Below are 54296 nucleotides of genomic sequence, written 5' to 3'. Positions count from 1 at the left end.
ATGGACGATGTGGCACGGGCGCTCCAGCGCGAGCGGGCCTGGCAGCGCCGGCAAGGGGCGCAGCAACCACAGCCGCCGCATCAGCGCTGGGAAGTCGCTCCAGCGGGTGCCTTAGGATCTGGCATTGCCGAGCGCGACCTGCGCGGCGCAGAGGGCCAGCGCATGGTTCAGGCTGCGGGCCCCTGGGGCACCTACTGTGTGGAGTTGCCTTCGGCCAACCAGCCTCCGTCCATGGGGGCTGCGCCCCGCGTTGCGCCAACCAGCACCTGCCGCTGAATGCTGGGGCGGCGCTGGGCAGTGCCGTCAGCGCGTTTCCCGCACGGTCAGCCAGGTGCTGGCCGCGCCGCTGAGCACGATCGCGGCGATCCCGGCCATCGACCAGCCATCGGGCACATGGCGGTACACCAGCCAGCCCGCCAGCATGGCAAACCCGATCTGCGAATACAGGAACGGCGCGATCGTCACCGGCGTGGTGCGCGCATAGGCATGGAGCAGCAGCATGTGGCCCACCGCGCTCGACAGGCCCATGGTGAACATGCAGGCCCATAGCCACGGGTCGCTCACCGGCTGCCAGAAGAACGGCACGCCCAGCGACACCAGCGCGGTGGCGATCCAGCTGGTGTAGAGCTGCGTGGTGGCGGGGCTCTCCTGGCCTGCCATCTTGCTGCTCAACACCTGGTAGCCCGTGCCCGCAGCCAGCATGCACAGCGGCCACAGCAGCGCCCAGGTGAAGGCCTCGCCACCGGGCCGGATGATGGCCAGCGTACCCGCCAGGCCGGTGACCACCAGCAGCCAGCGCACCGCGCTCACGGGCTGGTGCAGCCACAGGGCCGCCACCACCGTCACACACAGCGGCACCGTGGCCACGATGGCCGTGAACTCCGCCAGTGGCAGGGCCGTGAGGCTGATGAAGCCGAACAGGCTGGTCATGGCGAACAGCGCACCGCGCAAGGCCTGGAAGCGGGGCTGTGTGGTGCGCAGGGCAGGGCGCCCCGCCCGTTGCAGCACGAAGGCCGTGGTCAGCAGCGACTGGAACACATAGCGCATCCACAGCGCCATGACGATGGGTACGCCCACGCTGACCAGCTTGCTCGCGGTGTCCAGCAGCGCAAAGAACGCGCAGGCCGTGACGGCAAGCGCGATGCCCGCCAGCGCCGCACGCCGGCGGGCTGCGGGGCTGGTCGACGTCGCAGGGCCTGAGGAACTCACGGCGTGCTGCGTGCACGCTCCAGCAGCATCGCGTCGCCATAGCTGAAGAAGCGGTACTGCTGCGCAATGGCGTGCCGGTACAGGCCCATGATGTGGGCGTAGCCCGCAAACGCGCTCACCAGCATCATCAGCGTGCTTTTGGGCAGGTGGAAGTTGGTGATCAGCACATCCACCACCTGGAATGCAAAGCCCGGTGTGATGAAGATGTTGGTGTCGCCAGAGGCCTGGCCCGTCTTCGCCCAGGATTCGAGTGTGCGCACGGTGGTGGTGCCCACGGCCACCACGCGGCCGCCGCGCTGGCGGCAGCGCTCCAGCGCGGCCAGCGTGGCCAGGGGAATCTCGTACCACTCGCTGTGCATCTGGTGCTCGGCCAGGTTCTCGGTCTTGCAAGGTTGGAAGGTGCCTGCGCCCACGTGCAACGTGACGCTGGCGCGCTCGATGCCGCGTGCGGCCATGTCGGCCAGCACGCCTTCGTCAAAGTGCAGCGCGGCCGTGGGCGCGGCCACGGCGCCGGGGTTGCGCGCAAACACGGTCTGGTAGCGCTGGCTGTCCTCGGCCTCGTCCGGGTCGTGGTCGGTGTTTTGCTGGCGCTCGATGTAGGGCGGCAGCGGCAGGTGGCCGTGGCGGTCCATCAGCTCCCAGGGTGACTCGCCTGCGGGGCCGTGCAGCGCAAAGCGGAACAGCGGGCCGTCCTCGGTGGGCCAGCGGCCCAGCAGCTGCGCGTCAAAGCCGCCCGCCTTGCGGCCACCAGCCATGTGCACCACGCTGCCGGGCAGGGGCTTCTTGCTGACCTTCATGTGGGCCACGACTTCATTACCTGGGTTGCCAGCCTTTGCGGGCAACACGCGTTCGATCAGCAGCTCCAGCTTGCCGCCGCTGGCCTTCTCGCCAAAGATGCGTGCCTTGACCACGCGCGTGTCGTTGAAGACGAGCAGGTCGCCCTCGCGCAGCAGGCCGGGCAGCTCACGAAAGATGCGGTCCACCGGCTGCATGGCGCGGCCGTCGAGCAGGCGCGAGGCGCTGCGTTCGGGTGCGGGGTGCTGGGCAATGAGTTCGGGGGGCAGCGAGAAGTCGAAGTCGCTGAGGGTGAACACGCGGGGTGTTGTGGGGGCGCTGGCTGCGCCGCTGGAGAGATCAGTCATCGTGCTTGAGGGCCGAACGGGCCCGTGCCAAGGTAAAAATTGCGGAAGGCGCGATTGTCACACGCGGGTGCGGGCGCTGCAGGCGCGGTGCTATGGCTGGGGGGTGAACGCCATCGGCGCGGGCACACTGCGCACCAGCCGCCGCACGTCATCCGCCTGTGCGAGCGCGGTGCCAGGGTGCAGCAGCGCGGCAGCGCCTGCGGCCACGCCCCAGCGCAGCGCCTCGGCGGGCGCATCGCCCCGGTCCAGCGCCCAGACCAGCGCCGCCAAAAAGCAGTCCCCAGCGCCCGTGGTGCCGGTCGTAGCGGGCACGTTCAGCGCTGGCGCCTGCCATACCCCCTCCCGTGTGGCCAGCACGGCGCCTTGCTCGCCCACCGACAGGGCCACGATGTCGGCAGCGCCGCTGTGCACCAGCGACTGGGCGGCGGTGCACCAGTCGGCCGCATGTTCCAGCGGCTTTTGCATCACGTCGCGCAGCTCGCGCAGGCTGGGCTTGACCAGCGCCACCCCGGCCTGCAAGGCCGCCGCCAGCGGCGGCCCCGAGGTGTCGACGGCCACCCGCAAGCCCCGGCCGGCTACGGCACGTGCCAGCTGGGCGTAGAAGTCGTCCGGCGTGCCAGGCGGCAGGCTGCCGCTGGCAATCAGCCAGCGGGGTGGTGGGGTGTGGGTAGCCAGCGCATCCAGGCAGGCCTGCCACTCGCTGGCCTGCAGCGTGGGGCCGGGCAGCACAAAACGAAACTCCTGGCTTGTGGTGGTCTCGACCACCGAGAAGTTCTCGCGCGTATCGCCCGAAATTGGTTGCAGCAGCGTGGGCACGCCCTCCGCGGCCAGCAACTGCCGCACCTGTGTGCCCGCCGCACCGCCCGCCAGCGCCCAGGCGCACACATCTGCGCCCAGGCGGTGCAGCACCCGCGCCACGTTGATGCCTCCGCCACCCGCAAAGCGCTGCACCGGGCCGCAGCGCAGCTTGTGGGTGGGTGCAACGTGGTAGGTGGTGGTGGCCAGGTCGAGGGCGGGGTTCAGCGTGAGGGTGATCAGTGCGGGCATCGGGCTACCAGACCTTCTCGGCAAAGCCTGACCATAGCTCGTTCAGGTCCGGAAAGCGCCACTTGTCGGGGTCTTCGCGCGCAACGATCTTCTCGGTGCAGCCCGGGGCAGACAGGTCCACCATTTCTGGGGGGATGCGCAGGTCGGACTTGGTCGAGAAGAACACCTTGACCATGGGGGCGGTGAGTGCGGCGGCCGATTGCTCGGTGACCACGCCGATGCGGCCCGAGGTCAGGCGCACGAGCGAGCCCACAGGGTAGATGCCGATACTTTTGACAAAGGCCTGGAAGATGCGGGCGTCGAAATGGTCCTTGGTCCACTCGGCCATGCGGCGCAGTGACTCGGCGGGGTCCCATCCACGCTTGTAGGGCCGGTCGGAGGTGATGGCGTCGTACACGTCGCAAATGGCCGTCATGCGCGCGATCACGCTGATGCCTTCGCCCTGCAGCTTGTCGGGGTAGCCGGAGCCATCGACTTTTTCATGGTGGTGCAGACAGGCATCCAGCACCGCGTCGGGTACGTTGCCGCCCTCCTTGAGCATGTGGTAGCCCTCCACCGGGTGGCTGCGCACCACGGTGAATTCCTGGTCGGTGAGCTTGCCGGGCTTGTTGAGCACGGCCAGCGGGATGGCCGCCTTGCCCAGGTCGTGCAGCAGGCCTGCCATGCCAGCGAGCCGCTGCTGGTCGTCCTTGAGTTTGAGCTGCTTGGCCAGCGCCACCATCAGCGCGCACACCGCCACCGAGTGCATGTAGGTGTAGTCGTCGGCCGTTTTCAGGCGCGCCAGGCTGATGAGCGCGCCGGGGTTGCGGGTGACGGAATCCGAAATTTCTTCCACCAGGCTCTGTGCACTCGCCGAGTCCACCGCGCGGCCCATGCGGGCCTCGTTGAACATCGAGACCACGGCTTCTTTGGATTTCACGCAGATGGCAGCGGCCATCTTGAGTTCGCTGTGCATGTCCGCAGGATTGCGGTTGCGCTTGGGCGGTGGCGGTGGGGATGGCAGCGTGACTTTGATGGGCGGCAGGTCCTCCAGGCGACTGAAGTCGGTGTCAATCTGCGCGTCGGCCTCCTCGCGCGACACCGACGCGGTGCCCGCCGCCACGTCCAGCCCCTTGTCGGTGTCAATCCAGATTTCCTGGATGGCAGTGGCTTGTATCCGGGCCAGGTCCCCGGGGTCTTTGAGCAAGAACTTGGCCCGCCAGAACGGGTGGTCCATCCACGACCCGCAGAACTCGTGCAGATACATGCCCAGGGTGAGATGCTGAATGTGAATGCGCTTGAGCATGGTAGGGGACCTGGACTCTGAATAAACGCCCGTCTTTAGGCGTAATCAACGGTAACCATGGTAGCCTTTTTGCCCCACCCTTGTCGTTCGCAGAACCCGCTACATGCCCGCCGCAGCCCCCAGAGTTTCCCTTAGCGCCAAGGCTTCGGCAGCCCCTGCTGCGGCCAAAGGCGGCGCGTCGGTGGCACAAAAGGCGCTGCAAAAGCTGGGGCTCCAACGTGACATCGACCTCGCCCTGCACCTGCCCCTGCGCTACGAGGATGAAACCCGCATCACCCCGCTGGCTAATGCGCGCGACGGGCAGATGGTGCAGATCGAAGCCACGGTGACTGCGAGCGAGATTCAGCTACGCCCGCGCCGCCAGCTGCTGGTGCAGGTGGAGGACGACACCGGCTCGTGCGAGCTGCGCTTCTTCAGCTTCTACCCCTCGCACCAGAAAACCCTGGCCGTGGGTGCGCGCCTGCGCATCCGGGGTGAGATCAAGGGCGGCTTCTGGGGGCGGCAGATGATGCACCCGGCGTTCCGCGTGGCGGGCGGCGAGCTGCCTGCGGCGTTGACGCCCGTCTACCCCACCACCGCCGGTTTGCCCCAGCCCTACCTGCGCCGTGCGGTGGTGGGCGCGCTGACGCGGGTGGACTTGTCAGACACCCTGCCACCCGGTGCCGAGCCGCCGGTGACTCGGGTTTATGGCCAAAATGGCCTCCAGCGCTTATTCAGCCTGCGCGAGGCGCTCACTTTTTTGCACCACCCCACGCCCGATGTGGCGCTGTCCACGCTGGAGGACCACAGCCACCCCGCGTGGCAGCGCCTCAAGGCCGAGGAGTTGCTGGCCCAGCAGCTATCGCAGCAGCAGTCGCGCCGCGCACGCGACATGCTGCGTGCGCCCGTGTTGCGCGCCCAAAAAGCCGCCGACGGTGCCTTGCCGCTGCATGAGCAGTTGCTGGCCGTGCTGCCGTTCAGCCTCACCTCCGCCCAGCGCCGCGTGGGCGAAGAAATTGCCGCCGACCTGGCCCGCCAGGTGCCCATGCACCGGCTGCTGCAGGGTGATGTGGGCTCGGGCAAAACCGTGGTCTCGGCCCTGGCCGCCTGTCTGGCGATGGATGCGGGCTGGCAGTGCGCGCTGATGGCCCCCACCGAAATCCTGGCCGAGCAGCATTTCGCCAAGATGATCGGCTGGCTCGAACCCCTGCTGGCCGAGCGCGGCCGCAGGGTCGCCTGGCTGGTGGGCGGGCAGAAAAAGAAGGATCGCACCGCCATGCTCGCGCTGGTGGCCAGCGGCGAGGCCGCGCTGGTGGTTGGCACCCACGCCGTGATCCAGGAGCAGGTGCAGTTCAAGAACCTGGCGCTGGCCATCATCGACGAGCAGCACCGTTTTGGCGTGGCGCAGCGGCTTGCCTTGCGGCAGAAACTCGCTGCCCATGGCATGGAGCCCCACATGCTCATGATGAGTGCCACGCCCATCCCGCGCACGCTGGCCATGAGCTACTACGCCGACCTGGACGTGTCCGTCATCGACGAGCTACCGCCAGGCCGCACGCCCATCGTCACCAAACTCATTGCCGACAGCCGCAAGGACGAGGTGATCGCACGCATCGGCGCGCAGGTCGAGGCCGGGCGGCAGGTGTACTGGGTGTGCCCGCTGATTGAAGAGAGCGAGGCGCTGGATCTGAGTAACGCCACCGCCACCCACGCCGATCTGAGCGAGGCCTTGCCGGGCTGCATGGTCGGTCTGCTGCACTCGCGCATGCCCACGGCCGAGAAGAAGGCCGTGATGGCGCTCTTCACCAGCGGCCAGATGGACGTGCTGGTCAGCACCACGGTGATCGAAGTGGGCGTGGACGTGCCCAACGCGTCCCTCATGGTCATCGAACATGCCGAACGTTTTGGCCTGAGCCAGCTGCACCAGCTGCGCGGCCGGGTGGGGCGGGGTGCGGCGGCCTCGGCCTGCGTGCTGCTGTATGCCACCAACGACAGCGGCCGCGTGGGCGAAACCGCCAAGGAGCGCCTGCGCGCCATGGCCGAAACCAACGACGGCTTCGAGATCGCCCGGCGCGATCTGGAGATTCGCGGCCCCGGTGAGTTTCTGGGCGCGCGCCAGTCGGGGGATGCGCTGCTGCGCTTTGCCGACCTGGCGACCGACACCCACCTGCTCGAATGGGCGCGCGAACTGGCGCCGCAGATGCTGGACCGGTATCCTGACCTGGCCGCAAAGCACGTCGCGCGCTGGTTGGGTGGAAAATCCGACTATCTCAAGGCATGACACGGCCTGCTGGAACACACCATGACCCTCACCGAACTCAAGTACATCGTTGCCGTAGCGCGGGAGAAGCACTTTGGTCATGCGGCCGATGCCTGCTACGTGTCGCAGCCCACACTGTCGGTGGCCATCAAGAAGCTGGAAGAAGAGCTGGATGTGAAGCTCTTCGAGCGCAGCGCGGGTGAGGTTTCGGTGACGCCGCTGGGCGAAGAGATCGTGCGCCAGGCGCAGAGCGTGCTGGAGCAGGCGGCGGCCATCAAGGAGATTGCCAAGCGCGGCAAGGACCCGCTGGCGGGGCCGCTCACCCTGGGGGTCATCTACACCATCGGGCCCTACCTGCTGCCTGAACTGGTGCGCCAGTCCATCACGCGCACACCCCAGATGCCGCTGATGCTGCAGGAGAACTTCACCGTCAAGCTGCTGGAGATGCTGCGCACCGGCGAGATCGACTGTGCCATCTTGGCCGAACCTTTCCCCGACACGGGCCTGGCCATGGCGCCGCTATATGACGAGCCCTTCATGGCGGCCGTGCCCAGCACGCACCCGCTGGCGGCGAAGAAGTCCGTGACGGCGGCCGAACTCAAGAGCGAGACCATGCTGCTGCTAGGGGCGGGCCATTGTTTTCGCGACCATGTGCTGGAGGTCTGCCCCGAATTTGCGCGCTTTGCGAGCAACGCCGAGGGCATCCGCAAGTCGTTTGAAGGCTCTTCGCTCGAAACCATCAAGCACATGGTGGCCGCAGGCATGGGCGTGACGCTGGTGCCGCGCCTTTCGGTGCCGCGCGATGCGCTGCTCACCGTGTCACGCCGCCGTAAGAGCGACGAAAGCTATATCCGCTACCTGCCCATCCGCGAAGAAGACGGCGGCCCGCCACCCATGCGCCGCGTGGTGCTGGCATGGCGGCGCAGCTTTACCCGGTATGAAGCCATTGCGTCATTGCGCAACGCGGTGTATGCCTGCGAGCTGCCGGGGGTCAAGCGGCTGTCGTAAGGCAGGCCTGGCCTGTGCCGCGCTGGCGGGCGATGTCCTGCTGCCGTGGTGTGGCTCTGACGCAGGTCAGGCTCGCTGGTCATGGCCTTGCGCTACAGTGTTTTTGGTGCGATGCCTCCAGGCCCGACGGGTCGGCGGGCATCTGCTGTCGAATCCATCTTCACTTCAGGAGCAATGACATGGCAAAGGCCTCCAAGACCACCGCCCCTACCATCAACATCGGCATCAGCGACAAGGACCGCGCTGCCATCGCCCAGGGCCTGTCGCGCCTGCTGGCCGACACCTACACGCTGTACCTCACCACCCACAACTTCCACTGGAACGTGACGGGCCCCATGTTCAACACGCTGCACACCATGTTCATGGCGCAGTACACCGAGCTGTGGAATGCCGTGGACCCGATTGCCGAGCGCATCCGCTCGCTGGGCCATGTGGCGCCGGGCTCCTATGCCGAATTCGGCAAGCTGGCCACGGTGCCCGATGCGCCCGCCAAGCCGCCCAAGGCACTGGAGATGGTGCGCGTGCTGGTCGAAGGCCATGAGGCCGTGGCCCGCACCGCGCGCAGCCTGTTCCCCCTGGCCGACAAGGCCAGCGACGAGCCCACGGCCGACCTGCTGACGCAGCGCCTCACGGTGCACGAGCAGACGGCGTGGATGCTGCGCTCGCTGCTCGAAGAGTAAAAGGGTTCGCAGCTTCCACGCGCATTACCCGAGGGGCGCAGAACACTGCAGCACAGAGAAAAAGAGCGCCTTGTCCTACATGGCGCAGTTCCATCGCCTGCGCATGATGCGGGTTTTGGTCATGCTCCCTTCTTCGCAGGGCGGCATGGCGTATCAATCCCCTCTGATGTATGCGAATCCTGTACGTTGAAGACAACCCGGAGCTGCGCGAGACCATCGGCATGCTTATGGAAGGTGAAGGCCGGACGGTCACGCCCTGCGCCACTGCCGAGGAGGCGCTGGCTCTGGATGCTGGGGACGTCTTTGATGTGGTGGTGACCGATGTCAGCCTGCCCGGCCTTTCGGGCACGGAACTGGCCCGCCAGCTGCTGGCGGATGATCCGCAGCGGTGGGTGGTGCTGTGCTCCGGCTACGAGCTGGGTAGCCACCCGCGCAGTTGGGGGCCCAACGTGCGCGCATTGCTCAAACCTTTTGAGCTGGAAGAGCTGGAGCATTTGCTCGAGTCCATCCATACAGCGCGGGCTTCAGCCGCCGGCTGAGGCTTGCTAGCGCCGATCGCTCGCTGTTCATCCTTTACTTCATCACGCCACCCGCCTGGTCGTGGCGACCTGCGCTGTTGTGCTGGGCTGCGCGCAGTCAATTGCGGGGGCTGCGTACTGGCGAGTGGCGCGGCAGCCTCACCCGAAAGGTCGTGACATCGTCCCGTGACTGGGCCTCGATGGTTCCATGGTGGGCCCGCACGATCTGGTACGCAATGAAGAGCCCCAGCCCCAGCCCTTGGTGGCGGCCGGGCTCACGCTCTCCACCCCGGAACGGGTCGAACAAATGCGGCAGCAGCGCAGGGGGAATGGTGCCGCCGTTGGACACCGTGATGCTCACCTCCTCAGGGCTGGTACCGTCCACTGCAATCTGCACAGGGTGGTCGACTCTGCCATGGTGCAGGGCGTTGCCAACCAGGTTGGTGATCACCTGACATAGGCGTTCGGCATCCCAGGTGCCGGCCAGGTCGCCTTGCAGGGTGGACCCGATGTAGCGTTCCGGGTGGCTGGTGGCCATCTCATCCAGCGTGCGCTGCACCAGCGCTTGCATGTGGGTGGAGCCCAGCTGCAGCGCCAGCCCGCCCGCCTGGCGAATGCGGGTCACGTCCAGCAGGTCTTCGATCATGTGGCCCATGCGCTGGCTGGCGCCCAGCACCCGGTCGGCCATCAGCACCGCCTTGTCGGGGGGCGGCTGGCGCTTGAGCACGGTGGCCGCCGCGACGATGGACTGCAGCGGTGTGCGCAGGTCGTGGCTCAGCACGGCCATGAACATTTCGTTGATGCGCAAGGCCTCGGTGCGCGCGCGCAGCTCATGCGCCAGCGCCTGCTTGCGCCGGTGCAGTTCAAAGAACACGCTCGCCTTGTTGGTGAGCATGTGCGGGTCGATGGGTTTGTAGAGAAAGTCCACCGCCCCGCTCTCGTACCCCCGGAACTGCCAGTTCTGCTCGCGTGAGCCCGCCGTCATGAAGATGAGCGGAATGTGCCGGGTGCGCTCGCTGCCCCGGATCAGTTCCGCCAGCTCGAAGCCGTTCATCTCGGGCATTTGCACGTCCAGCAAGGCCAGGGCCACGTCGTCATGCGCCAGCAGCAGTTCCAGGGCCTCGGGGCCCGACTGGGCCTTGAGGATGTCCAGTCCGTCGCGTTGCAGCAGCGCCTCCAGGGCGATCAGGTTTTCCTCGACATCGTCAACGAGCAGGCATTTGGTGCGGTCGGTCTGGGGCATGGGCGGTGGGGAGGGTGGATGGGGTTCTCAAGGAAGGACGCATATGCCCGTATCAAAGCTGCTGGCGCTGGTGCAGGTCCGCCAGCAGCCTGGCAATGCCTTCAGGGGGCAGGATGTGGTCAACCGCCAAGGCCGCGATGGCCGCCTGCGGCATGGTGGGCATGCTGGCGCTGGCGGGGTCTTGCACGATCGTGAGGCCGCCCCCCGCCTGAATGGCTTGCAGGCCGTGCACACCGTCTTCGTTGGCGCCCGACAGCAGGATGCCCACCAGCCGGGGGCCGTAGTGGTCTGCCGCCGATTCGAACAGCACGTCGATGGAGGGGCGGGAAAAATGCAGAGGGGCGTCCAGCGACAGCCCCACATGCGGACCCCGGGGCCCGGCATCGACCAACAGGTGATAGTCAGGGGGCGCAAAGCTGACCGAGCCTGGCGTGATGGCGTCCTTGTCCTGCGCCTCGCGCAGCGTCAGGGCGCAGCGGGGCTGGAAGATGTCCACCAGCAGGCTGCGACGGTCTCGGGGCAGGTGCAGCACAACCAGAACCGCGGCCTGCAGTGTGGCGGGCAGCGCGGGCAGCAGCTGCAAGAGGGCATCAATACCGCCCGAAGAGCCACCCACCACGACGGCGTGGTAGCCCCCCGGTGGCGATGGCCTTGGCGCCAGGGCGGGGCTGGTCATAGTCCGGCCCTTTTTCGGTAGATGCGGTCCTCCAGCACGAAGTCCTCGAAGGCATCGGTGTGCGCAGAAAACCGCAGAGACTCCTTGGAGCCCAGGCCCAGGAAGCCCCGGTGGCACAGCGACTCGCGGAACAGCCCGAGTGCACGGTTCTGCAGGTCGCGCTCGAAGTAGATGAGCACATTGCGGCAGGACACCAGATGAACCTCGGCAAACACGCTGTCGGTGGCCAGGCTGTGGTCAGAGAACACCATGTGCTCGCGCAAGCCCTTGTCGAACACCACGCGGCCATAGCCGGCAGCGTAGTAGTCCGACAACGAACTGCGGGCGCCGGATCGCGCATGGTTCTCGGTAAAAGCCGCCACCCGCGACACGTCGAACACTCCAGACTCTGCCGCGCGCAACGCGTGCGGGTTGATGTCGGTGGCGTAGATCAGCGTGCGGTCCAGCAGGCCTTCTTCCTGCAGCAGGATGGCCAGCGAATACACCTCTTCCCCCGCACTGCACCCGGCCACCCAGACCTTGAGCGACGGGTAGGTGCGCAGCAGCGGCACCACCTCCTGGCGCAGCGCCTGGAAGTAGCTGGGGTCGCGGAACATGTCGCTCACCTGCACGGTGAGGTATTCGAGCAGCGCAGGGAACACGGCGGGCTCGTGCAGCACACGGTCCTGCAGCTGCGACAGCGTCTTGCAGTCAAACTGCACCAGCGCCGACGCCAGCCGCCGCTTGAGCGACGCCTGCGCGTAGCCCCTGAAGTCGTAGTGGTAGCGGTGGTAGATGGCATCGATCAGCAGGCGCTGCTCGATGTCGGCGGTGCGGGCCTTGCGATGGGGCATGGCGGGGCCTACTTGGGCATCCACACCCGCACCAGGGACAGCAGCTTCTCCACGTCCAGCGGTTTGGCGATGTAGTCATTGGCCCCGGCGGCCAGGCATTTTTCCTGGTCGTCCTTCATGGCCTTGGCGGTCAACGCGATGATGGGCAGGCGGCGCCACTCGGGGCGGTTGCGGATCTCGCGCATGGCGGTGTAGCCGTCCATCTCCGGCATCATGATGTCCATCAGCACCAGGTCAATCGCAGGGTGGCTGCCGCTGCCGGCGCGTTCCAGCGCCTGCAGGGCCTCCAGGCCGTTGCGCGCGATCTCCACGCGGATGCCGGTGGGCTCCAGGATGCTGGAGAGCGCAAACACGTTGCGTACATCGTCTTCCACCACCAGCACGTTGCGGCCTTCCAGGGCAGTCTCGCGGTTGCGGGCCACCTGCAGCATCTGGCGGTGCTCTGCCGACAGCTCCGACTCCACCTGGTGCAGGAACAGCGTGACCTCGTCGAGCAGCCGCTCGGGGGAGCGGGCGTCCTTGATAATGATGGACTTGGAAAACCGGCGCAGCTGCTGCTCCTCGTCGCGCGACAGGGCGCGGCCTGTGTACACGATGACGGGCGGGAAGGAGACGCCGTCCTGCTCCGTCATCTGCTGCAGCAATTCGTAGCCGCTCAGGTCGGGCAGGTTCAGGTCCATCACCATGCAGTCAAAGGTGGAGCCGCGCAGGTGCGCCAGCGCCTCGGCCGCCGTGCCGGCGCCCACGATCTCCACGTCGTCGTTGGTGAGCAGGTGGCGCACGCTCTCGCGCTGGCGTTCGTCGTCTTCCACCACCAGCACGCGCCGCAGGTTCTGGGTGAACTTGGCTTCCAGTCGCTGCAGGGCATGCACCAGTTCATCGCGCTTGACGGGCTTGAGGGCGTAGCCCACTGCGCCCCGGCCCAAGGCCTCTTGCGAGTAATCGGCCACCGAGACCACGTGCACCGGAATGTGGCGCGTGGCCGGGTTGCGCTTGAGCTGGTCGAGCACGCCCAGGCCCGAGAAGTCGGGCAGGTTCACGTCCAGCACGATGGCGCTGGGCAGGCTGTGTACGGCGTAGGCCAGGCCGTCGGCCGCGTTGTGGGCCAGGTGGCAGTCAAAATCCATCTCACCGGCCAGGTCGCTCAGGATCTGCGCAAAGCGCACGTCGTCCTCAATCACCAGAATGCTGCGCGCGCTCGCGCGGCGCGGGGCTGCGGGTGCGGTGGGGGCCGCCACGGGTGGCAACGCGGGGGCCGAAGGAACCGGTGAGACGACCGGTGCCGCCGTGTGGGCTGGAGCTGCCGCCGCCAGCGGCGCTGCCGGCGCAGCTTCAGGCGACGAAGGCACCAGCTTCTGGGGCAGGACCAGCGTGAAGACGCTGCCTTCCCCCGGCGTGCTGTGCACGTGGATGGAGCCTCCCAGCAGCTGCGCCAGATCGCGCGAGATCGACAGGCCCAGGCCCGTGCCGCCGTACTTGCGGTGGGTGCTGCCATCGGCCTGGCGGAAGGCTTCGAAAATCAGCTCCTGCTGGTGCGCCGGAATGCCGATGCCGGTGTCCTTGACGGCAAACGACAGGGTGTCGTCCGGGTTGCGCGACACATGCAGCGCCACCGATCCTTTCTCGGTGAACTTGAGCGCGTTGGAAAGCAGGTTCTTGAGCACCTGCCCCAGGCGCTGCGGGTCGGTGTCCAGCATGGCGGGTGCGTCGGGCGCGACGGTGGCCGTGAGCGTCAGGCCCTTCTCTTGCGCCAGCGGGCGCAGCGGGTCGATCAGGGTTTGCAGTGCCTTGGACAGCGTCACCGTTTCCACCGACACGGTGGCCTGGCCGGCCTCGATCTTGGACAGGTCGAGGATGTCGTTGATGAGTGCCAGCAGGTCGTTGCCCGCCGCGTAAATGGTCTGCGCGTACTTCACCTGCTCGGCGCTCAGGTTGCCCGGCTTGTTGTCGGACAGCAGTTTGGCGAGGATCAGCGTGGAGTTGAGCGGTGTGCGCAGCTCGTGGCTCATGTTGGCCAGGAACTCGCTCTTGTACTGGCTGGCCAGCTCCAGTTCGCGGGCCTTGTCCGTCATGGCGCTTTGGGCGCGCAGCAGTTGTTCGCGCTGGTATTCCAGCTGCTGGGTCTGCGCCTCCAGGTGGGCGTTGGTCTGCTCCAGCTCGGTCTGCTGCACCTCCATCTGGGCCTGCGACTCTTGCAGGATGCGGCTTTGCTGCTCCAGCTCCTCGTTGCTCACACGCAGCTCTTCTTGCTGGGTCTGCAGCTCTTCGGACTGGCGCTGGGTTTCTTCCAGCAAGGCTTCCAGGCGGTTGCGGTCAATCCCAGCGCGGATCGCCACCGCCAGAATGCCCGAGGCGCGTTCCATCAGGGTGCGCTCAGGCTCGGTCAGCGGGCGATGAAAGCCCAGTTCGATCACGGCAAACACTTCGCCGTTCTCGATGGCGGGCGCCAGCAGCAGCTCGGTCGGTGCGGACTGGCCGGTGCTGGACGACACCATCAGGTGCCCGGCGGGCACATCGCGCACATGCAGCATCTGGCGCGAGCGCGCGACCTGGCCCACCAGGCCTTCGCCGAGCAGCAGGCGCTGCTCCAGCCGTTCGCGGGGCAGGGCGTAGCCACCAAACAGGGTGAGCGCGCCGTTGCAGTCGGCCACATAGCCTGCCCCCACGGCCGCGCGCAGGTATTGCGCCAAGTATTCGAGCGTGAGCTGGCCCAGGTCCTCCAGCCGGTGGTCGCCCTGGATGCGCTGGCTCAGCCCGTTGAGGCCGGCCGCCACCCACGACTGCTGGGCCTTGAGGCGGTACTCCCGCGCATTGGCGGCGGCCGACAGGCAGATGAGCACCAGCAGCACGAACGATCCGCCCCAGGAGTAGTAGGTGGACATGGCCGCCGCCTCCACCCATTGCTTGCGTTCGTTTTCCAGCTGCTGGTTCAGCAGTGTGGACAGGTCCGACGCCAGGTCGCGGATGCGGTCCATCAGCACCCGGCCGGCATCACTGCGGGTCACGGCCACGGCGGCTTCCTGGCCCTTCGAGCGGCGCAGTTCAATGGTCTCGCCCAGCTCGCGCAGTTTTTCGTGGCGCAGGTCGTCGATCTGCAGCACCAGGCGGCGCTGCACGGCGCTGTCGTCCGTCAGCTCCTTGAGGCGCGCCATGTTGCGCTCCATGGCGCCCAGGGACAGGTTGTAGGGCTGCAGATAGGTGTCGTCCCCCGTCAGCAGATAGCCGCGTTGCCCGGTCTCGGCGTCTTTCAGCGAAGACACGAACAGGTTGAGGTGGCGCATGGTCACCGTGGTCTCGTCCATGGCTTCCACAGCGTGCGAGCGCACCTGGGCGGTGCGGAAGTTCACCAGCGCGATCAGCACCGTGGCGAGGGCCGCAATCACAAATCCCACCAGCATTCCGCGGGGGACAGCAAAACGCGTGGCGGCCTGGGAGGTCGATGTATGGGGCATGCGTTGGTGCCCCAGAGGGCGGTACGTTGGGGGAACGAGCGGAGACTTTAACGGGTTTTTTGCGCGCGCTGGGGCGGTTACCTGGCCTCGTGATGCGTGTCCCGGTCGCGGCGCTGCTGCTACATTCTGTGCGCCCGTGGCCCGCCACCCGCCGCAGCGTCTTGCTGCTGAGCCTGTTCTTGTAATGGTCCCATCATGTCGTCGTCCCCTGTTTCCCCCCGCAGCCGTTTTTCGCTCTATCTCGACCTGATCCGCTGGGACCGCCCCGCCGGCTGGCTGGTGTGCCTGTGGCCGACGCTGAGCGCGCTGTGGATTGCAGCCGACGGCTTTCCGGGCTGGCACCTGCTGGTGGTGTTTGTGCTGGGCACCTTCCTCATGCGCAGCGCAGGCTGCTGCGTGAACGACGTGGCCGACCGCGACTTTGACAAACACGTCAAACGCACGGCGCAGCGGCCCGTCACGACCGGTGCGGTGTCGGTGAAAGAGGCGCTGAGCCTGGGCGCGGTGCTGGCGCTGGTGTCGTTTGGCCTGGTGCTCACCACCAACCAGGCCGCCATCGCCTGGTCGGTGCCCGCCGTGCTGGTGGCCATTGCCTACCCGTTCACTAAACGCATCATTTCCATGCCCCAGGCGGTGCTGGGCATTGCGTTCAATTTCGGCATCGTCATCGCCTTTGCCGCCGTGCAGGGCAGCGTGCCCGCCGTGGCCTGGTGGATGTGGCTGGGCAACCTGTTCTGGGTGCTGGCCTACGACACCGAATACGCCATGGTGGATCGGGATGACGACCTCAAGATCGGCATCAAGACCTCGGCCATCACGCTGGGGCGCTGGGATGTGCCGGCCATCGTGGCGTTCTATCTGCTTTTTTTGTCTATTTGGGCCCTAGCGCTTTATCCATATGCACTGAATGCTATATTTTATATAGCAATTGCCGTTGCGCTGGCGCAGGTGCTGTGGCACTTTACGCTGATCCGGACCCGCTCGCGCGAAGGGTGTTTCAAGGCGTTCCGCGTCAACCACTGGCTGGGCGCCACGGTGTTTGCCGGCATTGCGGGCAGCTATCTGCTGCGGTGGCTGGGGCTGACGGGCTGACTACGGCGCGCGGCCGGGATTGTCTGTGATGGTTGTGGCGGGTTTTTACAAGCCGGTTTCCACGCCATTCGCTACATTGATTGGAAGCCGCGAGCCCGCCTGCAGCTTTCATTCAAACCCATTTTTGCTCCCCTTCATCCATGGCCGAAGACCGCGTCCATAAACTGCTGCAGGACATCCGGCAGCGCCATCCAGATCAATACAGCGTGCTGCAGGGCGCCCGCGCCCTTGTTCTTGCCCTGGGGCCGGATGTGCGCGAGGAGGTCAAATATGGCGGCATCCTCTTTTCGGCACCAGCGTCTTTTTGCGGCCTGTTTGCGTACACCCAGCATGTGTCGCTGGAGTTCGGTGATGGCGCCCAGCTGGCGGACGAATTCAAGGTGCTGGAGGGCGCTGGCAAACAGCGCAGGCACATCAAACTGCACACGCCAGAAGACCTGGCTGCCAAGCAGGTGGCCCACTACCTGGGATTGGCGTGCTCCCTCAGCAATAGCCCGAAGCGCCAATAGCCGCCTGCCACTGGGGCGAGGCCACCACTGCTGCGGGCGTGCGGCCCAACCAGCGCCCAAATTCGCGGGTCATGTGGGCCTGGTCGGTGTAGCCATGGTCCGCTGCGCACTCCGCGAGCGAGGGTGCCTCCGGCAGCGCCTGCGCAGCACGGCGCACGCGGGCCAGGCACTTCCAATAAGCCGGGGGGCGCCCGGTGGCGACCTGCACCAGCCGCTGCAGGGTGCGCTCCGACACGCCCAGTTGCCGCGCTGCCTGGGCCACCTGGCTGTGACGCGCCAGGCTTTGCAGCGCATCGGCCACACGCGCATCCAGCACCATGCAGTCGTGCAGCAGGGGCAGGGCATCGTGGGCGTCGTTCATGGAGCGTTTGTGCAACAAGGCCAGCAGGCGCTTGGCATCCACCTGCGCGCCCGGCTGCATGCGAAATCCCCAGTAGCGCTCGCCCACCATGCCCGGCACGGTGTAGGTGGTGTCTGCCAGGTCGGTCACAAACCAGGTGGGCGGCTGGTGGGGGAGGGCATGCAGGATCAGGTCACGGCACCCATCAGGAACCACCACCGTGCTGTCGGCCGAGGCCGATGTGTGGTGCCAGGTTTCAAAGGGCTGCAGGAGCTGGGGCATGGAGAGCACCGATTGCACTGACTCAGTGCACTACCCCCCGAATTCATTCCCCAGTTCATCGGCGCGCTGGCGTGCGGCCTCCATGGCGCGTTCAAAGGCAGCAGCGACGCCGGCCGATTCCATGGATTGCAAGGCAGCATAGGTCGTGCCGCCCTTGGACGTGACGCGCTGGCGCAGCACGGCCGGGGGCTCGTCGGAGCGGCGTGCCAGTTCTGATGCGCCGACAAATGTGCCCACTGCCAACTGGTGCGCCTGCTGCTCGGTCAGGCCCATGTCGGTGCCCGCGCGTGTCATGGCTTCCAGGAAGTAGAAAACGTAGGCGGGGCCAGAGCCCGACAGGGCGGTGACGGCGTCAAGCTGCTTTTCAGACTCCACCCAAAGGAACTCGCCGGTGGACGCCATGATGGCTTCGACTTGTGCGCGTTCGGCCGCGTCCACGGCAGGGCGGGCGTACAGCGCGCTCATGCCCTTGCCCACCAGCGCTGGCGTGTTGGGCATGGTGCGCACGATGCGCTCGGTGGAGAGCCATTGGGCAATGCTGTCGGAGCGGATGCCGGCGGCCACGCTCAGGTGCAAGGCCTGTTGCGTGTGAGCTTTTGCCTGCGCGGCGGCATCTTTGAAGGTCTGGGGCTTGACGGCCCACACCACGATGCGGGCGCGCTGCAGGGCAGGGCCCGCTTCAGGCTGGGCTTCGATCCCGTAGTTCTTTTGCAGCGCAGCGCGCGCATCGGCCCAGGGTTCGACCACCTCGATCTGGCTGGCCGGGTGGCCCTGGCGGATCAGCCCGCCGATGATGGCGCTGGCCATGTTGCCGCCGCCGATGAAGGCGATGGTGGGAAGGGAGGAGTTTGCTGTGGCTGGAGCGGGGGAGGTCATTTTGCGGGCAGGCTGGAAAGGGAGAGCCGATGGTAGCGCCGCTAGACCTATGAGTTGCTCGAAGACTCGTGCAACCGGCGTGGCCAAAGCCAGTGCTCCCGCGCAAGGGCCGCCCCGCCGCGCTGGGAGCGTCTCCCTCCGCGAGCAAAGCGAAGCAGAGAGGGGGAAGGCGCGCAGCGCCTCAGGGGGAGCTACTCAGCTACTGTTTGGCGAACGGCGTGTTCCCAGTTCGCCATCAGCTCCTGCGCACGCGCGCTGCTGAGCGTGGGCACAAAGTGCCGGTCGGCGCGCCACAGCCGCGAGAGTTCATCCGTGCTGCGGTACACGCCGCTCGACAGCCCGGCCAGGTACGCGGCCCCGAGCGCCGTGGTCTCGATGACGGCAGGCCGTACCACCGGAATGCCCAGCAGGTCGGCCTGGAACTGCATCAGCAGGTCGTTGATGCAGGCGCCGCCGTCCACGCGCAGTTCGCTCACGGGCGCACCGCCAGCGGCCACGGCGTCGCGGCTCATGGCCAGCAGCAGGGCGGCGCTCTGGTAGGCAATGCTCTCCAGCGCCGCGCGGGCGATGTGGCCCAGCGTGGTGCCGCGTGTGAGGCCGGTGATGGTGCCGCGCGAGTCGGGTTTCCAGTACGGGGCGCCCAGGCCGGTGAAGGCGGGCACCATCATCACGCCGCCCGAATCGGGCACGCTCTGCGCAAGCGACTCCACCTCGTTGCTGGTGGAGATGGCGCGCAGCCCGTCGCGCAGCCACTGCACCACCGCGCCGCCGACAAACACGCTGCCTTCCATCGCAAATTCAGGTTGCGCCGTCGCTTGCGCTGCGCTGGTGGTGAGCAGGCCGTTTTGCGATGTCTGGAACGTGCCGCCTGTGTGCATGAGCATGAAGCAGCCCGTGCCGTAGGTGTTCTTGGCCATGCCGGCGGTGAAGCAGGCCTGGCCGAACAGCGCGCTTTGCTGGTCGCCCGCCACGCCGCCGATGCGGATGCTGTGGCCCAGCAGGTCGGCCGCGATGTCGCCAAAGTGGGCGCTGGACGGCAGCACCTCGGGCATCAGCGCCTTGGGAATGCGCAGCAGCGCCAGCAGCTCGTCGTCCCACTGGTTGGTGTGCACATTGAACAGCATGGTGCGCGAGGCGTTGCTTACATCCGTCACATGCACCTTGCCGTGGGTCAGCTTCCACATCAGCCAGCTGTCCACCGTGCCAAAGGCCAGCTCACCGCGCTCCGCCGCGTCGCGCGCGCCGGGAACATGGTCCAGCAGCCACTGCAGCTTGGTGCCGGAGAAGTAGGCATCCACCAGCAGGCCGGTCTTGGCCTGGATGGTGGCGGCATGGCCTTGTTCGCGCAGCTGGGCGCAGGCGGGTTCGGCGCGCCGGTCTTGCCACACGATGGCGTGGTGCACGGGCTGGCCGGTTTGGCGGTTCCATAGCACCGTGGTTTCGCGCTGGTTGGTGATGCCCACGGCGCGCACGGCGCTCGCGGCAATGCCCGCCTTGGCCAGAGCATCGCGTGCGGTGGCGAGCTGGGTGCGCCAGATCTCCAGCGGGTCGTGCTCCACCCAGCCGGGCTGGGGGTAGATCTGCGGCAGCTCCAACTGGGCTTGCGCCACGATGTGGCCGCCTTCGTCGAAAACGATGCTGCGGGAGCTGGAGGTGCCTTGGTCGAGTGCGAGCAGGTAGGTCATGGTGAATGTCAGGTGATCAAGCGGCCACAGTGCAAACGACTTCGGCGTCTTGCAGCAACGCCGGAAACGGCTCAGGCGGCGGCGCGTCGGTGAACAGGCGGTCGATTTGCGCCAGTGTGGCCAGTTGCACCATGGCTGGGCGGTTGAACTTGCTGAAGTCGGCCGCCAGCCAGACCTCGCGTGCGTGTTCGATGATGGTTTGCGCCACCTTCACTTCGCGGTAGTCGAAGTCGCGCAGGGAGCCGTCGGGCTCGATGCCCGAGATGCCGATGAGCGCAATGTCCACCTTGAACTGGCGGATGAAGTCCACCGCCGCTTCGCCGACGATGCCCCGGTCGCGGGCGCGCACCACGCCGCCGGCCACGATGACCTCGCACTCGGGGTTGCCGCTCAGGATGGCGGCCACGTTCAGGTTGTTGGTGATCACGCGCAGGCCGCGGTGGTGCAGCAGGGCTTTGGCGATGGCCTCGGTGGTGGTGCCGATGTTCAGGATCAGCGAGCAGTCGTTGGGCACTTGTTCGGCCACGGCGCGCGCGATGCGGGCCTTGCCTTCGGCGTGCAGTGTCTCGCGCTGGGTGTGGGCCAGGTTTTCCACCGTGGAGCTGGGCACGCGCACGCCACCATGAAAGCGCGTGAGCAGGCCGGACTCGGCCAGGCGCTGCACGTCACGTCGCACGGTCTGCAGGGTCACGCCCAGGGTGTCTGCCAGTTGTTCCACCGTGGCGGATTTGCGCGCGCGGACTTCTTCGAGAAGCAGCAGTTGTCGGGGGTTCGTATTCACGCGAATCAATCGGCTTATGGGGTGGAGATACTTTAAATCGAACAAAAAGGAACTCATTAAGGGTAAACCTTGATTCGATACGATCAAAAAAGAACAAAAATGAACGCAATCGAAAACGAGGCACTTTGCTGCGTGCGCAGCAGAAAGCCAGATCCACACAGCCCCCAGGGGGTCATTAGAAAGGTTGCGTGATGCAGCTGGCACTGGACAGCATCAGCAAGAAGGTAGGGCCGCAGACTTGGCTCCACGACATGAGCCTGGCGCTGCACAGCGGCGCCGTCACGGTGCTGCTGGGCGCCACGCAGGCGGGCAAGACCAGCCTGATGCGCATCATGGCGGGGCTCGATACGCCCACGGCCGGGCGCGTGATGGTGGATGGCGTGGACGTGACCGGCATGCCAGTGCGCGACCGCAACGTGGCCATGGTGTACCAGCAGTTCATCAACTATCCCTCCATGAAGGTGGCGGCCAATATTGCGTCGCCCCTGAAGCTGCGCGGCGAAAAGAACATCGACGCCCGCGTGCGCGAAATTGCGAGCCGCCTGCACATCGACATGTTTCTCGACCGCTACCCGGCCGAGCTGTCGGGTGGGCAGCAGCAGCGCGTGGCGCTGGCCCGCGCCTTGGCCAAGGGTGCGCCGCTGATGCTGCTGGACGAACCGCTGGTGAACCTGGACTACAAGCTGCGTGAAGAGTTGCGCGAAGAACTGACCCAGCTGTTTGCTGCAGGCCAGTCCACCGTGGTGTATGCCACCACCGAGCCGGGCGAGGCCCTGCTGCTCGGCGGCTACACCGCTGTGCTCGACGAAGGTCAGTTGCTGCAGTACGGCCCCACGGCCGAGGTGTTCCATGCGCCCAACTCGCTGCGTGTGGCGCGTGCTTTCAGCGACCCGCCCATGAATCTCATTGCCGCATCGGCGGTCCCAGGGGGTGTGCGCTTGGAGGGCGGCGCAGAACTGGCCGTGCCCCTGTCCCAAGGTGTGGCCACGGCGGCAGGGCTCACGGTGGGTGTGCGCGCCAGTGCGCTGCGCGTGGTGGCTCGCCCGGGCGACATCAGCGTGGGCGGAGTGGTCGAGCTGGCCGAAATTTCGGGCTCGGACACCTTTGTGCACGCGGCCACGCCCTGGGGCGACCTGGTGGCGCAGTTGACCGGGGTGCATTACTTTGAACTGGGCACGCCCATCACGCTGCACCTGGACCCGGCCCAGGCCTATGTGTTTGGTGCTGACGGCCGACTGGCATGGGCGCCCGCGCGCCCGAACGCTGTACAAGGAGGGCGTTGAGATGGCCCGCATCAGTCTGGACTTGGCGCATTCGTACAAGCCGAACCCGCAGCAGGACAGCGACTACGCGCTGCTGCCCCTCAAGATGGAGTTCGAGGATGGCGGTGCCTATGCGTTGCTGGGCCCCTCGGGCTGCGGCAAGACGACCATGCTCAACATCATGTCGGGGCTGCTCGTGCCCTCGCACGGTAAGGTGCTGTTTGATGGCCGCGACGTGACCCGTGCCAGCCCGCAGGAGCGCAACATTGCGCAGGTGTTCCAGTTTCCGGTGATCTACGACACCATGACGGTGGCCGAGAACCTGGCGTTTCCGCTGAAGAACCGCAAGGTGCCCGAGGAGCAGATCAAGCAGCGCGTGGGCGTGATTGCCGAGATGCTGGAGATGAGCCATCAGCTGAACCTGCGGGCCGCAGGGCTGTCAGCAGACCAGAAGCAGAAGATTTCACTGGGCCGTGGCCTGGTGCGCGCCGATGTGGCGGCGGTGCTGTTCGACGAGCCGCTCACGGTGATCGACCCGCACCTCAAGTGGCAACTGCGGCGCAAGCTCAAACAGATCCACCACGAGCTCAAGCTCACACTGATCTACGTGACGCACGACCAGGTCGAGGCATTGACCTTTGCGGACCAGGTGGTGGTCATGACGCGTGGCCGCGCCGTGCAGGTGGGCTCGGCCGATGCGCTGTTCGAGCGGCCCCAGCATGTGTTTGTGGGGCATTTCATTGGCTCCCCAGGCATGAACTTTTTGCCCGCGCAGGTGGACGCAGGCCAGCTCAGCATCGTCGGCCACCGCCTGCACGCCCCTGTGGGACGTACTTTGCCAACGGGCCCGGTGCAGGTGGGTATTCGGCCCGAATATTTGGCGCTGGCATCGGCAGAGCAACCCGGCGCCATTGCCTGCACGGTGGCGCAAGTGCAGGACATCGGCACCTACCTGATGTTGACCGCGAAGGTGGGCGAGCACACGCTCAAGGCCCGCTTCAGCCCCGAGACGCGACTGCCCTCGGCGGGCGACACGGTGTGGCTGCAGGTGCTGGGTGAGCACACCTGCTACTACCAGAATGAGGAGCTTTTGGCATGAGCACGACGACCAAGCCCGTGAACCAGAAGGCCTGGTTCCTGATCCTGCCGGTCATCATCTGCGTGGCCTTCTCGGCCATTCTTCCATTGATGACGGTGGTGAACTACTCGGTGCAGGACATCATCTCGCCCGAGCGCCGCGTGTTTGTGGGCACCGAATGGTTTGCCGCCGTGATGCGCGATGAGGAGCTGCACGCGGCCTTGTGGCGGCAGATCACCTTCTCGCTGGCTGTGTTGGCGGTGGAGATTCCGCTGGGCATCCTGCTGGCGCTGTCCATGCCCGCGCAGGGCTGGAAGTCGTCCGCCGTGCTGGTGGTGGTGGCGCTGTCGCTGTTGATCCCCTGGAACGTGGTGGGCACCATCTGGCAGATCTATGGCCGTGCCGATATTGGCCTGATGGGCCGGATGTTGCAGGAGATGGGCATTGAATACAGCTACACCGGCAACGCCACGCAGGCGTGGCTCACGGTGCTGCTGATGGATGTGTGGCACTGGACGCCGCTGGTCGCGCTGCTGGCCTTTGCCGGGTTGCGTTCCATCCCCGACGCGTACTACCAGGCAGCCCGCATCGACGGTGCGAGCAAGTTCGCGGTGTTCCGCTACATCCAGCTGCCCAAGATGCGCGGCGTGCTGATGATTGCGGTGCTGCTGCGCTTCATGGACAGTTTCATGATCTACACAGAGCCCTTCGTGCTCACGGGGGGCGGGCCGGGCAATGCGACCACGTTCCTCAGCCAGTACCTCACGACCAAGGCGGTCGGCCAGTTCGACCTGGGCCCGGCGGCCGCCTTCTCGCTGATCTATTTCTTCATCATCCTGCTGCTGTGTTTCATCCTCTACAACTGGATGCAGCGCGTGGGCACCGTCAGCGACGAAGGAGCCGGCCATGAATGAAAAACGTTTCCAGAAGCGCACGCTGTTCCTGATTGCGTACCTGCTGTTCGCACTGTTGCCCATCTACTGGATGGTCAACATGAGCTTCAAGACGAATGAGGAGATCCTGTCGAGCTTCTCGTTCTTCCCGCAGAACTTCACCTGGGCCAACTACAAGACCATCTTCACCGATGCGTCCTGGTACTCGGGCTACATCAACAGCCTGATCTATGTGGCGATCAACACGGTGATCTCGCTCACCGTGGCGCTGCCCGCAGCCTATGCGTTCAGCCGCTACCAGTTCATGGGCGACAAGCATGTGTTCTTCTGGCTGCTGACCAACCGCATGACACCCCCGGCCGTGTTCTTGCTGCCGTTCTTCCAGCTCTACACCACCGTGGGGCTGATGGACACGCACATTGCCGTGGCGCTGGCGCACCTGCTGTTCAACGTGCCGCTGGCGGTGTGGATTCTGGAAGGCTTCATGAGCGGCATCCCGCGCGAGATCGACGAGACGGCCTACATCGATGGCTACAGCTTTCCGCGCTTTTTCATGACCATCTTCCTGCCGCTGATCAAGGCCGGTGTGGGCGTGGCGGCGTTCTTCTGCTTCATGTTCAGCTGGGTGGAGCTGCTGCTGGCCCGCACGCTGACCAGCGTGAACGCCAAGCCCATCGTGGCCACCATGACGCGCACCGTGAGTGCCTCGGGCATGGACTGGGCGACGCTGGCGGCGGCGGGTGTGCTGACCATCGTGCCGGGTGCCATCGTGATCTGGTTTGTGCGGCACTACATCGCGAAGGGTTTCGCGATGGGCCGGGTTTGAGGAGGCAGCGACATGTTTGACTGGATGGCCTGGACGCTGCCGGTGGCAGTGTTCTTTACGTGCATCGTGCTGATGCTGGTGGGCATGACGGTGTGGGAGCTCAAGTCGCCCACGACCATGCGCAAGGGTTTCCTGCCCCTGGAGACCACGCGCGGCGACCGGCTTTTTATCGGGCTGCTGTCGGCCGCCTACGTGAACCTGATCTTTGTGGGCATCAGCGGCAAGCTGGCCCAGTGGTTCAGCCTGCAGGGCGACCCTTCGATCTGGATCAGCTTTGTGGTGTCGATGGCGCTGCTGGCGCTGATCATGCGCAAGGGTTAAGGAAAAAATGGCCGTTTGCGCTTGATGGGTAAGCATTTGTAGCTATTGTTTTTGTAGTGTCGAAGGCCTGGCCTGGTTCCCCCCCGGGTTGGTGCCGGTCTACCAATGGGGGTCTCAATCTGAGAGGAGACAGCAATGAAGATGCAGTTCAAGGCGATCGCTTTCGCCGCCGCGGCTCTGGCGATGGGGCAGGCTGCCTGGGCCGGCGAGGCCGAGGCCAAGAAGTGGATCGACAGCGAATTCCAGCCATCCACGCTGAATAAAGACCAGCAGATGGCCGAGATGAAGTGGTTCATCGACGCAGCCAAAAAACTCCAGGCCAAGGGGGTGAAGGAAATCTCGGTGGTGTCTGAAACCATCACCACCCACGAATACGAGTCCAAGACGCTGGCCAAGGCGTTCGAGGAAATCACCGGCATCAAGGTCAAGCACGACCTGATCCAGGAAGGCGACGTGGTCGAGAAGCTGCAGACCTCCATGCAGTCGGGCAAGTCCATCTATGACGGCTGGATCTCGGACTCTGACCTGATCGGCACGCACTACCGCTACGGCAAGATCCTTAACCTGACCGACTACATGGGCGCTGCGGGCAAGGAATGGACCAACCCCGGCATCGACCTCAAGGACTACATCGGTACCAAGTTCACGACCGGCCCCGATGGAAAGATGTACCAGCTGCCTGACCAGCAGTTTGCGAACCTGTACTGGTTCCGTGCCGATTTGTTCGACCGCAAGGACATCAAGGACAAGTTCAAGGCCAAGTACGGCTACGACCTGGGCGTGCCGCTCAACTGGAGCGCCTACGAAGACATCGCTGAGTTCTTCACCAACGACGTGAAGAACATCGACGGCAAGCCCATCTACGGCCACATGGATTACGGCAAGAAGGACCCATCCCTAGGCTGGCGCTTCACCGATGCCTGGCTGTCCATGGCGGGTACGGCCGACATCGGTGCGCCCAATGGCCTGCCGATCGACGAATGGGGCATCCGCGTGGCCGACGACAAGTGCACGCCCGTGGGCGCCAGCGTGGCCCGTGGCGGTGCGACCAACTCGCCCGCAGCCGTCTACGCCCTCACCAAGTATGTGGACTGGATGAAGAAATACGCGCCCAAGGAAGCCACGGGCATGACCTTTGGCGAGGCCGGCCCCGTGCCTGCCCAGGGTCAGATCGCGCAGCAGATCTTCTGGTACACCGCCTTCACGGCCGACATGACCAAGCCCGGCCTGCCCGTGGTGAATGCCGACGGCACGCCCAAGTGGCGCATGGCCCCTGGCCCCAACGGTCCCTACTGGAAGCAAGGCATGCAAAACGGCTACCAGGACGTGGGCAGCTGGACCTTCTTCAAGGACCACGATGCCAACAAGACGGCTGCCGCCTGGCTCTACGCCCAGTTCGTGACCGCCAAGACCACGTCGCTGAAGAAGACCATGGTGGGCCTGACGCCGATCCGCGAGTCTGACATCCAGTCCAAGGCCATGACTGACATGGCGCCCAAGCTGGGTGGCTTGGTCGAGTTCTACCGTAGCCCTGCCCGCGTGGCGTGGTCGCCCACTGGCACCAATGTGCCCGACTACCCCAAGCTGGCCCAGCTCTGGTGGAAGAACGTAGCCCAGGCCGTGACGGGTGAAAAGACGCCCCAAGGCGCCATGGACACGCTGGCCGACGAGATGGACCAGGTGATGGCCCGTCTGGAACGCGCTGGGATGGCCCATTGCGCTCCCAAGCTCAACCCCAAGAGCGACACCGCCAAGTGGCTGAGCGACAAGCAAGCGCCATGGGCCAAGTTGGCCAATGAGAAGCCAAAGGGCCAGACGATTGCGTACGGCACCTTGTTGCAGGCCTGGAAGGATGGCAAGGCGCGGTAAGCCTGTTTAACCCGCCGTCCTGCTTACTGTGACGATGCTTCAGGCAGCCGTGGCTCACAAGGTCTCTGGCTGCCTTTTCATTCAAGACCGCCCCCAGTGCCTTTGCAGGCCTGGGGCCGGATCTCCCCCCGAAGTGACAAAAATTCAAGGGTAAACCCTTATTTTTTGCTTCGCCCATGGACAATCACCCCATGACTACTGCCTCTGCTCCCCATCCCACACGGCGTGCCGACCTTTTGGCGCGTTTGGCCCAGCCCCACCACTATGACCTGGCTGTGATTGGCGGTGGGGCTACAGGCCTGGGGGTGGCGCTGGATGCGGCGGCCCGAGGGTTCAGCGTGGTCTTGGTGGACTCGCATGACTTCGCCAAGGGAACCTCGTCCCGGGCGACCAAATTGGTACACGGCGGTGTTCGTTACCTGGCGCAAGGCAACATCGCACTGGTGCGCGAGGCGTTGCATGAGCGCACTACCTTGCTTCACAACGCGCCCCATCTGGCGCAACCCCTGCCGTTTGTGATGCCGTCATACCACTTTTGGGAGACGCCGTTTTACGGTATCGGCCTCAAGATGTACGACGCTTTGGCAGGGAAGGCGGGCTTGGGCGCCACCGAATTCATGGGGCGCGCACGCACGTTGGAGTGCCTGCCCACGGCCCGTCCCGAAGGCCTCAAGGGTGGCGTCAAGTACTGGGACGGACAGTTTGATGACGCCCGTCTGGCCTTGGCCTTGGCGCGAACGGCCGCCAGCCTGGGCGCCCTGGTGGTCAACTACTGCCCTGCGCGGTCGTTGATTCACGAAGCTGGCAAGGTTGCAGGCTTTGTGTGTGAAGACGCAGACAGTGGCCAGCAGTTCACCGTGCGCGCGCGTACGGTTGTGAATGCCACCGGCGTATGGGTGGATGCCCTGCGCCAGATGGACGGAGAGGCCATAGGCCGCCCCGTCAAGCCCATCGTGGCGCCCAGCCAGGGGGTGCATATCGTGGTGGATCGGGAGTTTCTTCCGTCCGACCATGCCCTGATGGTTCCCAAGACGGCCGATGGCCGGGTCCTTTTTGCCGTGCCGTGGCTGGGAAAGCTCATTCTCGGGACCACCGACAGTCCGCGCCAGGACATCGTGCGTGAGCCGCAGCCGTTCCGGGAAGAGGTCCGGTTCATCCTGGACGAATCGGCGCGCTACCTCACCCGTGCGCCCAAGGTGGAAGACATCCGGAGTATCTGGGTGGGCCTGCGCCCGCTGGTGAAGCCGCAGGACGACGATGGTGACAACACCAAGAAAATCAGCCGCGAGCACACCGTGCTCGCCAGTCGCAGTGGCCTGATCACCGTGACGGGAGGCAAATGGACCACCTACCGCGCTATGGCTGAAGATGTGTTGCAAAAATGCTTCACCACGGGCCTGCTGCCGGAAAAACCGTCGGGTGTGACCAATCATTTGCCCTTGGTGGGAACCCCTGAAGGGGCTGTTCAACATCGCATCAGTGATGCCCAGGGACTGCACTCCTACGGGAGCGAGGCGGCGGTTGTCCGGGACATTGCCGGTGCGCAGACCGATCTTGGTGGGGGGCTGACAGAAGCCATGGTGCGCTTTGCCGCCCGCTACGAATACGCCTGCACGGTAGAGGATGTGTTGGCCCGCCGCTCCCGGTTATTGTTCCTCGATGCCCGCAAGGCCATCGAGCTAGCCCCAGCGGTCGCTGACATCCTGCGTGCGGAGCTGGGTGCCGACCCCCACCTGGATGCCTTTTTGGAGCTGGCGCAACAGTATTTGCAGGTTCCGGCCTGATGGGGCGCTTGACTTCGTAAAAGTCTTTTGCAATAATCGAGGGCTTCGCGTTTCCTACGTGAAGTTTCTGCCCAGCGGGAAGTGCTGCAAATGGTTTGCGGTGCGGACGACGGGCCCAAGACTGACTGGCTGATTTGCAGCCCTTGAGAAGTTCTCTGGGGCTGTTGTCTTCTGGTGCAAGTTGGGAATATTGAAATGATCCAGACAGAATCTCGGTTAGAGGTTGCCGACAATACCGGCGCCAAGTCCGTCCTTTGCATCAAGGTGCTGGGTGGCTCGAAGCGTCGCTATGCAAGCGTTGGCGACATCATCAAGGTGAGCATCAAAGAAGCCGCTCCACGTGGCCGCGTCAAAAAAGGCGAGGTTTACAGTGCAGTGGTGGTTCGCACGGCGAAGGGTATTCGTCGCGGCGATGGTTCGCTCGTCAAATTCGATGGCAACGCCGCAGTGTTGCTTAATGCAAAGTTGGAGCCTATCGGCACCCGTATCTTTGGACCCGTGACGCGTGAACTGCGTACCGAGAAGTTCATGAAGATCGTGTCTCTGGCTCCTGAAGTTCTCTAAGGACGCGCCATGAACAAGATTCGCAAGGGCGACGAAGTCATCGTGCTGACCGGCCGTGACAAGGGCAAGCGCGGCACGGTGTCGCTGCGCAAGGATGACTCCTACGTGGTCATCGATGGCATCAACCTGGTCAAGAAGCACGCCAAGCCAAACCCCATGAAGGGTACGACGGGCGGCATCGTTGAAAAGTCCATGCCAATTCATCAGTCCAACGTGGCCATCTTCAATGCCGCTACGGGCAAGGCTGATCGCGTGGGCATCAAGGTGCAGGCTGACGGTTCGCGCATTCGCGTGTTCAAGTCCAGCGGTGCTGAAATCAAGGCGGCCTAAGGGGTAAACATGGCACGACTCCAAGAAATTTACCGCGACAAGATCGCTCCCGAACTGGCCAAACAGTTCGGCTACACCTCGCCGATGCAGGTTCCCCGTCTGACCAAGATCACGCTGAACATGGGCGTGAGCGAGGCAGTCTCGGACAAGAAGGTGATGGACAACGCTGTGGCTGACCTGACCAAGATTGCTGGTCAAAAGCCTGTGGTGACCAAGGCCAAGAAGGCTATCGCTGGTTTCAAGATCCGCGAAGGCCAGGCCATTGGTTGCATGGTCACGCTGCGTGGCGTGCAGATGTATGAGTTCCTGGACCGTTTTGTGACCGTGGCTCTGCCTCGCGTTCGTGACTTCCGTGGTATCTCTGGTCGCGCGTTCGACGGTCGTGGCAACTACAACATCGGCGTCAAAGAACAGATCATCTTCCCTGAAATTGAGTACGACAAGGTCGATGCCTTGCGCGGTCTCAACATCAGCATCACCACGACGGCCAAGTCCGACGAAGAAGCCAAGGCGCTTCTCGCTGGTTTCCGTTTCCCGTTCAAGAACTGAGGCGAAGCATGGCTAAAGTAGCTTTGATCCAGCGCGAACTGAAGCGCGAAAAACTGGCAGCCAAGTACGCAACCAAGTATGCGGAACTGAAGGCAATCGCTGGCGATGCCAAGCGCAGCGACGAAGAGCGCGATGCAGCCCGCCTGGGCCTGCAAAAGCTCCCTCGCAACGCCAACCCGACGCGTCAGCGCAACCGTTGCGAAATCACTGGTCGTCCACGTGGCACCTTCCGTCAATTCGGTCTGGCTCGCGCCAAGATCCGCGAACTGGCTTTTGCAGGCGACATCCCCGGTGTCACCAAAGCCAGCTGGTAAGCAGGCAGGAGAGATTAAACATGAGCATGAGTGATCCCATCGCTGACTTGCTGACCCGCATCCGTAATGCACAGATGGTCGCCAAGGCCACGGTTCTGGTGCCTTCTTCCAAAGTGAAGATTGCCATCGCCCAGGTGCTGAAGGACGAAGGTTATATCGACGGCTTCCAGGTGAAAACCGAAGCCGGCAAGTCCGAACTCGAAATTGCCCTGAAGTACTACGCAGGTCGCCCCGTGATTGAGCGCATTGAGCGCGTCAGCCGCCCTGGCCTGCGTGTCTACAAAGGCCGTGATTCCATTCCACAAGTCATGAACGGTCTGGGTGTGGCAATTGTCACGACGCCCAAGGGCGTGATGACTGATCGCAAGGCGCGTGCTACCGGTGTCGGTGGCGAAGTGCTCTGCTACGTGGCCTAACCCGCGGCATTGAGGAGAAACTGAAATGTCCCGAGTAGGAAAAATGCCCGTGACCATCCCCGCAGGCGTGGATGTGTCCGTGAAAGATGACCAGATCTCTGTCAAGGGTACTGGTGGCGCTCTGTCGCTGGCGCAAAACGCGCTGGTGAAAGTGTCCAGCAATGACGGCAAGCTCAGCTTTGAGCCTGCTAACGAATCCCGCGAAGCCAATGCCATGAGTGGCACGATTCGCCAGTTGGTCAACAACATGGTGGTCGGTGTCAGCAAAGGCTTTGAAAAGAAGCTGAGCCTGGTCGGTGTAGGCTACAAAGCCGCTGCCTCAGGCTCTAAGCTGAATTTGGCTGTTGGCTATTCGCATCCGGTCAATATCGAAATGCCCGCAGGCATCACGGTTGCCACCCCGACGCCCACGGAAGTGGTGATCAAGGGTGCAGATCGTCAGCGTGTCGGTCAGATCGCTGCTGAGATTCGTGCTGTTCGTCCACCTGAGCCCTACAAGGGCAAGGGTATCCGCTACGCGGACGAAAAGATCACGATCAAAGAGACCAAGAAGAAATAAGGAGCTGCAACATGTTGACCAAGAAAGAGCAGCGTCTTCGTCGTTCGCGCCAGACCCGCATCCGCATTGCACAGCAAGGCGTGGCACGTCTCACGGTGAACCGTACGAACCTCCATATCTACGCCAGTGTGATCTCCGGCGACGGCAGCAAGGTGCTGGCAAGTGCATCCACGGCGGAAGCCGACGTGCGCAAGTCGCTCGGCGGTTCGGGCAAGGGTGGCAATGCCGCAGCAGCCCAGATCATCGGCAAGCGTATCGCTGAAAAGGCGAAGGCTGCAGGTGTCGAGAAGGTTGCATTTGATCGCGCAGGCTTTGCTTACCACGGTCGCGTCAAGGCTTTGGCCGACGCAGCCCGTGAAGCTGGCTTGCAGTTCTAAGCGGAGCGGAATACAAAATGGCTAAATTTCAACCCAAAGTGCAGAACGAAGGTCAAGACGACGGTCTGCGCGAAAAAATGATCGCGGTCAACCGCGTGACCAAAGTCGTGAAGGGTGGCCGTATTCTCGGTTTCGCCGCACTGACGGTGGTTGGCGACGGTGATGGCCGCGTGGGCATGGGCAAGGGCAAGTCGAAAGAAGTGCCAGCTGCTGTGCAAAAGGCTATGGAAGAAGCTCGTCGCAACATGGTCAAGGTCTCGTTGAAGAACGGCACCATCCACCACAATGTGACCGGCCACCATGGCGCTGCTGTTGTGATGATGGCACCTGCTCCAAAGGGTACCGGCATCATCGCTGGCGGCCCTATGCGTGCAGTTTTTGAAGTGTTGGGTGTGACTGACATCGTGGCCAAGAGCCATGGTTCGTCCAATCCCTACAACATGGTCCGTGCAACGTTTGACGCGCTCGTCAATTCGACCACCCCGTCGAATGTGGCGGCCAAGCGCGGCAAGACAGTCGAAGACATCTTCGCCTGAACCGGAGCTTGAAAATGACAACGCAACAAACCGTCAAGATTCAACTGGTGCGCAGCCCGATTGGCACCAAGGAATCGCACCGCGCCACCGTTCGTGGCCTGGGTCTGCGCAAGCTCAATAGCGTGAGCGAACTGCAGGACTCGCCCGAAGTGCGCGGCATGATTAACAAGATCAGCTATCTGGTCAAAGTCCTCTGAGAGATAGATCATGGAACTCAATAGCATCAAGCCCGCAGACGGCGCCAAGCATGCCAAGCGCCGCGTAGGCCGTGGTATCGGCTCCGGCCTGGGCAAGACCGCTGGCCGTGGTCACAAGGGTCAGAAGTCTCGTGCCGGTGGCTACCACAAGGTTGGTTTTGAAGGCGGTCAAATGCCTTTGCAACGCCGCTTGCCCAAGCGTGGCTTCAAGTCGCACTTGCTCAAGTTCAACGCAGAAGTGACGCTGACGGCATTGGATCAACTCGGCCTGGCCGAAGTGGATGTCCTCGCTCTGAAGCAAGCAGGCCTGGTTGGCGAATTGGCCAAGGTGGTGAAGGTCATCAAGAGCGGTTCCCTGACCAAGGCTGTCAAGCTCAATGGCGTGGGTGCTACGGCTGGTGCCAAAGCAGCGATTGAAGCTGCTGGCGGCAGCGTCGCCTGAGTGTGGCTCTGAAGGAAGGCATCTGTGGCTACTAGCGCGGCTCAAATTGCAAAGACCGGGAAATTCGGCGACCTCCGTCGTCGTCTGGTTTTTCTGTTGCTTGCGCTGGTCGTGTACCGCATTGGGGCTCATATCCCTGTGCCAGGCATCGATCCAGCCCAACTCCAGCAGCTCTTCAGTGGCCAGCAAGGCGGCATCCTGAATCTGTTCAACATGTTCTCCGGTGGTGCGCTGTCGCGCTTCACGGTTTTCGCTCTGGGGATCATGCCGTACATTTCGGCGTCGATCATCATGCAGTTGATGACCTATGTGGTTCCCACATTCGAGCAGTTGAAAAAGGAAGGCGAAGCCGGTCGCAGGAAGATCACTCAGTACACCCGCTATGGCACCTTGGGCTTGGCCCTGTTCCAGTCGCTGGGAATTGCCGTAGCGCTGGAAAGCTCTGCTGGTTTGGTCCTGAGCCCCGGTTTCGGGTTCCGCATGACCGCTGTGGTCAGCTTGACGGCTGGCACGATGTTCCTGATGTGGCTGGGTGAGCAGATCACAGAGCGTGGCTTGGGGAACGGGATCTCGATCCTGATCTTTGCGGGCATTGCCGCTGGTTTGCCTAGTTCGATCGGTGGCCTTCTGGAGCTGGTTCGTACGGGTGCCATGAGCATTCTGGCCGCTATCTTCATCGTCCTCGTCGTTGGTCTGGTGACTTACTTCGTGGTGTTTGTCGAGCGGGGTCAGCGCAAGATACTGGTGAATTACGCTCGCCGGCAAGTAGGCAACAAGGTTTATGGTGGTCAATCGTCTCACCTGCCCCTGAAGCTGAACATGGCAGGTGTGATTCCTCCGATCTTTGCCTCGTCGATCATTCTGCTGCCGGCAACGGTGGTGAACTGGTTCAGTGCAGGTGAATCGATGCGCTGGTTGAAGGATATCTCGGGTGCGTTGACTCCTGGTCAGCCCATCTACGTGATGTTCTATGCTGCAGCCATCATCTTCTTCTGCTTTTTCTACACGGCTCTGGTATTCAACAGCCGTGAAACTGCAGACAACCTGAAGAAGAGCGGTGCGTTCATTCCAGGCATTCGCCCAGGTGAACAGACGGCCCGTTATATCGACAAGATCCTGGTGCGCCTGACATTGGCAGGCGCTGTGTACATCACCTTTGTGTGCTTGCTGCCAGAGTTCCTGATCTTGAAGTACAACGTTCCGTTCTACTTTGGTGGAACCTCGCTGTTGATCATTGTGGTGGTGACCATGGACTTTATGGCCCAGGTTCAGAACTACATGATGTCGCAACAGTATGAGTCGCTGCTCAAGAAAGCCAATTTCAAGGGCAATGCAGGCGGTTGATGATGAGGAAGGCAGTGCTGCACTTGCGACACTGCCTGCAAGGAACTGAATATCGGTTGAGTTGGCGCCCCACGATTTTTCGCGGGCACAAATTGTGTTCCGTGCGAAGCAGCCGGGACGGATGGAAAAGTTTTAGGAGAATGCAATGAGAGTTTCGGCTTCGGTCAAAAAAATCTGCCGCAACTGCAAGATCATCCGCCGCAAGGGTGTGGTGCGCGTGATCTGCACGGATCTGCGTCACAAGCAGCGCCAAGGTTGATTGGAAAGTATTAGAGGACGCATATGGCACGTATCGCTGGCATTAACATTCCGCCGCACAAGCACGCGGAAATCGGTTTGACCGCCATTTTTGGCATTGGTCGCACCCGCGCTCGCAAGATTTGCGAAGCAACTGGTATCGCTTACTCCAAGAAGATCAAAGATCTGACGGACGGCGATCTGGAAAAAATTCGCGAGCAAATCGAGCAGTTCACCATTGAAGGTGACCTGCGCCGCGAAACCACGATGAACATCAAGCGTTTGATGGACATCGGCTGCTATCGTGGCTTCCGCCATCGCCGCGGTCTGCCAATGCGTGGTCAGCGCACCCGTACCAATGCTCGCACTCGCAAGGGTCCGCGCAAGGGTGCAGCTGCACTGAAGAAATAAAGATTGAAAGATCATCATGGCTAAGTCTCCTGCCAATAACGCAGCTCAGCGCGTTCGCAAGAAGGTCCGGAAGAACGTTTCGGACGGTATTGCACACGTGCACGCCTCGTTCAACAACACCATCATCACGATCACCGATCGCCAAGGCAATGCTTTGTCGTGGGCATCGTCCGGTGGACAAGGTTTCAAGGGTTCGCGCAAGTCCACCCCATTCGCAGCCCAAGTGGCTTCGGAAGTGGCTGGCCGCGCTGCCATCGATCAAGGTATCAAGAACCTTGACGTTGAAATCAAGGGTCCCGGTCCTGGCCGTGAATCTTCGGTTCGCGCACTGGGTGCCCTGGGCATCCGTATCACGTCGATTTCTGACGTGACGCCAGTGCCGCACAACGGCTGCCGCCCTCAGAAGCGTCGTCGTATCTAATCTCTCTAAGCCCACCGCCGCCTGTGAACGCGCAAGCGCCTCAGGCGGCTCCCGCAATGGTTTGCGGCAGATGACACAAAGGAAGCTCAAGTGGCACGTTACCTCGGCCCCAAGGCCAAACTCTCCCGCCGTGAAGGCACGGACCTGTTCCTGAAGAGCGCCCGTCGCTCGATCGCCGACAAGTCCAAGTTCGATTCCAAGCCTGGTCAGCACGGCCGCACCTCGGGTGCCCGTACCTCTGACTACGGTCTGCAACTGCGCGAAAAGCAGAAGGTCAAGCGCATGTACGGCGTGCTGGAAAAGCAATTCCGCCGTTACTTCGAAGCCGCTGAAGGCAAGAAGGGCAATACCGGCGCCAACCTGCTGTTCCTGCTGGAATCCCGTCTCGACAACGTCGTGTACCGCATGGGTTTCGGTTCGACCCGCGCTGAAGCCCGTCAGCTGGTGTCGCACAAGGCGATTACCGTGAACGGCAAGTCCGTGAACATTGCTTCCTACCTCGTGAAGACGGGTGACGTTGTGGCTGTGCGCGAAAAGTCGAAGAAGCAAAACCGCGTTGTGGAAGCCCTGCAACTGGCCGCACAAGTGGGTATGCCTGCCTGGGTGGAAGTGAATGCCGACAAGGCTGAAGGCATCTTCAAGAAGGTGCCTGACCGTGATGAGTTTGGCGCCGACATCAACGAATCCCTGATCGTTGAGTTGTATTCGCGCTAATCGCTCGGTACATATTTCGAGAAAACCGTCCCTGAACCGCGAGGCATCGCGGTTTAGGCGCTTCACCAGCCTTACCGGTGTAACGAGCTGGGGGTATTGAGAGGAAGTCTGAATGCAAACCAATTTGCTGAAACCCAAGGCGATCAATGTCGAGCAGCTTGGCCACAATCGTGCCAAGGTCGCACTGGAGCCGTTCGAGCGTGGGTACGGCCACACGCTGGGCAACGCCATCCGGCGCGTCCTGCTCTCGTCCATGGTGGGTTACGCAGCGACGGAAGTCACCATTGCAGGCGTTCTGCACGAGTACTCGTCCATCGATGGCGTTCAGGAAGATGTGGTCAACATCCTCTTGAACCTCAAAGGCGTGGTGTTCAAGCTGCACAACCGCGACGAAGTCACGCTGAGCCTGCGCAAGGATGGCGAAGGCGTGGTCACCGCGCGCGACATCCAGACGCCACATGACGTCGAGATCGTCAACCCCGATCACGTGATTGCCAACCTGTCGGCAGGCGGCAAGCTGGACATGCAGATCAAGGTGGAAAAGGGCCGTGGTTACGTGCCTGGCAGCCTGCGCCGTTATGCCGACGAATCGACCAAGTCGATCGGCCGCATCGTGCTGGATGCTTCGTTCTCGCCCGTCAAGCGCGTGAGCTACACCGTGGAAAGCGCCCGCGTGGAGCAGCGTACCGACCTGGACAAGCTGGTGGTCGAGATCGAAACCAACGGTGCCATCACCGCTGAAGACGCTGTGCGCGCCTCGGCCAAGATCCTGGTGGAACAGCTGGCTGTGTTCGCACAGCTCGAAGGTGGCGAGCTCGCTGCGTTCGACGCACCGGCAGGCCCGCGCGGCAATGCCACGTTCGATCCGATCCTGCTGCGTCCTGTGGACGAGCTGGAACTGACCGTGCGTTCCGCCAACTGTCTGAAGGCCGAGAACATCTACTACATCGGTGACCTGATCCAGCGCACCGAGAACGAGCTGCTCAAGACGCCTAACCTGGGCCGCAAGTCGCTCAACGAGATCAAGGAAGTGCTCGCATCGCGTGGTCTCACGCTGGGCATGAAACTGGAAAACTGGCCACCAGCTGGCTTGGACAAGCGTTAAGTTATAATTTTTGGTTCCCTGCCGGGAACAGTGCCTCGGGCAGTACCTGATACGGCTGCCTGATTTAATTACTCAAAGGAAAGCACCATGCGCCACGGACACGGCCTCCGCAAACTCAACCGTACCAGCTCGCACCGCCTCGCGATGCTGCAGAACATGATGAATTCGCTCATCGAGCACGAAGTCATCAAGACCACCGTTCCCAAGGCCAAGGAACTGCGCCGCGTGATCGAGCCCATGATCACCCTGGCCAAGGAAGACTCCGTAGCAAACCGCCGTCTGGCATTCAACCGCTTGCGCGACCGTGATAGCGTGACCAAGCTCTTCAATGACCTGGGTCCTCGTTTCAAGGTGCGTCCCGGTGGCTACACCCGTATTCTGAAGATGGGCTTCCGTGTGGGCGATAACGCTCCCATGGCGCTGGTCGAATTGGTCGATCGTGCTGCTGAAACCGAAAATAATTCGGCAGCAGCTGAATAATAGGGTATAATTTATTTCTTACCGCGCGATGGAGCAGTCTGGTAGCTCGTTGGGCTCATAACCCAAAGGTCGGAGGTTCAAATCCTTCTCGCGCAACCAACATGGCAGGCCTCTGCTGAACAAAACGCCCACTACACAGTGGGCGTTTTTGTTTCTGCCTCTCGGACCGTGCGGAATTGGCACTCTAGCTTTCCAGGTGATTTCTTCCAACCCGGCAAATGGCCTTTCATGTCGCCGTCATCCGGCATGGCATGTTTTCACAAACGAGGGCCTGGCCCTGGGCATATCGGGGGAGCCTTGGTGTTTGCCGCAGGGCTGATCACAGCAGCTCCATGAGCTGGCTGCCTGAGCCCGAGTTTTGTTGAGAGGCTGCAAATAGCTGCCTGAACCTGACCCCTCGGCTATCCTGAGCCCGCCTGGAGGCCTTCGATCGTGGAGTCCTGTGCGGCGTGGCACCGGGCAAACTCATTTCCCGAACAGATCTGCCTTGGCTGCCTTGGTGATTGCTGCCACGCAGGGGTGCGTGATGCGTCGCTCCACAGAAATCGCAAAAAACTCCTCGACCAGTTCCGTCGTGCGGCCGATCACTTCGACACCAAACTGCGCGGTGGTTTCCTCATCCAGAACGGTCGGGGACGTGAAAACGCCACGGCCTTCGCGGCCGAAAGCATTCATCAACGCACTGTCGTCGAACTCACCCACGAGCCGTGGCTGCAATTGGTATTTGTTAAACCAGTGATCGAGCTGTTGGCGCACGGAAGACATGGGGCCTTGGATGAGCATGGGGGCGCCCTGGAGGCATTGGGGAAAGGACCCCTGTAGCTGCGCCTTCAGGCCAGGAGCGCAAAAAAAACTCATGCCACTGGTTCCTAGCGGGTGGTTGAACGCCTTGACGCCGATTTTTTTGGAAACGGGTTCATCGGCCAGCACCAGATCGAGTTTGTGCAGGCTCAGTTGGGCGATGAGTTCTGGAAATTTTCCTTCCTGGCAGGTCATGTGCACCTGTTCAGGCATGCCCAAGGCGGGTTCCAGAAGGTGATAGGCCACGGACTTCGCGATCGAGTCTGCAACCCCTACGCGAAATTCCAGCGGTTTGGCGTGGCCGCGGGAGAGGCGGATCGATTTTTCCAGCTCGTCCCCCAGCGTAAAAATCTGCTCCGCGTAACCCAGGGCGACACGACCCTCGCTGGTGAGTTCCAGCCCACGCCCTCGCTTGCGAAAGAGGTCGTGGCCCAGCCATTCCTCCAGCTGTTTGATCTGCCCAGAAAGCGTCTGGGGCGTGGTGTGCAGCTGCTCGCCTGCCCGCATCACCCCTCCGGCCTTTGCAACCGTCCAGAAATACCGCAGATGCTTGAAGTTCATGGTGATAAATGCTTCGTAAAAAACGATCAATCAACGTTGATAAAACGAATATACGCGAAGTATTAAACCGCCTACATTGAACGCTTGGCCCCTTTCCGCAGCCATTGGTGCTGCGGTCTGGAACTGTCAACGTTCACAAGGAGTAGCAACGATGCGGATTACCACACGAGGACAACTTGCGGTATCGGCAATGACCGACCTGGCGCTGCGCCAGAAGATGCGGCCGGTAGCGCTTTCGACGATCAGCGCCCGGCAGGGTACCTCGCTGTCGTACCTGGAGCAGCTGTTCAGCGCCTTGCGCCGTGCCGGGCTCGTGGACAGCACACGCGGCCCGGGTGGCGGTTACACCCTTGCCCGAAACACAGACCAGATCTCAGTGGCCGAGATCATCCTGGCGGTCGAGAACCTCAAGACCGACGATCTGCAAAGCCTGGGTGCCGGCCAGGCTGCGCAAGTGAAGTCGATGACGGGCGAACTCTGGTCCACCTTCAACGCACGGGTGATGGAGTACTTGCAGTCGGTGACTTTGCAAGACCTTGTGGCGCAGCAGCATGCCAAGGGTGTGGTGGCCGAGGAAATGGCCCCTGCAGCCCCTCGCCCCAAGCTGAGCGCCAAGCCGCGCCCCTTGATGGCGCGGGTGGGCGTGCCCAACTCGGTGTTCGCACTGGGTTCGATCCCGCTGCTGCAACGCCGTTGAGACCGCACACCGGTTGCGCTCTGCAGTTGCGGGCGCATGCCAGTGCTCCGGGGGCGGCCTTGGCCCGCCCTCCATCAGTTTTGCGTGCGCGGGGCGGCTACAGCTGCTGCGCGAGCTGCTTGATTCCCCGGATCAGCATCTCTACCGAGATGGCGACCAGGATCAGGCCCATCAGGCGTTCAAACGCCATCACCACGCGTTCGCCCACCAGGCGCTGGATGCGTTCTGCCATCAGCAACACCACGGCGCACACGGCCATGGTGACGCACAGCGCGCCCACCCATTCCCAGCGGCGTTCCGGCGCCTGGGCCACCAGCAGCATGACGGTGGCGAGCGCTGAGGGGCCCGCCAAGGCAGGGATGGCCAGCGGCACGATCAGGGGTTCGCCCGGCAGCTCCGCCTGTGGGCCGTCAGCCGACGGAAAAATCATGCGCAGCGCGATCAGAAACAGCACCACCGCACCCGCAATCTGCAACGACAAATCGCTCAGGTTCATCACCTGCAGAAACTGAGCCCCGAAAAACAGAAACACCAGCAGCAGCGCAAACGCAATCAGCACCTCCCGCAGGATCACCCGCGCCCGGCGCTCGGGCGCCACGCCGCGCAGGGCATTGGCAAAGATGGGGATGTTGCCCAGCGGATCGGTGATCAGCAGGAGCAGGATGGTGGCGGACGCGAAGGTGTAGCTCACGATGCGTACACCGCGTCCAGTGAGCGAAAGCCCTTGATCTCGATCGGATTGCCGCTGGGGTCGTGGAAGAACATCGTCCACTGTTCGCCGGGCTGGCCCTCAAAGCGCACCTGCGGATCCAGCACGAAGGTGGTGCCGGCGGCCTTCAGCCGTGCGGCCAGCGCATGCCAGTCGGGCAATTCCATGATGGCGCCAAAGTGCGGCATGGGTACCAGGTGGTCGCCCACATGGCCGGTGCGGGCACTGGCAAACGGGGTGCCCAAGTGCAACGAGATCTGGTGGCCGAAAAAATCGAAGTCCACCCAGGTATCGGTGCTTCGGCCTTCCTGGCAACCGAGCACGCCGCCATAAAAGCGGCGCGCGGCATCCAGATCGGTGACGTGAAAGGCGAGGTGAAAGAGGCTGCGCATCCCGTAAAGGATAGCAGCCAAGGCTGCGCTGCGGGCGCGGCCTGGAGGCCTGTCAGGCGACAGACGGGTCGGCGGCCATGTTGTCAAATTTCTTGAAATACTGGCGCGCCATGGCCACCAGCTGGGCGTCGGTCGGGTGGTCTGCAGCCACAGAGTCCACCACCACATCGGCCACCGCAGCATGGTGCTTGGCCGCCCAGTCGCGGAACTGGTTGCGTACCAGGCCCGGGCCAGCCAGCAGCACTTCACGCGTGTCGGCCAAGGCCTGGGCGACATCGGCAAAGAAAGCGGTGAGGTCGTCGGCTTTGCCCTGGTGCTTGTGGTGGCTGCGGGACTTGATGCGCTGGGCCTCGGCATGCTCGCGGTCGAACATCACCACGTGGGCTTCGGACTGGTCCATCCAGACTACTGCGTGAAAAGTGCTCATGAATCGGCTTTCTTGAAGTGACGAAAAAAAACGGGGAAAGAAGGGAAAAGGGGCCTGAATGCGTGAGCGAACTCACGCAGCACGGCGGTGTTGCTCGGCCTTTTCCTGGCAATGCACGCAGCGTGCGGCCTCGGGGTTGGCGTGCAGGCGTGCGGCGGTGATGTGGGTGCCACAGTCTGTGCATTCGCCGTACGTACCCGCTTCAATGCGGGCCAAAGCGGCTTCCACGGCGGCCAGGTGGGTGGTTTCGCGCTCGTCCAGCGCAAACTCCAGTTCACGCTCGGTGGCGAGTTGGGCACGCGGGTCCTCGGGCCGACCAAAGTGGTCGGCAGCGGCCTCGGCGCGGCCGATGACGCCCCCGCGCTGCGCGGCCAACTGGGCCAGCAGCTCGGATTGCTGGGCCAGCAATTGTTGGCGGAATGGGGCGGCCTGGGTCTTGTCCATGCGGTGTCTCCTCAAGGGTGATCGGATACCTGCATGGTGCGCTTGTGCGCGATGACCTCGGTTGACCAAGGTCAAGGGATGAAGACCCAGCGCCTGGGGGCGGGTTTAGAACAGGTTCTTAGCGCTTGGGCGGCCGCGCCAGCATTTCAGCGGTGTTGGTCTTGCGATCGGCGTTCACGCGCTGCACGTGGGGGCGCTCTGCCATGCGCGTGAGGTACTCGCGCACAGGCAGATCGGCCAGGTAGTCGCGGCCATAGATGATCTTGGTGGCCGAGCTGACCAGCGGCAGGTGCACGATGGCTGCGCAGTCGGCCAGGGTGAAGGCGTCGCCGCCCACGTAGGGGCTGAACTTCGCAAGCTGACCGAAGGCGGCAATGTTTTTCTCAAGCTGCGCTCCCACCTTTTCCTTGGCGGTGTCGCTCACGGTTCCGCCAAAAAACGCCTGGGGATACAGGTTGCGTGCCACCAGCTCCAGATGCAACTCCAGAAAGGTGATCAGCTCGCGCACCTTGGCGGCCTGGTAGGGGTTGGCGGGGATCAGCGCTGGCTGTGGGTGGGCTGCCTCGATGTAGTCGGCCATCACGGCCGATTCGCACAGCGGCCCCTCGGGCGTGCGCAGGTAGGGCACCTTGCCCAGCGGGCTGGCGCTGCGGTCGGTCTCGCCCACCCAGGCCAGTTCTTCGGTGAAGGGCAGGCCCTTTTCGAGCAAGGCGAGTTTGATCTTGTTGTAGTAGTTGCTGGCCGAAAAGCCGCAGAGTGTGAGCATGGTGGCGTCTCCGTTGTGGTGGTGAATGCAGCACGCATCCTAGGTGGGGGCGGGGGCGCAGTCCGTCGCGCAGATGACCCCGGTCAAGGGGTGCGCACCCAGGCCCCCTACAATTCGCACCCATGCCCTCCCTGCAAACCATTCGCAGCCTTCGCTGGCTCGCCCGCCTTGTGCTGGCGTGGTTTGTGTTGTCGATCGGCGTGGCGGTGGCGTCGCCGCTGGTCAATCCGCAGGCGATGGAGCTGATCTGTTCGGGCTCGGGCGCGATCAAGTTGCTGGTCAAGACCGATGACGGTGCCAAGGAGATGTCCAGCCACACGCTGGACTGCCCCTTGTGCGCGCATGTCGGCGCTCCGCCTCCCGTGTCGCAGGCCCAGCTGCCTGTGGTCCACCCCCTGGCGCATGCCCTGCGCCCCATTCCTGCCGCGCACATTGCTGCGCGCACCGCCGCGCCGCTGCCGCCGCGTGGGCCCCCAGCTTTCTCCTGAAATTGCTATGTTTTTAATAGCTGCTTGCGCTTGATAGATAAGCGCTGGCAGCCTATTTGGCTTGAAATTCAGGAGTTCCCATGCGCAAAAGCCGCATGGCGCTGGCCGTGGCCAGTGCCTTTCCCCTCGCACTCTGCGTGGGTGTTTCCGCGTTGGCCCAGACCGCCGACAGCACCGGCAACAGCAATGCCCCCGTCAAGGAACTGGGCGTGGTCACCATCAGCGGCGGCCAGCCCACCTCGCTGCCCACGCAGATTCCCACCACCATCGAGGGAGTGACGCGCGAGCAGATCGAGCATTCGATCAACGCCACCGACAGCGAAGACGCCCTCAAGTACCTGCCCAGCCTGCTGGTGCGCAAGCGCTACATCGGCGACTACAACCACGCCGTGTTGTCCACGCGCGCCTCGGGCACGGGCAACCCGGCACGCTCCATGGTGTTTGCCGACGGCATTCTGCTGAGCAATTACCTGGGCAACGGCCCCACCAACGCGCCGCGCTGGATGCTGGTCACGCCCGAGGAGATCGAGCGCGTGGATGTGCTCTACGGCCCCTTCTCAGCTGCGTATGCAGGTAACTCGGTGGGCGCGGTGGTGGACTACGTCACGCGCATGCCAACAAGGTTCGAGGCACACGGACAGGTCAGCGTCCAGCACCAGCCTTTCGACCTGTACGGCACCAGTGCCACCTATGCGGGCAAGCAGGTCAGCGCATCCGTCGGCAACAAGAACGGCGACTGGTCCTGGTTCCTCAACTTCAACAAGACCGACAGCGAAGGCCAGCCGCTCACCTTCCCCACGCGCCTCGTGTCCGCCGGCACCGTGGGCAACGCGGGCACGCCCGTGACCGGTGCTGTGCTGGGCAACAACCGAAGCAAACAGCCCTGGTACCTGCTGGGCACTGCTACCCAGTACCACACGCAGCAAGACCACATCAAGGCCAAGATCGCCTACGACTTTTCGCCCACCGTGCGCGCCGCCTATACCTTCGGCTGGTGGCACAACGAATCCGAAGGCCGTCCCGCCAGCTACCTTCGCGACGCCAGCGGCAATGCGGTGTACGGCGGCACGGTCAACATCAATGGCCGCTCGTACACGCTGGCACCCACAGACTTCAATGTGTCCAATGAAAACCTCACGCATTTCATGCACGGGCTCTCGGTCAAGAGCAACACCAAAGGCGTGTTCGACTGGGAGGTGGCCGCCAGCCTGTACGACTACCAGACTGACACCCTGCGCGCTGCCACCGTGGGGATGCCCGTGGCGCTGAACGGTGGCGCGGGCCGCATCGTCAACAGCAAGGGCACGGGCTGGAACACCCTGGCCGCCAAGGGCACCTGGCGGCCCGATGGGGTGCAGGGCGCGCACATCGTGGACTTTGGCCTGCAGCGCGACAGCTACCAGCTGCGCACGGTGGAGAACGCCACCAGCAACTGGATCAATGGCGCTGCGGGCGCGCGCAACCAGGCCTTCAACGGCGACACCCAACTGCTGGGCCTGTGGGCGCAAGACACCTGGAAGATTGCGCCGAAGTGGAAGGCCGTGCTCGGCGCACGCGCCGAACGCTGGAGCGCCAGCAACGGCCAGACCGGCAATGCCACCACCACGCTGAGCCACCCCGAGCGCAACGAGACGTACTTCTCGCCCAAGGCCGCCGTGGCCTGGCAGGCCAACGACCTTTGGGTGCTCAAGGCCTCCACTGGCCGCGCGGTGCGCATGCCCACCGTGGCCGAGCTGTACCAGGGCGGCATCAGCGGCAGCGGCACGCTCATCAACAACGACCCGAACCTGAAGCCTGAAAAAAGCTGGACCACCGAGCTGACCGCCGAGCGCGACATGGGCAACGGTTTGCTGCGCCTCACAGCGTTCTTTGAGCGCACGAAAGACGCGTTGTATTCCCAGACCAATGTGCTCGTCACACCCAACGTGACCAACGTGCAGAACGTGGACGCCATCCTCACCAAGGGCTTGGAACTGTCGTACCAGGCAACCAATGTCTTCATGCGCGGGCTGGAGCTGGGCAGCAGCCTGACCTGGACGGACTCCAAGATCACCCGCAACGACAAGTTCCCCGCCAGCGTGGGCAAGTGGCAGCCGCGCATCCCCGAGTGGCGCGCGAGTGCCGTTGCCACCTACCGGCCGGACGACAAATGGTCGTACACACTGGGCGCGCGCTACAGCGGCAAGCAGTACAGCACGCTGGACAACACCGACGTGAACGGTTTTGCCTACCAGGGCGCCAGCCGCTACTTCACCACCGATGTACGCGTGCGCTACCAGATTACCCAGCAGGTGAGTGCCGCCGTGGGCATCGACAACCTGAACAACTACCAGTTCTGGAACTTCCACCCCTACCCGCAGCGCACTTACTTCGCTGAGCTCAAGGTCAGTCTCTGAAAGGAATACATCCCATGTCTCTGAATACTATGAAAAAGATAGCTGTAATCGCTTTGCTGTCAGGCGCAGGAGGCCTTTTTGGCTCTGCATCCGCTCATGTGGTGCTCGAATACCAGGTCGCCCCGGCGGGCGCAGGCTACAAGGCCACATTCAAGGTGGGCCACGGCTGCGGTGCGTCGCCCACGCGGCAGATCGCGGTGGACATCCCGGCGGGCATGCGTGGCGCGCGCCCCATGCCCAAGCCGGGCTGGACGCTCGATGTACAGCGCGAAAAGCTCGCCCAGCCCTATACCAGCCACGGCCGCAGCATCACCGAAGACGTGGTGCGTGTGACCTGGACGGCGAAGACGCCGGACGACATGCTGCAAAGCGCGCACTACGATGAGTTCGCGCTCGTGGCCCAGGCGCCCGAGCAGGCCGGCACCGTGTACTGGCCCGTGCGCCAGGTGTGTGCGGAAGGCAAAAATGACTGGACCGAGGTGCCCAAGGCGGGCCAAAAACTCTCGGACCTGAAGTCCCCCGCTGCAGCGCTGGAGATTCTGCCCACGGGCGGCGCCGCTGCCCACCATCATTGATGGTCCGGCCCACGGCCTGTTCTCCCTTTCCCGTCCCTCTTCGCTTCTTCGCTTCTTCTCGTTCTCTCACTCACCGAAAGGCATCCATCATGAAAAAACTGCTTCACACCGCCGCCCTGGTTTCCACTCTAGCCGCTGTACTCGCCAGCGCCCCCGCATGGGCACAGACCGCCGCTGTCAAAGTCGAAGGTGCTTGGGCGCGCGCCAGCGTGCAGGGCCAGAAGGCCACCGGTGCGTTCATGCGCCTCACCGCCCAGGACGGCGCCCGCCTGGTGCGCGCCGAGTCGCCCGCTGCGGGCATCACCGAAGTGCACGAGATGAAGATGGAAGGCGACATCATGAAGATGCGCGCCGTGCCTGCGCTTGACCTGCCTGCGGGTAAGACGGTGGAGCTCAAGCCCGGTGGCTACCACGTCATGCTGCTGGACCTGAAGGCTCCGCTGGCCAAAGGCGCTTCGGTGCCACTCACCCTGGTGTTTCAGGACGCCAAGGGCGTGGAAAGCAAGCTCGACCTCACGGTGCCCGTGGGCACGGCAGCACCCGGTGGTGCCACCGCGGGCACCATGATGAATGGGCATAAACACTGACATCTCCGCATCGGCGGCCGCTTCGCCTGCGCAACGCATTGGAGTAAGCTGTGACTCCACCACAGACCCACCTCTTGCGGAGCGGCCATGAGCGATACATCGAATTTCGGTTTCGGCAAACTTGTCCCCGGTTTTGACTTTCTGCAGAGCCTGGCCAAGGGGGCATCCAGCAGCATTCCGCAGTTGCCCAACCTCAGCAACTGGGTGGCGCCCACCATCAGCGTCGAAGAGCTGGAAAAACGCATCGACGAACTCAAGGCCGTGCAGTTCTGGCTGGAGCAGAACTCACGCGCGCTGGCCGCCACCATCCAGGCGCTGGAAGTGCAGAAGATGACCCTGGCCACCCTGAAGGGCATGAACTTCAGCATGGGGGACGTGGCCAACGCCTTCAAGCTCAAGACGGCTGACACCGTGATGAGCGGCGTACAGAAAGCCGCCGACACCGTGACGGGCGCCGCCGAGGCTGTGGCTGGTGCCGCCGCCCGCGCTACGGGACGTGTGAGTGCAGCCGAAGAAGAAGCCGAAGACGAGGGTGACGACGCCGAACCCGCTGCCCCGCCTGCCAAGGCCAAAACAAAAGGCAGCAAGGCATCGGCCGCTGCCGCGCCTACCGTGGTGGACCCCATGCAGTGGTGGGGCGCACTCACCGGTCAGTTCCAGCAGATCGCCGCCAACGCCATGAAGGATGCGGCCAAGCAGACCGCCATCGACACCACGAAGAACATGGCCACGGGCCTTGCCAAAGAAGCCCTCAAGACAGCCACCGGCATGGCCAGCCAGTTTGCCGCCAAGGGCATGCAGACCATGCAGGGCGGTGCCAAGCGCGCCGCTGCATCGGGCACCGCCAAGAAGAGCACCGCTGCCAAGAAGCCTGCAGTCCGCAAAACCCCGGCAAAACCCGCCGCCAAGAAGGCCAGCAGCAGCACCCGCAGCCCAGCCGCCCGCAAGCGAGCGGGCTGACGCCAAAGTGGGCGGGTGTGACAACCCGCAGGTGGTGCAATATCTGCCCGCCACCGCCCTGGCATGGAGATCACCACCATGAAACTATTTCCCACTGGCCATGCCACCCACCCCCAATGGCGCATGGCCGCCGCGCTGGTGCTGGCGCAGCTGCGCGCCCAGATGGCGTTGCCCGACTACGCTGCAGCGCCCACCCTGGGCCTGCTCTACATCACCGACCACTATGGCAACGACGCCCAGGCGCTGCTCGACTACCTGAGCGGCGAACTGCCTGAGGTCACCGACTGGAGCGGCACCGTGGGGGTGGGCGTGTCGGCCAACAACGCCGAGTACTTTGACGAGCCCGCGCTGTCGGTCATGCTGCTGGATGTGCCTGCAGACCAGTACCGCGTGTTCTCGGGCGTGGCGCCGCTGCCCACGCATGCGCCACACCCGGGCAGTGGGTTTGTGGCCCATACCGCCCTGGTGCATGCCGATGGCCGCACGCCCGAACTGGCCGAGCTGCTGACCGAGATGGCTGCACGCACCGACACGGGCTACCTGTTTGGTGGCCTCTCTGCCAGCCGCACCAGCAGTGTGCAGTTTGCCGTGGGTGGCGACGGCAACATGGCCGGGCAGGGTGGTGCCAGCGGGGTGTTTGACGGTGGCCTGTCGGGCGTGGCGTTTGGTGCCGGGGTGGCGCTGGTGTCGCGCGTTACGCAGGGCTGCCAGCCCGTGGGCGCGCTGCGCACGATCACCGCCGCGCAGGACAACGTGGTGCTCGCGCTCGATGGCGAGCCCGCGCTGGACGTGCTGCTCGATACGCTGCAGGTGTCGCTGGATGGTGGCGACCCGCAGCCCGCGCTGCGCAAGGTGCGCGCCACGCTGGCCGGGCTGGTCAGCGCGGGCGAGCAGCCCCAGGGCCAGCGCCGCACGGGCCACTTTGGTACCGACACACGCGTGCGCCACATCGTGGGGCTGGACGGCAGCCGCCGGGGCGTGGCCCTGGCCGACCATGTGGAGCCGGGCATGCACCTGGCGTTCTGTCAGCGCAACGTGGCAGCGGCACGTGCCGACCTCATGCGCATCTGCGCCGAGATCCGCGAAGAACTCTCGCCCGAAGAGCTGGAGCCCGCGTCGCTGGTGTCGTCGTCCAGCGCGGATGGCGAGATGGCCGCTGCCAACAGCGCCTCAGGCGCCAGCGCGGCGCCCCAGGCAGGGCGGAGAATCTGTGGGGCTATCTATGTGAGCTGCTCGGGCCGCGGCGGCCCGCATTTTGGCGGGCCCAGCGCCGAGCTGCAGATCGTGCGCCACGCGCTGGGTGACGTGCCGCTGGCCGGGTTCTTTGCCGGTGGGGAAATTGCGCACCACCACTTGTATGGTTACACCGGGGTGCTCACCGTTTTCGTTGACGACGACCCGAACGCCCGCTGAGCGGCTGAGCCGCTTTGCCCGCAGGGAACGCCAGGGCGGGCCCTGGCGGAGACGGTGCCCCATGGAGGGGCCAGGTCAGCCCGCGCCGTTGTCGTCTGCTTCGGCCTTTTCCTCGGGGGTCAGGCGCGTGGCCAGGATCTTGTCGATGGTCTTGCCATCCATGTCCACCACTTCGAGCTTCCAGTCCTCCCACTGCACGGTGTCCGTCACCTTGGGCAGGCGGCCAGTCAGCAGCATGATCATGCCGCTCAGCGTGTGGTAGCGGCCGCGTTCTTCCTCGGGCACGGCATCCAGGTTCAGGCGGTCTTTCAGCTCGGGCACGGGGATGTGGCCGTCCAGCAACCAGCTGCCGTCCTCGCGCTGCAGCGCCCAGGAGGTCTCCGGGTCGCGCGGCTGAAACTCGCCGGTGATGGCCTCGATCAGGTCCTGCAGCGTGACGATGCCCTGCACCTCGCCGTATTCGTCGATGACAAACGCCATGTGGACGTCAGACAGGCGGAAGTTGTCCAGCAGCTCCATGCCCGTGATGGTTTCGGGCACATACAGCGCTGTCTGCAGTGGCTGGTCGGCCAGGCCGCCGCGCGCCTTGTCGCGCAGCGTGCGCGACAGCCACTGGCGCGCGTTGATCACGCCCAGGATGTTGTCCATGCCGCCGCGCACCACCGGAAAGCGTGCGTGGTCGGATTCTTCGATGCATTTGAGGTTGTCTTCAAACGACGCATCCATATCCAGACACACCACATCACCACGCGGCACCATCAGCGAGCCGATCTGGCGGTCGTCCAGGCGGAACACATTGCGCACCATGGTGTGCTCGTGCGATTCGATCACGCCCGCAGTGGTGCCCTCCACCAGCATGGCGTGGATCTCTTCTTCGGTCACCGGGCTGCCGCTGGTTTCCTTCACACCCATCAGGCGCAGCAGCGTGCGCGTGGAGGTGGACAGCAGCAGCACAAACGGCTTGGTGGCCAGCGCCAGAAAGTTGATGGGCCGCGCCACCAGGCGGGCAAAGGTCTCGGGGTACGACTGGCCGATGCGCTTGGGCACCAGTTCACCCACCACGATAGAGAAATACGTGATCAGCACCACCACCAGGCCGGTGGCCGCGTAGCTGCCAAAAGGCATGGGAACGCCCAGTGCTTCAAGCCACAACGCCAGGGGCCCAGCCAAGGCGGCCTCACCCACGATACCGTTCAGCACGCCAATCGATGTGATGCCGATCTGGATGGTGGAGAGAAAACGCGTGGGGTCTTCGCCCAGCTTCACGGCAGCGGCGGCGCCGCTATCGCCCTCATCAATCAGCTTTTGCAACCGGGCTTTGCGGGCCGTGACCAGAGCGATCTCGGACATGGCAAACAGGCCGTTGAGAAGGATGAGGGCGAACAGTATTGCTATTTCCATACAAAGGGCGCCTTTCGCGCCCTTGGGTGTTGAGAAGCGACCAATTGTAAGGACAGGGGCCAGAGACCCTGCGCTGGCTCCTAGCCACCTTCGGTCGGGAGGCCCGTTTCGTCCCACTCGGGCAGTCCCCCCCGCAGCCAGTACACCGACTGGAACCCCTTGGCTGTGGCCACCTTGGCAGCTTTGTAGGACTTCCAGCATTCGGCGCCATTGCACGCAAAAATTACCGGCTTGGCATTGTCCACGCCCTGAAGCTTGTCCAGCGCCTGGAAATCATCCTGTGCGGCATTGAAGGCCACGTCCTTGAGGCTCTTTTCCACATACGCTGCAAACACGGCGCCCCGGATGCGCTTGGTCTTGAATTCCTTCTCGGTGCGGGTGTCCACCAGCGTGGCGCCCTGCACCAGCAGGGTCTGGGCCTCGCGCGCAGTGATGCGCTTCACCCCAGGCAGACTCGTGGGGGTGAACAGCCCCAGCTCGGCCACACGTCGGTACTCAACAGCCTCCGGGCGCACGGAGGCTGGCGGCAGGCCGCTGGCGGAGGACGACGCGCTGAACCACTGGGCCAGCTTGTTGCGCGCATCCGCCGGCAGGTCTTTTTTCACCACGATGGAGAACCCGCCTGGCACCGGCTGCGATGTAGCCAGCACCCGCGCAAGGCCGGGGTGCGCTGCCGACCATTCCGCCCAGTCGTCCTCGCGCACCACAGTGGCATCCGCCGTGCCCAGAGTCAGGGCTGTCAGGCCGGCCTGGGGAAATTTCTCGTACTGCACCGCGCGCAGGTCCTGGAACGACAGCCCCGCCTCATTGAGCATGCCGCGCGCCATGTAGGTGTAGACCGAATCCTGCTGGGGCAGATAGAGCCGTCGGCCTTTCATGGCAGGCACCGCAGCGATCTGCTGCAGCCCGACCAGCAGGTATCTGTCCGATTTGTGCGTGGCGCCCACCAGCTCGTAGCCGCGTTGCAACGCGGACGCAGCCACCTGGGCAGGGCCAATGAAGATGTCATATCCCGCGCTGCGCGTGGCGCGCATCACGTCGGCCAAGTCGTCGCTGGTGGTCAGTGCCACGGGCTGGCCCGCGGCCTTCGACAGGCCCGATTCGGCTGAGGTGCGCAGGATGGAGTGCGCCGCCTTGCGGGCCGTGGGCTCCACGGCCACGATGGCCGTCAGCTGGGCATGGGCGGCGCTGCAACACAGCCATAAGCCAAGTAGCAGTCCCAGCGGGCCGCGGGTCGATTTTCTGGCGATGTTCATTGCGCGGTTCCTCTCCCCAAAACAAACCGCGAATATGCCCAAGGCCCCCGCACCTGCGTACGAATGTTTCTGATCTTTTGTTTTTGTTACTTCTTCTAACGAAGCCATGCGTGCGGCGTGCAGAGCTCCCGCACAGAATGCGGGCTGACCCGATCCCCTGTGCCTGCCGGGTGGGCGGGGGCAACAAAGAGTTTTTGTCCATCCCATTATTTGGAGACGTTTCCATGAAAGATTCGATGACCCTGCCGCGACGCCACATGCTGGCCGGAAGTGCCGCCGCCTTGAGCGCGCTGGGCCTGGCTGGATGGGCCGGCGGTGCGCGTGCCCAGCAGGCAGCAGCCGCTGCCAAGCCGCTGCCCGCGTATGCAGGATGGAAGTCACCGGACGCGCTGATCGTGCACAGCAGCAGCACTCTCGAAACCCGTCGCTCCGCGTTTGGCACCAGTGTCATCACGCCGTCCAACCAGCTGTATGTGCGCAACAACCTGCCCGCGCCCGACGCCGCCATCCTGGACAACCGCGATGCCTGGACCGTGGCGATCGAAGGGGTCAAGAGCCCGCGCAGCCTGACCCTGGCCGAGCTCAAGACGCTGGGCGTGGAGACCGTAGCCACCGTGCTGCAATGCTCGGGCAATGGCCGGGGCTTTTTCCCCAGCAAGCCCAGCGGCACCCCCTGGTCGGTGGGCGCTGCCGGTTGTGTGGTCTGGAGCGGTGTGCCGCTGCGCAACGTGGTGGCCGCCCTGGGCGGGCTGGCCGATGGTGCTGCCTACCTGACCGGCACGGGCGGCGAGAAACTGCCCGAAGGTGTGGACCCGCTCTCCGTGCTGGTGGAGCGCTCGGTGCCCGTGAAGGCGATGGACGACGCCCTGCTGGCCTGGGAGATGAACGGCGAGCCGCTGTCGCTGGCGCATGGCGGCCCGCTGCGGCTGGTGGTGCCGGGCTACCAGGGCGTGAACAACATCAAGTACGTCAAGCGCGTGGCGTTTACCAGCGCACAGTCGCAGGCGCGCATCATGTCGCATGGCTACCGCATGTCGCCGCCTGGCAGCAAGGCCAGCCCCGACCAGCCTTCGGTGTGGGAGATGGGCGTGAAGTCCTGGATCAATGGCCCCTTGGCCGACAAGGGTGCGCTCAAGTCCGGACAGGTGCAGGTGCATGGCGTGGCCTTTGGTGGCACGCGCGGTATCAAGGGCGTGGAGGTGTCGGCCGATGGCGGCAAGACCTGGTTGGCGGCCAAGCTCATCGGCCCCGACCTGGGCCCCTTTGCCTGGCGGCAGTTTGCGCTGCCCGTGCGCCTGGAGGCGGGCACCCATGTGCTGGCCAGCCGCGCCACCGACACGGCGGGCAATGTGCAGGCCGAGCAGCGCGAGGAAAACCTGGGCGGCTACAACAATGCCAGCTGGCGCGACCACGCCGTCACTGTGACTGTGGCATGACATCGCTCCCCCCTGAGGCGCTTTGCGCCTTCCCCCCAAGAGGGGGACGCCACCCGTGGCCTGGCAGAGCCAGTTCCACGGTGGCACTGGCGTGGGTGCGCGCCGCTATCGGACGGCATCGGATGCCGCAAGGCGGTTTGCTGGTAGGGCTAGCGTTACTGTGGGCGGGTGCCAGCTGGGCTGCCGAGCCGGCCGAGCTGGCGCGCGGCAAGGAGCTGTTCACCAAGATCCAGCCCGCCTGCGCGGTGTGCCACACGCTGCAGGCCGCCGGTGCCGAGGGCCAGGTGGGCCCGGTGCTGGATGAGCTGAAACCCGACGCCGGCCGTGTACTGCGTGCGCTCAAGGCAGGCATCGGCGTGATGCCCTCGTATGCCGAGCGCATGAGCGAAAAGGACATGTTGGCCGTGGCACAGTTTGTGGCGCACGCCACGGGCGCGGCCAAGTAGGCGCGGGCTTTCGTGGCGGTTGCAGCGCTGCCTCGCTGCAACCGCGCGCTGCTTCAGGCCGCCGTGCGCGACGGCACCAGCGCCGCTCCTCCTGCGCGCCCCTGCAACCCCTGGAACGCAAAGTCCACCTCTGGCACCCGGCCACTCACGATGTCGGCCAGGGCCTTGCCCGAGCCGCAGGCATGCGTCCAGCCCAGCGTGCCGTGGCCGGTGTTGAGGAACAGGTTGCCCACCTTCGTCTTGCCGATCAGCGGCACGTTGCTCGGTGTAGCCGGGCGCAGTCCGCTCCAGAACTGGGCCTGGCTCGCGTCGCCCGCGCCAGGGAAAAGCTGTTCCACACGCCGCACGATGGCCTCGCAGCGCACCTGGTTCAGGTGGCGGTCGTAGCCGTTCAGCTCGGCCGTGCCTGCAATGCGCAGGCGATCACCGCCGCGTTCGCTGGTGTAGCGCGAGAACACGAGCTTGAACTCGTCGTCCGTCAGGCTCACCTGGTGCGCCTTGCTGGCGTCTTTCACCGGCATCGTCACCGAGTAGCCCTTGGCCGGGTAGATCGGCAGGTGGATGCCCAGCGGCTGTGCCAGCAGCGGGCTGAACGAGCCCATGGCCAGCACAAAC

The 54296-nt window shown here is 63.9% G+C and carries 61 protein-coding genes and 1 tRNA gene (2 of these 62 running past the window's edge); 41 read left to right on the top strand and 21 right to left on the bottom strand.

What is annotated here, in order from left to right:
• Nucleotides 1–276: the 3' end of a hypothetical protein gene (locus KW832_RS22545; RefSeq protein WP_218301464.1), read on the top strand. The gene continues 339 nt to the left of window position 1, outside the view; only the last 276 of its 615 coding nucleotides appear in the window; the start codon falls outside the window, past its left edge; the stop codon is at nt 274–276.
• A gap of 27 nt (nt 277–303) precedes the next feature.
• Here the strand turns inward: KW832_RS22545 and KW832_RS22540 are convergent, their stop codons facing one another.
• The 4 genes from KW832_RS22540 to KW832_RS22525 form a co-directional block, all read right to left on the bottom strand.
• Nucleotides 304–1209 carry a DMT family transporter gene (locus KW832_RS22540; protein WP_218301465.1) on the bottom strand — a complete coding sequence of 302 codons (906 nt, stop codon included), beginning with the start codon at nt 1207–1209 and terminating at the stop codon, nt 304–306.
• Nucleotides 1206–2351, bottom strand: coding sequence for a tRNA preQ1(34) S-adenosylmethionine ribosyltransferase-isomerase QueA (gene queA / locus KW832_RS22535; RefSeq protein ID WP_218301466.1), 1146 nt, complete (start codon nt 2349–2351; stop codon nt 1206–1208). The genes KW832_RS22540 and queA overlap by 4 nt, the downstream gene beginning before the upstream one ends.
• 90 nt (nt 2352–2441) lie before the next feature.
• The gene (locus tag KW832_RS22530; RefSeq protein ID WP_218301467.1) at nt 2442–3398 is read right to left on the bottom strand and encodes a 1-phosphofructokinase family hexose kinase; all 957 of its coding nucleotides are present in this window, start codon (nt 3396–3398) and stop codon (nt 2442–2444) included.
• Between the two features lie 4 nt (nt 3399–3402).
• Nucleotides 3403–4683, bottom strand: coding sequence for an HD-GYP domain-containing protein (locus KW832_RS22525; protein WP_055395633.1), 1281 nt, complete (start codon nt 4681–4683; stop codon nt 3403–3405).
• Between the two features lie 103 nt (nt 4684–4786).
• On the opposite strand from KW832_RS22525, the gene recG reads away from it, so the two are divergent.
• From recG to KW832_RS22505, 4 genes are all read left to right on the top strand, one after another.
• Complete coding sequence (gene recG / locus KW832_RS22520; RefSeq protein WP_218301468.1) at nt 4787–6943, top strand: ATP-dependent DNA helicase RecG; 2157 nt, start codon at nt 4787–4789, stop codon at nt 6941–6943.
• A gap of 21 nt (nt 6944–6964) precedes the next feature.
• Nucleotides 6965–7930 (top strand): LysR substrate-binding domain-containing protein, encoded by a 966-nt coding sequence (locus KW832_RS22515; RefSeq protein WP_121421399.1) that lies wholly within the window; start codon nt 6965–6967, stop codon nt 7928–7930.
• Between the two features lie 179 nt (nt 7931–8109).
• On the top strand, nt 8110–8610 hold the full coding sequence (locus KW832_RS22510) for a Dps family protein (RefSeq protein WP_055395640.1): 501 nt from the start codon (nt 8110–8112) through the stop codon (nt 8608–8610).
• Between the two features lie 170 nt (nt 8611–8780).
• A complete protein-coding gene (locus KW832_RS22505; protein WP_218301469.1) occupies nt 8781–9149 on the top strand; it encodes a response regulator in 369 nt (122 codons plus the stop codon).
• 97 nt (nt 9150–9246) lie between these two features.
• Here the strand turns inward: KW832_RS22505 and KW832_RS22500 are convergent, their stop codons facing one another.
• The 4 genes from KW832_RS22500 to KW832_RS22485 are packed head-to-tail and all read right to left on the bottom strand — an operon-like array spanning nt 9247 to nt 15332.
• Nucleotides 9247–10371, bottom strand: a complete 1125-nt coding sequence (locus KW832_RS22500) for a hybrid sensor histidine kinase/response regulator (protein ID WP_218301470.1) — start codon at nt 10369–10371, stop codon at nt 9247–9249.
• A 52-nt stretch (nt 10372–10423) separates the two neighbouring features.
• On the bottom strand, nt 10424–11047 hold the full coding sequence (locus KW832_RS22495; protein ID WP_218301471.1) for a chemotaxis protein CheB: 624 nt from the start codon (nt 11045–11047) through the stop codon (nt 10424–10426).
• Nucleotides 11044–11880, bottom strand: a complete 837-nt coding sequence (locus tag KW832_RS22490; protein ID WP_218301472.1) for a protein-glutamate O-methyltransferase CheR — start codon at nt 11878–11880, stop codon at nt 11044–11046. The genes KW832_RS22495 and KW832_RS22490 overlap by 4 nt, the downstream gene beginning before the upstream one ends.
• An 8-nt stretch (nt 11881–11888) precedes the next feature.
• A complete protein-coding gene (locus KW832_RS22485) occupies nt 11889–15332 on the bottom strand; it encodes a response regulator (protein WP_218301473.1) in 3444 nt (1147 codons plus the stop codon).
• Nucleotides 15333–15527: 195 nt separating this feature from the next.
• On the opposite strand from KW832_RS22485, the gene ubiA reads away from it, so the two are divergent.
• Entirely contained in the window at nt 15528–16424 is an 897-nt protein-coding gene (gene ubiA, locus KW832_RS22480; RefSeq protein ID WP_121508357.1) for a 4-hydroxybenzoate octaprenyltransferase, read from the top strand.
• 140 nt (nt 16425–16564) lie between these two features.
• Complete coding sequence (locus KW832_RS22475; RefSeq protein WP_218301474.1) at nt 16565–16933, top strand: DUF1801 domain-containing protein; 369 nt, start codon at nt 16565–16567, stop codon at nt 16931–16933.
• Here the strand turns inward: KW832_RS22475 and KW832_RS22470 are convergent.
• From KW832_RS22470 to KW832_RS22455, 4 genes are all read right to left on the bottom strand, one after another.
• Nucleotides 16908–17555, bottom strand: coding sequence for a helix-turn-helix domain-containing protein (locus tag KW832_RS22470; protein ID WP_218301475.1), 648 nt, complete (start codon nt 17553–17555; stop codon nt 16908–16910). The two genes, KW832_RS22475 and KW832_RS22470, sit on opposite strands and share 26 nt — an antisense overlap.
• 30 nt (nt 17556–17585) lie before the next feature.
• Nucleotides 17586–18431: a pyrroline-5-carboxylate reductase gene (proC, locus tag KW832_RS22465; protein ID WP_218301476.1), complete on the bottom strand. Its 846-nt coding sequence runs from the start codon at nt 18429–18431 to the stop codon at nt 17586–17588.
• Between the two features lie 191 nt (nt 18432–18622).
• Nucleotides 18623–20116: a glycerol kinase GlpK gene (gene glpK, locus KW832_RS22460; RefSeq protein WP_218301477.1), complete on the bottom strand. Its 1494-nt coding sequence runs from the start codon at nt 20114–20116 to the stop codon at nt 18623–18625.
• A 16-nt stretch (nt 20117–20132) separates the two neighbouring features.
• Nucleotides 20133–20897 carry a DeoR/GlpR family DNA-binding transcription regulator gene (locus tag KW832_RS22455; RefSeq protein WP_055395745.1) on the bottom strand — a complete coding sequence of 255 codons (765 nt, stop codon included), beginning with the start codon at nt 20895–20897 and terminating at the stop codon, nt 20133–20135.
• Between the two features lie 191 nt (nt 20898–21088).
• On the opposite strand from KW832_RS22455, the gene KW832_RS22450 reads away from it, so the two are divergent.
• The 25 genes from KW832_RS22450 to KW832_RS22330 all read left to right on the top strand — a co-directional run bounded on the left by KW832_RS22450 (nt 21089) and on the right by KW832_RS22330 (nt 38025).
• Nucleotides 21089–22180: an ABC transporter ATP-binding protein gene (locus KW832_RS22450; protein ID WP_218301478.1), complete on the top strand. Its 1092-nt coding sequence runs from the start codon at nt 21089–21091 to the stop codon at nt 22178–22180.
• A 1-nt stretch (nt 22181) separates the two neighbouring features.
• Nucleotides 22182–23258, top strand: a complete 1077-nt coding sequence (locus tag KW832_RS22445; RefSeq protein WP_218301479.1) for an ABC transporter ATP-binding protein — start codon at nt 22182–22184, stop codon at nt 23256–23258.
• Complete coding sequence (locus tag KW832_RS22440; protein WP_100408926.1) at nt 23255–24151, top strand: carbohydrate ABC transporter permease; 897 nt, start codon at nt 23255–23257, stop codon at nt 24149–24151. Before KW832_RS22445 ends, KW832_RS22440 begins: the two co-directional genes overlap by 4 nt.
• Nucleotides 24144–24956 carry a carbohydrate ABC transporter permease gene (locus tag KW832_RS22435; protein ID WP_055395662.1) on the top strand — a complete coding sequence of 271 codons (813 nt, stop codon included), beginning with the start codon at nt 24144–24146 and terminating at the stop codon, nt 24954–24956. Before KW832_RS22440 ends, KW832_RS22435 begins: the two co-directional genes overlap by 8 nt.
• A 12-nt stretch (nt 24957–24968) precedes the next feature.
• Nucleotides 24969–25277, top strand: a complete 309-nt coding sequence (locus KW832_RS22430; RefSeq protein ID WP_055395664.1) for a DUF2160 domain-containing protein — start codon at nt 24969–24971, stop codon at nt 25275–25277.
• A 135-nt stretch (nt 25278–25412) separates the two neighbouring features.
• Nucleotides 25413–27146, top strand: a complete 1734-nt coding sequence (locus KW832_RS22425; RefSeq protein ID WP_121508363.1) for an ABC transporter substrate-binding protein — start codon at nt 25413–25415, stop codon at nt 27144–27146.
• 191 nt (nt 27147–27337) lie between these two features.
• Nucleotides 27338–28930, top strand: coding sequence for a glycerol-3-phosphate dehydrogenase/oxidase (locus KW832_RS22420; RefSeq protein ID WP_218301480.1), 1593 nt, complete (start codon nt 27338–27340; stop codon nt 28928–28930).
• A gap of 195 nt (nt 28931–29125) precedes the next feature.
• A complete protein-coding gene (rplN, locus tag KW832_RS22415; RefSeq protein ID WP_007861702.1) occupies nt 29126–29494 on the top strand; it encodes a 50S ribosomal protein L14 in 369 nt (122 codons plus the stop codon).
• A gap of 9 nt (nt 29495–29503) precedes the next feature.
• On the top strand, nt 29504–29824 hold the full coding sequence (gene rplX, locus KW832_RS22410; RefSeq protein WP_055395669.1) for a 50S ribosomal protein L24: 321 nt from the start codon (nt 29504–29506) through the stop codon (nt 29822–29824).
• 9 nt (nt 29825–29833) lie between these two features.
• Nucleotides 29834–30373, top strand: a complete 540-nt coding sequence (gene rplE, locus KW832_RS22405; RefSeq protein WP_055395671.1) for a 50S ribosomal protein L5 — start codon at nt 29834–29836, stop codon at nt 30371–30373.
• Between the two features lie 8 nt (nt 30374–30381).
• Nucleotides 30382–30687 (top strand): 30S ribosomal protein S14, encoded by a 306-nt coding sequence (gene rpsN / locus KW832_RS22400; protein ID WP_007861712.1) that lies wholly within the window; start codon nt 30382–30384, stop codon nt 30685–30687.
• Nucleotides 30688–30707: 20 nt separating this feature from the next.
• Nucleotides 30708–31103 (top strand): 30S ribosomal protein S8, encoded by a 396-nt coding sequence (rpsH, locus tag KW832_RS22395; RefSeq protein ID WP_008906523.1) that lies wholly within the window; start codon nt 30708–30710, stop codon nt 31101–31103.
• Nucleotides 31104–31128: 25 nt separating this feature from the next.
• Nucleotides 31129–31662 carry a 50S ribosomal protein L6 gene (gene rplF, locus KW832_RS22390; RefSeq protein ID WP_055395675.1) on the top strand — a complete coding sequence of 178 codons (534 nt, stop codon included), beginning with the start codon at nt 31129–31131 and terminating at the stop codon, nt 31660–31662.
• A gap of 11 nt (nt 31663–31673) precedes the next feature.
• Complete coding sequence (gene rplR, locus KW832_RS22385) at nt 31674–32039, top strand: 50S ribosomal protein L18 (RefSeq protein ID WP_005793639.1); 366 nt, start codon at nt 31674–31676, stop codon at nt 32037–32039.
• Between the two features lie 17 nt (nt 32040–32056).
• Nucleotides 32057–32575 (top strand): 30S ribosomal protein S5, encoded by a 519-nt coding sequence (rpsE, locus tag KW832_RS22380; protein WP_008906520.1) that lies wholly within the window; start codon nt 32057–32059, stop codon nt 32573–32575.
• A 14-nt stretch (nt 32576–32589) separates the two neighbouring features.
• On the top strand, nt 32590–32772 hold the full coding sequence (gene rpmD, locus KW832_RS22375) for a 50S ribosomal protein L30 (protein ID WP_007861725.1): 183 nt from the start codon (nt 32590–32592) through the stop codon (nt 32770–32772).
• 10 nt (nt 32773–32782) lie between these two features.
• Nucleotides 32783–33214 carry a 50S ribosomal protein L15 gene (gene rplO / locus KW832_RS22370; RefSeq protein WP_055395677.1) on the top strand — a complete coding sequence of 144 codons (432 nt, stop codon included), beginning with the start codon at nt 32783–32785 and terminating at the stop codon, nt 33212–33214.
• A gap of 24 nt (nt 33215–33238) precedes the next feature.
• Nucleotides 33239–34558: a preprotein translocase subunit SecY gene (gene secY / locus KW832_RS22365; protein ID WP_055395679.1), complete on the top strand. Its 1320-nt coding sequence runs from the start codon at nt 33239–33241 to the stop codon at nt 34556–34558.
• Nucleotides 34559–34703: 145 nt separating this feature from the next.
• Complete coding sequence (rpmJ, locus tag KW832_RS22360; RefSeq protein WP_005793651.1) at nt 34704–34817, top strand: 50S ribosomal protein L36; 114 nt, start codon at nt 34704–34706, stop codon at nt 34815–34817.
• A gap of 23 nt (nt 34818–34840) precedes the next feature.
• Nucleotides 34841–35206, top strand: a complete 366-nt coding sequence (rpsM, locus tag KW832_RS22355) for a 30S ribosomal protein S13 (RefSeq protein ID WP_008906516.1) — start codon at nt 34841–34843, stop codon at nt 35204–35206.
• A 16-nt stretch (nt 35207–35222) separates the two neighbouring features.
• The gene (gene rpsK, locus KW832_RS22350; RefSeq protein ID WP_005793662.1) at nt 35223–35627 is read left to right on the top strand and encodes a 30S ribosomal protein S11; all 405 of its coding nucleotides are present in this window, start codon (nt 35223–35225) and stop codon (nt 35625–35627) included.
• Nucleotides 35628–35717: 90 nt separating this feature from the next.
• On the top strand, nt 35718–36341 hold the full coding sequence (gene rpsD / locus KW832_RS22345; RefSeq protein ID WP_055395681.1) for a 30S ribosomal protein S4: 624 nt from the start codon (nt 35718–35720) through the stop codon (nt 36339–36341).
• Between the two features lie 112 nt (nt 36342–36453).
• The gene (rpoA, locus tag KW832_RS22340) at nt 36454–37446 is read left to right on the top strand and encodes a DNA-directed RNA polymerase subunit alpha (protein WP_008906514.1); all 993 of its coding nucleotides are present in this window, start codon (nt 36454–36456) and stop codon (nt 37444–37446) included.
• Between the two features lie 87 nt (nt 37447–37533).
• Nucleotides 37534–37926, top strand: coding sequence for a 50S ribosomal protein L17 (gene rplQ / locus KW832_RS22335; RefSeq protein ID WP_008906513.1), 393 nt, complete (start codon nt 37534–37536; stop codon nt 37924–37926).
• Between the two features lie 22 nt (nt 37927–37948).
• Nucleotides 37949–38025 (top strand) — tRNA-Met (locus KW832_RS22330).
• Between the two features lie 366 nt (nt 38026–38391).
• On the opposite strand, the gene nhaR is transcribed toward KW832_RS22330, so the two are convergent.
• Nucleotides 38392–39288: a transcriptional activator NhaR gene (gene nhaR, locus KW832_RS22325; RefSeq protein ID WP_176887295.1), complete on the bottom strand. Its 897-nt coding sequence runs from the start codon at nt 39286–39288 to the stop codon at nt 38392–38394.
• A gap of 151 nt (nt 39289–39439) precedes the next feature.
• Here nhaR and KW832_RS22320 point away from each other — a divergent pair, with 151 nt between their 5' ends.
• Complete coding sequence (locus KW832_RS22320) at nt 39440–39985, top strand: Rrf2 family transcriptional regulator (RefSeq protein WP_055395341.1); 546 nt, start codon at nt 39440–39442, stop codon at nt 39983–39985.
• 97 nt (nt 39986–40082) lie between these two features.
• Here KW832_RS22320 and KW832_RS22315 read toward each other — a convergent pair whose 3' ends face one another.
• The 5 genes from KW832_RS22315 to KW832_RS22295 all read right to left on the bottom strand — a co-directional run bounded on the left by KW832_RS22315 (nt 40083) and on the right by KW832_RS22295 (nt 42723).
• On the bottom strand, nt 40083–40676 hold the full coding sequence (locus tag KW832_RS22315; RefSeq protein WP_055395343.1) for a MarC family protein: 594 nt from the start codon (nt 40674–40676) through the stop codon (nt 40083–40085).
• Entirely contained in the window at nt 40673–41086 is a 414-nt protein-coding gene (locus KW832_RS22310; protein ID WP_055395344.1) for a VOC family protein, read from the bottom strand. The genes KW832_RS22315 and KW832_RS22310 overlap by 4 nt, the downstream gene beginning before the upstream one ends.
• A gap of 52 nt (nt 41087–41138) precedes the next feature.
• Entirely contained in the window at nt 41139–41513 is a 375-nt protein-coding gene (locus KW832_RS22305; RefSeq protein ID WP_121421387.1) for a hypothetical protein, read from the bottom strand.
• A 72-nt stretch (nt 41514–41585) separates the two neighbouring features.
• Nucleotides 41586–41957, bottom strand: a complete 372-nt coding sequence (locus tag KW832_RS22300; RefSeq protein ID WP_218301481.1) for a TraR/DksA family transcriptional regulator — start codon at nt 41955–41957, stop codon at nt 41586–41588.
• Nucleotides 41958–42075: 118 nt separating this feature from the next.
• Nucleotides 42076–42723: a glutathione S-transferase gene (locus KW832_RS22295; RefSeq protein ID WP_055395350.1), complete on the bottom strand. Its 648-nt coding sequence runs from the start codon at nt 42721–42723 to the stop codon at nt 42076–42078.
• 122 nt (nt 42724–42845) lie between these two features.
• Here KW832_RS22295 and KW832_RS22290 point away from each other — a divergent pair, with 122 nt between their 5' ends.
• The 6 genes from KW832_RS22290 (at nt 42846) to KW832_RS22265 (ending at nt 49142) form a co-directional block, all read left to right on the top strand.
• Nucleotides 42846–43211 (top strand): DUF2946 family protein, encoded by a 366-nt coding sequence (locus KW832_RS22290; RefSeq protein ID WP_055395352.1) that lies wholly within the window; start codon nt 42846–42848, stop codon nt 43209–43211.
• Between the two features lie 80 nt (nt 43212–43291).
• Nucleotides 43292–45607 (top strand): TonB-dependent receptor, encoded by a 2316-nt coding sequence (locus tag KW832_RS22285; protein WP_218301482.1) that lies wholly within the window; start codon nt 43292–43294, stop codon nt 45605–45607.
• A 14-nt stretch (nt 45608–45621) separates the two neighbouring features.
• Entirely contained in the window at nt 45622–46182 is a 561-nt protein-coding gene (locus tag KW832_RS22280) for a YcnI family protein (RefSeq protein WP_055395357.1), read from the top strand.
• A gap of 89 nt (nt 46183–46271) precedes the next feature.
• Nucleotides 46272–46769 carry a copper chaperone PCu(A)C gene (locus KW832_RS22275; protein ID WP_055395359.1) on the top strand — a complete coding sequence of 166 codons (498 nt, stop codon included), beginning with the start codon at nt 46272–46274 and terminating at the stop codon, nt 46767–46769.
• 87 nt (nt 46770–46856) lie between these two features.
• On the top strand, nt 46857–47729 hold the full coding sequence (locus KW832_RS22270) for a PhaM family polyhydroxyalkanoate granule multifunctional regulatory protein (protein ID WP_218301483.1): 873 nt from the start codon (nt 46857–46859) through the stop codon (nt 47727–47729).
• Between the two features lie 78 nt (nt 47730–47807).
• A complete protein-coding gene (locus KW832_RS22265; RefSeq protein WP_218301484.1) occupies nt 47808–49142 on the top strand; it encodes an FIST N-terminal domain-containing protein in 1335 nt (444 codons plus the stop codon).
• A 75-nt stretch (nt 49143–49217) separates the two neighbouring features.
• On the opposite strand, the gene KW832_RS22260 is transcribed toward KW832_RS22265, so the two are convergent.
• Nucleotides 49218–50543, bottom strand: a complete 1326-nt coding sequence (locus KW832_RS22260) for a hemolysin family protein (protein ID WP_055395363.1) — start codon at nt 50541–50543, stop codon at nt 49218–49220.
• Between the two features lie 80 nt (nt 50544–50623).
• Entirely contained in the window at nt 50624–51799 is a 1176-nt protein-coding gene (locus KW832_RS22255) for a rhodanese-like domain-containing protein (RefSeq protein WP_218301485.1), read from the bottom strand.
• A 224-nt stretch (nt 51800–52023) separates the two neighbouring features.
• Here KW832_RS22255 and KW832_RS22250 point away from each other — a divergent pair, with 224 nt between their 5' ends.
• Together KW832_RS22250 and KW832_RS22245 are read left to right on the top strand one after the other, a co-directional pair.
• Nucleotides 52024–53235, top strand: a complete 1212-nt coding sequence (locus KW832_RS22250; protein WP_218301486.1) for a sulfite oxidase — start codon at nt 52024–52026, stop codon at nt 53233–53235.
• A 122-nt stretch (nt 53236–53357) separates the two neighbouring features.
• The gene (locus tag KW832_RS22245) at nt 53358–53681 is read left to right on the top strand and encodes a cytochrome c (RefSeq protein ID WP_055395367.1); all 324 of its coding nucleotides are present in this window, start codon (nt 53358–53360) and stop codon (nt 53679–53681) included.
• 53 nt (nt 53682–53734) lie between these two features.
• Here the strand turns inward: KW832_RS22245 and KW832_RS22240 are convergent, their stop codons facing one another.
• On the bottom strand, nt 53735–54296 hold the end of the coding sequence (locus tag KW832_RS22240) for a D-amino acid dehydrogenase (protein WP_218301487.1). 758 nt of this gene lie beyond the right edge of the window; the window shows 562 of its 1320 coding nt (coding positions 759–1320); its start codon lies off the right edge, out of view — the gene reads right to left on this strand; the stop codon is at nt 53735–53737.

The sequence above is a fragment of the Acidovorax sp. sif0632 genome, assembly GCF_019218805.1.
Classification (GTDB): domain Bacteria; phylum Pseudomonadota; class Gammaproteobacteria; order Burkholderiales; family Burkholderiaceae_C; genus Acidovorax; species Acidovorax facilis.
This window is presented reverse-complemented; position numbering and strand designations above follow the sequence as displayed.

Excerpts from the sequence above, each read along its gene's own strand:
- queA (WP_218301466.1), bottom strand. The coding sequence starts at position 2,351 with ATGACTGATCTCTCCAGCGGCGCAGCCAGCGCCCCCACAACACCCCGC.
- KW832_RS22530 (WP_218301467.1), bottom strand. The coding sequence starts at position 3,398 with ATGCCCGCACTGATCACCCTCACGCTGAACCCCGCCCTCGACCTGGCC.
- KW832_RS22525 (WP_055395633.1), bottom strand. The coding sequence starts at position 4,683 with ATGCTCAAGCGCATTCACATTCAGCATCTCACCCTGGGCATGTATCTG.
- recG (WP_218301468.1), top strand. The coding sequence starts at position 4,787 with ATGCCCGCCGCAGCCCCCAGAGTTTCCCTTAGCGCCAAGGCTTCGGCA.
- KW832_RS22515 (WP_121421399.1), top strand. The coding sequence starts at position 6,965 with ATGACCCTCACCGAACTCAAGTACATCGTTGCCGTAGCGCGGGAGAAG.
- KW832_RS22510 (WP_055395640.1), top strand. The coding sequence starts at position 8,110 with ATGGCAAAGGCCTCCAAGACCACCGCCCCTACCATCAACATCGGCATC.
- KW832_RS22505 (WP_218301469.1), top strand. The coding sequence starts at position 8,781 with ATGCGAATCCTGTACGTTGAAGACAACCCGGAGCTGCGCGAGACCATC.
- KW832_RS22500 (WP_218301470.1), bottom strand. The coding sequence starts at position 10,371 with ATGCCCCAGACCGACCGCACCAAATGCCTGCTCGTTGACGATGTCGAG.
- KW832_RS22495 (WP_218301471.1), bottom strand. The coding sequence starts at position 11,047 with ATGACCAGCCCCGCCCTGGCGCCAAGGCCATCGCCACCGGGGGGCTAC.
- KW832_RS22490 (WP_218301472.1), bottom strand. The coding sequence starts at position 11,880 with ATGCCCCATCGCAAGGCCCGCACCGCCGACATCGAGCAGCGCCTGCTG.
- KW832_RS22485 (WP_218301473.1), bottom strand. The coding sequence starts at position 15,332 with ATGCCCCATACATCGACCTCCCAGGCCGCCACGCGTTTTGCTGTCCCC.
- ubiA (WP_121508357.1), top strand. The coding sequence starts at position 15,528 with ATGTCGTCGTCCCCTGTTTCCCCCCGCAGCCGTTTTTCGCTCTATCTC.
- KW832_RS22475 (WP_218301474.1), top strand. The coding sequence starts at position 16,565 with ATGGCCGAAGACCGCGTCCATAAACTGCTGCAGGACATCCGGCAGCGC.
- KW832_RS22470 (WP_218301475.1), bottom strand. The coding sequence starts at position 17,555 with ATGCCCCAGCTCCTGCAGCCCTTTGAAACCTGGCACCACACATCGGCC.
- proC (WP_218301476.1), bottom strand. The coding sequence starts at position 18,431 with ATGACCTCCCCCGCTCCAGCCACAGCAAACTCCTCCCTTCCCACCATC.
- glpK (WP_218301477.1), bottom strand. The coding sequence starts at position 20,116 with ATGACCTACCTGCTCGCACTCGACCAAGGCACCTCCAGCTCCCGCAGC.
- KW832_RS22450 (WP_218301478.1), top strand. The coding sequence starts at position 21,089 with ATGCAGCTGGCACTGGACAGCATCAGCAAGAAGGTAGGGCCGCAGACT.
- KW832_RS22445 (WP_218301479.1), top strand. The coding sequence starts at position 22,182 with ATGGCCCGCATCAGTCTGGACTTGGCGCATTCGTACAAGCCGAACCCG.
- KW832_RS22440 (WP_100408926.1), top strand. The coding sequence starts at position 23,255 with ATGAGCACGACGACCAAGCCCGTGAACCAGAAGGCCTGGTTCCTGATC.
- KW832_RS22435 (WP_055395662.1), top strand. The coding sequence starts at position 24,144 with ATGAATGAAAAACGTTTCCAGAAGCGCACGCTGTTCCTGATTGCGTAC.
- KW832_RS22430 (WP_055395664.1), top strand. The coding sequence starts at position 24,969 with ATGTTTGACTGGATGGCCTGGACGCTGCCGGTGGCAGTGTTCTTTACG.
- KW832_RS22425 (WP_121508363.1), top strand. The coding sequence starts at position 25,413 with ATGAAGATGCAGTTCAAGGCGATCGCTTTCGCCGCCGCGGCTCTGGCG.
- KW832_RS22420 (WP_218301480.1), top strand. The coding sequence starts at position 27,338 with ATGACTACTGCCTCTGCTCCCCATCCCACACGGCGTGCCGACCTTTTG.
- rplN (WP_007861702.1), top strand. The coding sequence starts at position 29,126 with ATGATCCAGACAGAATCTCGGTTAGAGGTTGCCGACAATACCGGCGCC.
- rplX (WP_055395669.1), top strand. The coding sequence starts at position 29,504 with ATGAACAAGATTCGCAAGGGCGACGAAGTCATCGTGCTGACCGGCCGT.
- rplE (WP_055395671.1), top strand. The coding sequence starts at position 29,834 with ATGGCACGACTCCAAGAAATTTACCGCGACAAGATCGCTCCCGAACTG.
- rpsN (WP_007861712.1), top strand. The coding sequence starts at position 30,382 with ATGGCTAAAGTAGCTTTGATCCAGCGCGAACTGAAGCGCGAAAAACTG.
- rpsH (WP_008906523.1), top strand. The coding sequence starts at position 30,708 with ATGAGCATGAGTGATCCCATCGCTGACTTGCTGACCCGCATCCGTAAT.
- rplF (WP_055395675.1), top strand. The coding sequence starts at position 31,129 with ATGTCCCGAGTAGGAAAAATGCCCGTGACCATCCCCGCAGGCGTGGAT.
- rplR (WP_005793639.1), top strand. The coding sequence starts at position 31,674 with ATGTTGACCAAGAAAGAGCAGCGTCTTCGTCGTTCGCGCCAGACCCGC.
- rpsE (WP_008906520.1), top strand. The coding sequence starts at position 32,057 with ATGGCTAAATTTCAACCCAAAGTGCAGAACGAAGGTCAAGACGACGGT.
- rpmD (WP_007861725.1), top strand. The coding sequence starts at position 32,590 with ATGACAACGCAACAAACCGTCAAGATTCAACTGGTGCGCAGCCCGATT.
- rplO (WP_055395677.1), top strand. The coding sequence starts at position 32,783 with ATGGAACTCAATAGCATCAAGCCCGCAGACGGCGCCAAGCATGCCAAG.
- rpmJ (WP_005793651.1), top strand. The coding sequence starts at position 34,704 with ATGAGAGTTTCGGCTTCGGTCAAAAAAATCTGCCGCAACTGCAAGATC.
- rpsM (WP_008906516.1), top strand. The coding sequence starts at position 34,841 with ATGGCACGTATCGCTGGCATTAACATTCCGCCGCACAAGCACGCGGAA.
- rpsK (WP_005793662.1), top strand. The coding sequence starts at position 35,223 with ATGGCTAAGTCTCCTGCCAATAACGCAGCTCAGCGCGTTCGCAAGAAG.
- rpoA (WP_008906514.1), top strand. The coding sequence starts at position 36,454 with ATGCAAACCAATTTGCTGAAACCCAAGGCGATCAATGTCGAGCAGCTT.
- rplQ (WP_008906513.1), top strand. The coding sequence starts at position 37,534 with ATGCGCCACGGACACGGCCTCCGCAAACTCAACCGTACCAGCTCGCAC.
- nhaR (WP_176887295.1), bottom strand. The coding sequence starts at position 39,288 with ATGAACTTCAAGCATCTGCGGTATTTCTGGACGGTTGCAAAGGCCGGA.
- KW832_RS22320 (WP_055395341.1), top strand. The coding sequence starts at position 39,440 with ATGCGGATTACCACACGAGGACAACTTGCGGTATCGGCAATGACCGAC.
- KW832_RS22310 (WP_055395344.1), bottom strand. The coding sequence starts at position 41,086 with ATGCGCAGCCTCTTTCACCTCGCCTTTCACGTCACCGATCTGGATGCC.
- KW832_RS22305 (WP_121421387.1), bottom strand. The coding sequence starts at position 41,513 with ATGAGCACTTTTCACGCAGTAGTCTGGATGGACCAGTCCGAAGCCCAC.
- KW832_RS22300 (WP_218301481.1), bottom strand. The coding sequence starts at position 41,957 with ATGGACAAGACCCAGGCCGCCCCATTCCGCCAACAATTGCTGGCCCAG.
- KW832_RS22295 (WP_055395350.1), bottom strand. The coding sequence starts at position 42,723 with ATGCTCACACTCTGCGGCTTTTCGGCCAGCAACTACTACAACAAGATC.
- KW832_RS22290 (WP_055395352.1), top strand. The coding sequence starts at position 42,846 with ATGCCCTCCCTGCAAACCATTCGCAGCCTTCGCTGGCTCGCCCGCCTT.
- KW832_RS22285 (WP_218301482.1), top strand. The coding sequence starts at position 43,292 with ATGCGCAAAAGCCGCATGGCGCTGGCCGTGGCCAGTGCCTTTCCCCTC.
- KW832_RS22280 (WP_055395357.1), top strand. The coding sequence starts at position 45,622 with ATGTCTCTGAATACTATGAAAAAGATAGCTGTAATCGCTTTGCTGTCA.
- KW832_RS22275 (WP_055395359.1), top strand. The coding sequence starts at position 46,272 with ATGAAAAAACTGCTTCACACCGCCGCCCTGGTTTCCACTCTAGCCGCT.
- KW832_RS22270 (WP_218301483.1), top strand. The coding sequence starts at position 46,857 with ATGAGCGATACATCGAATTTCGGTTTCGGCAAACTTGTCCCCGGTTTT.
- KW832_RS22265 (WP_218301484.1), top strand. The coding sequence starts at position 47,808 with ATGAAACTATTTCCCACTGGCCATGCCACCCACCCCCAATGGCGCATG.
- KW832_RS22260 (WP_055395363.1), bottom strand. The coding sequence starts at position 50,543 with ATGGAAATAGCAATACTGTTCGCCCTCATCCTTCTCAACGGCCTGTTT.
- KW832_RS22255 (WP_218301485.1), bottom strand. The coding sequence starts at position 51,799 with ATGAACATCGCCAGAAAATCGACCCGCGGCCCGCTGGGACTGCTACTT.
- KW832_RS22250 (WP_218301486.1), top strand. The coding sequence starts at position 52,024 with ATGAAAGATTCGATGACCCTGCCGCGACGCCACATGCTGGCCGGAAGT.
- KW832_RS22245 (WP_055395367.1), top strand. The coding sequence starts at position 53,358 with ATGCCGCAAGGCGGTTTGCTGGTAGGGCTAGCGTTACTGTGGGCGGGT.